Below are 46,691 nucleotides of genomic sequence, written 5' to 3' on the forward strand. Positions count from 1 at the left end.
GGCGGGCGACCCGGAGAACCTGCAGATCATGTACGGCATCGCGGGCGAGCGCGAGCTCGGCGAGACGGAGCTGGACTGGCTGCCGGGGTACGAGGACTCCACGCCGGTCCGGGCGGGCAACGGCGCGGCGGGCCAGCTGCAGCTCGACGTGTACGGCGAGGTCACCGAGGCCCTCCACCTGGCCCACAAGGCCGGGATGGACCCCAACGACTACGCCGCACAGCTCCAGCTCCGCCTTATCCGCCACTTGGAGACCGCGTGGAGGAAGCCCGACGAGGGCATCTGGGAGGTGCGCGGCCCGCGCCGCCACTTCGTGCACTCCAAGGTGATGGCGTGGGTCGCCGTGGACCGCACGATCAAGCTCATCGAGTCCGGCGACGCGGACGGCCCCCTGGAGAAGTGGCGCGAGCTGCGCGACGACATCCACCGGGACGTGTGCGAGAAGGGCTACGACAAGGAGCGGAACACCTTCACGCAGTCGTACGGCTCGAAAGAGCTGGACGCCTCGCTGCTGCTGATTCCGCAGATGGGCTTCCTGCCGCCCGACGACAAGCGCGTCATCGGCACGATCGAGGCGATCCAGCGGGAGCTGTCCACGCCGGACGGCTTCATCCTGCGCTACCCCACCTCCAGCGACGAGGAGAACCTGGACGGCCTCGAAGGCAACGAAGGGGCCTTCCTGGCCTGCTCGTTCTGGATGGCCGACGACCTCGCGATGATCGGCCGCGTCGACGAGGCCCGCAAGCTCTTCGAGAAGCTCCTGGCCCTCCGCAACGACCTGGGGCTCCTCGCCGAGGAGTGGAACTCCACGGCTCAGCGCCAGGTGGGCAACTTCCCGCAGGCCTTCAGCCACGTCGCCATGATCGACACGGCCCTCAGACTGACGGCCTCGGGCGCGTACAGCGCCACCGCGCCTCAGCCCGACCCGGCCGTGCGGCCGCCTGCAACTCCCCCGGCCTTCACGCCGGTTGCCCGCCGAAAACACCTGGCACGCACACGCGCCTGACCCACGTGGTGAGCGCGACGCGCCCCTGGTGCTGGTGTTCTCGCTCCGGCCACCAGTTCCGGCGCCAGCCCCCTGTCCTTGCAGCCCTCTGATACTCGACCCGACCAGGAACCGAGATGACCACTACGACCGCCACCGCACTCACGCCGGTCCAACAAGAGGCCGCTCGCCGGCTTGTCGACGGCACCCTGCCCGAGTTCGCCGCGCACCGGCACCGTTCCCCCATCACGACCCGGACCCTTCTGTTCAGTCTGCGAATCCGCGTGGCAGCGCCCGGCTCCTCGCGAGCGGTGCTGGCGCACGTGCTGCTGTCCACCGGTCAGGTGCCCCCGCCCACCCCGGCCGGGTCTGCCCCCGACTTCACCGATGCCGAGCTGCTGCTCCTGCGCGCACTGGCCCAGCACGCCGAAGGCACCACGATCGCCGAGGTGTGCGATCTGCCCGTGAAGGGCTTGCGCAGTCACATCGACGAGCTGTGTGCCAAGGCAGGTGTCGCTGACCCGGCGCATCTGGTGGCCCTGGGACACGCCTGGCAGATCCTGGTACCTGCGCCCCCGCAGAGCGCCGAGTCCACCAGTGGAGCGGCCCAGTGAGCGGCACCAGCATGTCGCCGCGGCACCATCACGATGCCCACGCAGAGGCGCCCGCGTCCACACCGTCCTCGCCTGGGGCCGGCCCCTCGGCCTACGTGATGCGCCCGGTACACACCGCGGCCGCCCGTGCCGAGGTGGAAGCGCTGATGGACGACCGCCGACGGTGGCGGGCCGAGCGCGGCTACTGCGATGCCCGCCAGCACTGCCTGGATGCGGACACCGACGAGGTCGGCCTCTACGAGGACGATGTCCTCATCGGCTACCTGCACCTGCACCGCGAGCCGGTCCTGCGGCAGTGGGGGCTCGGGGGCAGTGAGCCGAGCGTGCTGCTGTGCGATGCGCACAGTGTCCCGGGCCGGAATGACAGCATCGCCCGGCTCATGACGCTGTGGGCCACCGACTTCGCCGCGCGCGCCGGCTGCACCTGGGCGCGCTGCGAGGTCCGCGAGCCCAAGCCGGACAGCTGCGCCGTGAACGGGCGTCTGAGTGCCTACCTCCGCGGCGAATGCGGCTGGAAGCAGGCGGCCGTGCACGCCCTGCCCAGCGGCGAGCGTGTGGTCCATCTGCAGGCCAGGGCCCAGGCCCGGCCAGGCCTGGTACCGATGATCCGCTGCGAGATCCCGATACCCGGCCCTTCGGCACCGGCGGTCGAGGGTGAGGCGCGCCATGCCTGACACCACAGTGCCCGCGCGTGCCCGTCACCACCGCACGGGCCGTCGTGCGCCAGCACCGCGCACGCTGCGCCGGCAACTGCATCGCATTGCGGTCCTACCGGCCCTGGTGACGGTGCCGATGCTGATCATCGCCATCTATCTGACGCGTGATCCTGCGCGCCAGATCTCACACGGCTGGCTGATCTGGTCCGCGGTGACGAGCGCGTGCGCTTTCGCCTCGGCGGTGGCCTGGTCGATGAGCGCGTCCGTGGCGGACACGCTCCAGCACCAGGCCAACGTCGACGCGCAGTGGGCCGGCCAGTTGCGCGACGGGCTGCCGCAGGCGTTCAAGGACATCCAGGCCTGTATGGATCAGGTGCGCCGCGGGGAGCAGCCGCAGATCCGTGCCCTGCCGGACGCGAGCCCCGGCCCTCACCCGCTGGCGGAACTGGCCTGCGCCTGGGACGCGTTCGTGCGCGATGTCCAGGTCTTGGTGGCCAACAGCTCGGCGGACAGGGACCGGGCTGCACTGCTGGTGCTCGGGCGTCGCATGCTGGGGCTGTCGAACCAGGCCCTCAGCGGATTTGATGACCTGGAGCGCAACACCGAGGACCCCGAGGTGTTGCGCGGGCTCTTCTTCCTGGACCACAAGACCACCCGCATGCGGCGTTTCGCCGAAAGCCTGATCATCCTGGGGGGCGGCGCACCCCAGGAGCCCCGGGAGCCGGCCGCGCTGTCGCTTGTCCTGCAACATGCGATCCAGGAGGTCGAGGACTACCGGCGTGTCGAGGTGATCGCGCCGATCGACACCACCGTCCGGGGCCGCGTCACGGGCGCACTGGCGCACCTGCTGGCCGAACTCATCGACAACGGCCTCAACTTCTCCCCGCCCGACCATCCGGTGAGGGTGCGCCTGACGCAGGCCCCCGCCGGGGCCTGCGTAGAAATCGAGGACCGAGGAACCTCGATGCCGGCCGCCACCCTGGAGCACCTCAACCAGCTGCTGGCAGGCACCGCGCGCCACACCAACGAGTACGTCCGCGACGGACGCCTGGGGATCTGGGCCGTGTCCGAACTCGCCCAGCGCTATGGCCTGCACGTGCACCTGGAAACCAACGTGTACGGGGCGATCACCGCCGTCGTGGTGATCCCGGCCCCTCAGCTGCACGAGGGCGACGCATCAACGCGAGCCCACCGGACGTCTGCCTCCGCGCCTGCGAAGGCACCGTCTGCGACGTCCGTGGCCCCCGGTGCGGGTGACAGCTCCGCAGGGCAGATGCCCGCGGAAACCACCCTCGCGCTCCCGGTCGTCCACACGGCGGGTCCCACCGCCGGTTCAGCCCAAGCGAGCCCTAAAGCAGCGCTGCCGCAACGGCGCGCTCCCCGGCCGCCGGAGCACGGCCACCCCGCCGCGACGGGGCAGGCAGCAGCCCGGACACCCCTGCCGGCACGCGACCCCTCAAAGTCCTACCGCCATCCCGAACTGCTGGACCAGGAGCAGCGCCCGGCCCCCTCCCGGGAGAGCGCGCCCGATCCAGGTGTAGTGCGTGCCTTCGCCCAGGGAGTCGACCGGGCCGCGCCCGAGCCCGTTGCCACAGACCCCGAAGCCGACCCGGCCAACCCCCACCAGCACGGAGGACGAGCATGACGACCCCCACCGCTCCCCCTATCGACTGGCTCCTGCAGAATTTCGTGAACAAGACCCGTGGTGTGCGCTCCACGCTGGTCACCTCCAATGACGGGTTGCTGATCAGCCAGGTGAACCTCGGCGACCACGCCTCCGGACTCGCCGATGTCCTCAGCGCCCTGGCCAGCGGCGTGCACTCCCTGGCCAAAGGCGCCAGCAAAAGGCTCGGGAGCGACGGCGTGGTGGATCAGGCCCTCATCCAGATGGGAGACACCAGCCTGCTCGTCATGGAGGCCGGTTCCGGAGCGCTCTTGACGGTGGTCAGCGAGCCCGGAGCCGATATCGGCCAGATCCACTACGAGATGGCGCTGCTGGCCAAGCAGGTGCCTGGGAGCCTGTCCGTGCCCGCGCGGCAGCGCATCTGACATGAGCGGGCCTACGGCCGCACCAGGGGCTGGAGACGGTATGGGACCGCTCCGTCCCTACCTCCTGGTGCGGGGCCGCTCCGCGCCGTCCCGCGACCTTGACCGCACCGCCCTGGTCATCGCCACCGTCAGAGCACCTCAAGCGGCCCCGCAGCCTCACTACCTGCCGATCCTCGAAACCTGCCGGGTAAGCGCCTGCTCCCTCGCGCAGATCGCCGGAACGATCGGCCAGCCACTCCAAGTCGTCAAGATCATGGTCTGTGACCTGATCGACGACGGCTACCTCGCCACTCCCATGCCAGCCGGCCTGCGCGATCCCTCCGAGGCAGGCAAAGATCCACGCATCCTGGAGGACGTCCTCAATGGTCTACGCAACCTGTCCTGACACCGAAGTGCCCATGGCGGTGGCAGTCAAGGTCGTCATCGCCGGTGGTTTCGGCGTCGGGAAGACGACCTTGGTCGGCGCGCTCAGCGAGATCGAGGTGCTGCGGACCGAGGAAGTCATGACCGTGGCCAGTCAGGACGTTGACCACCTGACCGGGACCGAACCGAAAACCACCACCACCGTCGCCATGGACGTCGGACGCATCACGCTGCCCGTGACGAGAGCAGAACTCGCCTACGACGTGCAGGTGATGCTGTTCGGAACGCCTGGACAGGACCGCTTCTGGTTCATGTGGGACGACCTGACCCGCGGCGCGCTCGGAGCGATCGTCCTGGCCGACACCCGGCGGCTGAAGGACTGCTTCCCTGCCGTGGAGTACTTCGAGGTGGAGGACATCCCCTTCCTGGTCGCCGTCAACCACTTCGAGGGCGCCGAGCCCTATCCCGTACCCGACGTGCAGCAGGCATTGAGGCTCGCCCCGGGGGTTCCCGTGCTGACCTGCGACGCCCGGGACAGAAGCTCGGCACGCGACGTACTGATCGAACTCGTCACGCACGCACACCAACGAGCCAGCACATGACGCCGGCACCACCGCCCGACCAGCCCCTTGCGGCTGCCACCTTTGAGGAAGCCTTGATGCCCACCTACAACAACGCGACCGGCCGTCACAGGCCGCCCGTCGATACCGACCTTGAGGCGCGCCTTGCCCTGTTGAAGGACCTGGGAGTGGACGCCCGGCGCCCGATTGCAGAACTGGACGCGCTGGCCGCACGCTTCGCTGATTCCGCCAGCGCCCACTCAGGGGGGCAGCCCCTGATCGGCATCGTCAACATCATCACGCATGACCAGTACTTCGCCGGACTGTCCACGCCGCGCACTGCAGGCGGTCACAGCAGCGGTCAGACCACCGCCGCCAGCACCGAGCGCACCATGTCCCGCAATGAAGGCTGGTGCGTGTTCACGGTTGACCGCCGCAAAGCCTTCCCCCTGGACAACGTCCTCGACTATCCGCGCAGCGCCGGCAACCCCGCCATTTACAAGCTCCGCGTCAGAACGTATCTGGGTGCACCGATGATCCACCCGGCCACGGGGATCATCCTCGGCACGGCCTGTGTCATCGGCAGGCAGGTGACGGCGTGGGACAGCGAGGCCGTCGACCTGAGCAAGCACTACGCAGAGGAAGCCGTCGAACTGCTCACGTCTGACGCGGTGCGCAGAGCACTGCTGTGATCTGCCACCGCGACCGCTGACAGGGAGGGGAAACCGATGATGTCCGAAGTCGAGCCGTATCTGAGCCAGGAGCAGAAGAGTCTGCGGGCACGGGTCCGCGACTTTGCCCGGGAGGAGATCGCGCCGCTCACCGCGCGGATGGAGGAGGCCGGCACGCACGTCGACCTCATCATCCCCGCCCTTCTGGCAGGACAGGGCTGGACCGGTGTGCTCATTCCCGAAGAGCCGTACCGCGGGATGGGCGCCGGGCACGTCGCCAAGATGCTCCTGATCCAGGAACTCTCCTACTGGAGCGGCGCGGCCGGCGCGATCCTGCAGGCTTCCCTCATCCCCGCCCTCGCCCTGCAGGTGCTGGGCAGCCCCGAGCAGCGGGCGCAGTGGCTGCCGCAGATCGCCGCCGGACTCTGGGCGACGATCGCCGTCACGGAACCCGATGCCGGCAGCGACATCCTCGGCATGACCAGCACCGCCTACCCCAAGAGGGACGGCTCTTGGGTGTTGGACGGCCACAAGTGCTTCGTCGGCAACAGTCATATTGCTGGGCTGCACCTGGTCGTTGCCCGCACCGGTGCACCGGGCAGCCGGGGTCAACGCGTTCTCTCGGCGTTCCTCGTCGAAGCCGACCGCGACGGGATCACCCTGCAGCTGCCCTCCCATATCGGTCTGCGCGGGTTCAGCGCCGGCACTCTCCTCCTGGACAACGTCACCGTGCCGGCCGCCAACCTGCTCGGTGAGGAAGGCCAGGGCATGACCGCCGCGTACGGCGCCTCGATGGTGTGCGGGCGCCCCAACCTGGCCGCGGTCGCGCTCGGTCTGCACCAACGACTGCTCGATGAGACCACCGCGTTCGTCACCACCCGCCCACGCCGCGGCGGTCACCTCTCCGACAACCGCGTCGTCCGCAACCGCGTCGCCGAGATCCGCCATGGGCTCATCACCTCCGAACTCGCCGTCTACCACGCCTCGGCCCTGCTCGACCGGTCGGTGCCGTGCGACGCCGCGCTGCTCAACGCCAAACTCACGGCCAAGCGAACCGCCGCCGCAGCAGCACAGCAGGCCGCCGACCTCTTCGGCGGCTACGCGACCCGCACCGACCACCCCTTCGCCCGCCTTGACCGCGACATCCGCCACATCGCCGCGCCCGCAGGACCCGATGACATCCAGCTCCACCACCTGGGCGAAGCCACCCTCGGCACTGAACGCGACCAGTGGTCGCAGCGTTTCACCGCTCCCTCCACCACCCAGGCCACCAGCGTCGCCTGACACCCTTTCCAAGGACACTCCCCATGGACCACGACCGCGCCCCGCGCATCCCCGCGGACCACTCACCGACCGCGCCGTGCAGTGAAACCAGGGCTGACAGCCTCAGCGCTCTTCTGGCCGATGAGTACCCGTTGCGTCCGAGTCAGGACCTAGCGCGTGTCTCCGCCGACCTCGACGCCCTGCGCGTCCACTACATGGGCGACCTGCTCAAAGACCTCACCCAAGAACCCGTCGCCACCCTCATTCCCTACGTGGTCTCAGCCCCCGGTGGGAAGCGGCGCGATGCGCTGGAGCAGCTGCGCCAGTGTGCCAGCCGCACGCCGGGCTGGCGTTTGACGGAGAGCTCCTACTGCGACGACAACGACACCGTATGGCGCTCCAGTGAGCAGCGGCATGGTTTGGCGGCAGCCTGCCACTGCGCAGTGGTCGGTCCTGCCCGCGGTCTCCTCGCCATGGGACGGTCCGCGATGCCACTGGACAACTGCGAGTATCTGCGCATCATCCGCTACGTCCACCAGCACAAGTGCTTCCTCGCTTTCGCCGGAGAGTTGGCTGCTCGGTGAGCGGGCCGACACAGGCGAGCCGCAGGGCGTTCCTGAGCACGACCAAGGTGCCCACGGCTGCTGACTGGGGTGAGTGGCACCAGGCCCGCAGGTCGCGTCCGGTGCCGCTCCGGGAGTGCGAGTGGGTGTACCGCAGCCTGGCCCCGCAGCGTGGCATGACCGCGGTCGACCTCGGCTGCGGTACGGGACAGTGGGCCTATCAGATGTTCCGCTGGGGGATGCAGGTCGCCGGATTCGATCCGGCGAGGCGTTGCGGCGGGCCCGCCGAATCGGTGGTGTGCATCCGCGGTTGTCCTTCGCCCATTGGGACATCAACACTGAGCGGCCGCCAGACGCTCTGCAGCCGCACAGCGTCGACCTGGTGACGTGCCGCCACACGGTGGCATACCTCCACCTGCCCCGCTTCCTGGCCACGGTCACCTGAATGCTCAAGCCTCAGGGCGTCCTCTACCTCCTCACCTCCCCGCACTCCCGCGGCGGTGGCCCGATGGACCGCGGCCTGGCCGAGGACCAGCTCGGCCAGCTCATGACCGGCTGGCGGTCGTGCCTGACGCAGGACTTGAGCCGCAGCAGCCGCGCGGTCCTGCTGTGCGGGCATGACAGCACAGCAGAAGGAGCCCGATGATTTCCTCTGCCCACACCATCGCGGTGGCGGCCTGGAACCCGGCGGTCGGCCGGCCCGGCCGCCGCCTCGCCACTCCGGCCGCTCAGGCAGCCGCCGGCACCGGGCCGCACGGGCACCTCCCGCCCGCCACCGGCCACACCGACACGGAGGTGCGCGCCGGAGTCCTTCCCGCATGCCCCGGCAGCAACAGCACCCCATGCCGCCGCACTCGACGCATCGGGACCAGCCAGTGACCGACGACGCCTCCCCCAGCTCCTCCGGTGCGGGCGCCGGGCCTACGCCTGGCCCGCGCTCTCACGCACACCCTGTTCCCACGGCACCCGTCTATGTGATCCGTCATCTGGACGGCCAGGCCGAATACGATCAGGTCGGCGCCCACGTGATGGACTGGCGTCGGAAGCGGAACTTACCCGCGGAGAACGCCCGCCCGGTCCTTGAGGCCCTGCGCGACGAGCGCGAGATGGTCGCCCTCGTCGACACCGACACCAACACTCCTGTCGCCGTCCTCCAGTTGCACCGCACGACGGTGGCGGCGCCACCGTGGACGCTCCACGAGAACGCCCGGCCGACATTGGTGGTGTCCTGTGCCGCTACCGCCCCGGGCAACGGCTACCGGCTCGGCTGGCTCCTCACCATCTGGGCCCGCCACTACGCCGCACTGTGCGGCTACACCCGCATCGCCTGCGCCGTCCCTCTTCGCCACGCTGACGACTGGGAGGGGCAGCGTCTCGTCGGGCATCTGGTGAGCAGGTGCGGGTGGGACCGAGTGAGCACGGCCGCATCCGAGGGGACGGCGGTTCTGTTGGCCGCGGATGCGTGCCGCGCGGAGGGCCTCGAAGCGTATCTCGGCTGCGAAGTGCCGGTGCAGCCCGCGCTGTTGGCAGAGGAGGGGGTCGCTTCATGAGGTCGATGCCTTCTTGTCCGCCCAACGGCGTGCCGGACCACACCGGCGGCGACGACTGGCGTCGGCGCCTCGCGCACGATGTCTTACGCGCCCACCGGCCGCACATCGTGCTGCGGCAGGAGGACCGTGCCGGGGCACCGAAGGGGCTGACGTCGCCATGGTGCATGCCTGGCGACGTCAGATCCCGACCCGGTGCTCCAGACCGCCCTCGACGCACGAACCGTTGTGAACCCGTTGATTGGTGACCAGTGATGCTGCATGCCGTTGTGCCACCCAAGTCCGCCGAACTGTCTCAGGCGCCTACCCGGATCGTGCTGGGGGCATACCTGCGAGGTCTGCGTACGTACAGGGGCGAAACGCTCGATGATGCGGCCCGCATCGTCCGCCAGTCGGCGTCAGCCGTCAGCCGGTGGGAGCGCGCCGAATCCCCGGCCCCTCAAGCCGCCGTCCGGGCGCTGCTCCGCCGCTACGGCATAGCGCGGCAGCACGCCGACTTCCTGGTGAGGAGCTTGCCGCAGCAGCACTACGTCCGCAGCAGGGGTGGGGAGCGAGGGTGTGCGACACGTGTCCCGTTCGACTACTGGGGAGATGCGGCAGGTACCGAGGCGCTGGCGCGCTACATCGCTGTGATGCGCATGGCGAGCGAGATCATCGAGTTCACTCCCGCAATTCCTGCGGGCCTGCGCACGCAGGCTTACCAGAAGGTCTTGCAGAATCCCGCCTTCCTCCTTCGTGCGGATGAACCGGTGCTCGGGCTGCCCCCGTGGGTGCACGGTATGCCGTGGGCCACGGGCCAGCACCGAACGGTCCTGCTGGATGAGGCGGTGCTCAGGCGTCCGGTCGGCGGGCCGCAGGTGATGGCGCAGCAATTGCGGCATTTGGTCGGCTTGATGGAGGGTGAGGAGTCGGACTCCAGCGGGCTGGTCATCCGCATCGTACCGATGGGTGCGTTTCTGTTCGTTCACACGGTCAGCTGGCCTGCAGAGGTGACCCTTCACGGCCACCGCATGGTGACGAGCTTCGGTGCCTTCCCCAGCTACGCAGTGGAATCCCCGATTGCACGCACCGTGCGCGCCGGCCTGCGCGAGGCGCTTTCCCGTGCCTGCGGCCGTGAGGAGACCTACGAGCTGATCGAGCGCGCCGCGGCCGCGATGGAGCGAAGGGCCGCAGTTCGTTCAGTTCTTCACTCTTCTTCACCTACCCGGGATTGAAGTGCTTCTCTCTTCCTCAGCTCCCAACGGCGATGACGCAGTTGCCCGTCGAGTGCCACCGCTGTGGCCGCATCAGGAGCAGGCCATCCAGGCTGTGCTCGAGACATTCGCCACGCAGTCACGCGCCACCGTGGTCATGGCCTGCGGTACCGGCAAGACGCGAGTGGGCGGCGCGCTCTTGGACGATGCCTTCGACAACGGCCGGGCGCTGCTGGTGGCCCCGAGCATTAACCTGCTCGCTCAGACCCTCCACTCCTGGCACGAGACGTACGGGCAGGCTCTGGGCCAGGTGGCCGCGGTGTGCTCCGATCCGCATTTGATGGAGCGCACTCGCCGGGAATTGCACGCCGACGTGGCGGCCTCGGTGACCACGGAGGCCGCCGAACTCGCCGAACTGCTCGCCGGGGTGCCCCGGGCCACGGTGGCCGCCACCTACCACAGTCTGCCTGCCGTGGCCCGGGCACATAGGGATCACGGCCTGGCACGGTGGGGCAGCATCGTGGTGGACGAAGCCCACCGCTCGGCGGGCCGAACGTCCAAGACGTGGACGTGGGTGCACGACGACGTGCTGATCCCCGGCGACCGACGGCTCTACCTGACCGCGACGCCCAAGATCCTCACCCGCAACCGTACGGGCGAGACCGACATCCTCGGCATGGACGACGAGAAGACCTTCGGGCCGACCGTCTTCCGTCTCGGCTACGCGCGGGCCCTGGAGCTCAAGCTGGTTGCCGACTACCGCGTCGTGGTGGCCATCGTCACCGATGAGGAGGTGCAGCAGCTGGTCGAGGAGCAACCCACCCGCACCACCTACCTCGGCGTGGGTGCTTCGGCGGTCTCCGCCTCCATGCTGGCCCGCCAGATCGCTGTGCTGCGTGCTGCGCGCCAGTTCAACGTGCGGAACATGCTGACCTTTCATCACCGTGTCCGCGACGCCGCATGGTTCGCCCAGGCGCTTCCACAGGTCGATCAACTGCTCGGTCCCGACCCTGCCGCCGGCGGTCCGCTGCAGGTGGCGTGCGCGCACGCAGGGCAGTCTTCGAGCCGACGCGACGCCGCGCTCAGCCTCCTCAACGCCCCGTCTACAGCCGCGGGCCGGCGCATCGTGTGCCAGGTGCGGATGTTCGGTGAGGGCATCGACGCACCGCGTCTGGACGGTGCGGCCTTCGTCGACGTACGGAACTCCGACACGGACAACGTGCAGGCCATCGGACGGATCGTGCGGCGCGACGGCCCGAAAGTGGCCACCATCATCGTGCCCATCCTCCTGGGCCCCGATGAGGATCCGCAGTCCGCGCTGGCCTCATCCGCCTACGCTCCTTTGTGGAGGGTTCTGGAAGCGCTCCGCGCCAACGACGAGCGGCTCGCCGCGGAGCTGGACAGCCGCCGCCGAGAGGCAGGGCGTGCCTCCCAGGGCGTGAGCGCTTCCCGAGGGCAGGCCCCCGACTGGCTTCACGTCACGGGGAAAGCGGTGCCTGCCGGGTTCATCGCGGCGATCCACGCCCAGGCCGTTCGCTCCACCACACCGAACTGGGAAGAGTTCTTCGGAGCCGCTGAGAGCTACCGGAAGCAGCACGGGGACCTGCTGATACCCCAGAGCTACAAGACACCGCCGCCCGCCGAGCTGGCACTGGGCCGCTGGCTCCATTTCCAGCGCGGCCTGGCCAAGGACGGGCTTCTCCTGCCCGACCGCAAGAGTCGGCTGGAAGACCTGGGCATGGTCTGGAAGCCGAAGGACAACCAAAGGGATACCGAATGGGAGCAGTTCCTCACCGAGGCCCGCGCCCACCACGCAGCCCATGGGGACCTCCTCGTGCCCACGTCGTTTTGCACACCGGGCACCCGCTTTCCCCTGGGCATGTGGCTGAACCGGCTGCGCCGCGGCGAGCGCACCGCCACCGCCGAACAGCGGACCGCGCTTGACGCTCTGGGCATGGACTGGCACCAGGAGTTCGGCTACGACTGGCTCCGCGGGCTCAAAGCCGCCCGCGCCTACCAGAAAGAACACGGCGATCTGCTCGTGCCCAGCGACTACACCACCGACGATGACCCGCCATACGCCCTGGGGTTGTGGATCAGCAACTGGCGTAAGAAAAAACGGCAGTTGGGCGCCAGGCAGCGAGGCCAGCTCGACGGGCTCGGCATGATCTGGGATGTCTATGAGCATCGCTGGAACCAGCACCTGGCGGCGGCCAAGGCATTCCACGAACAGCACCGCCACCTGAAGATCCCCTCCACCTACGTCGCTCCAGGCCCCGAGAAGCTAAGAGTCGGCCAATGGATCGTCAAGCAACGCCAAGCAGCCCTCCGCGGCACCCTCAGCCCCAAACGGATCTCGGCACTCGAGGCCATCGGCATGCTCTGGAAACTCTGACGTGCCCTACCGTCCGGCACCTCATGGGCGACCAGCCCTCCTCCGTACGCGGCGCCATCACCATCAACCAGCCCACGGCGACACCGGCCGATCACCCGTACGAGGCGCAACCGGCCCTGTACGCGGCCCGGAGCACCGCTCAGCGCCGCGTGCTCAGTGAGACCGAGATTCGACCACTCCAGGGAGACGAGAACCATGACCGCGCCCGGGATGCCGCACCCACCCATGATGGTCAACAACACCATCACCGGGGACCCCGCCCTGCACACGGGTGTCCAGGCCGGCCACATCGACGCAATCCACTTCCACCAGCCTCAGCACGTCCCGCCTGTCCCCCGCCAGGTGCGACCGGTTCCGGCCTCATGGACCGACCGGGAACAGGAGCTCGCCCGGCTCACCGCGTGGATCGCGGCGCAGCCCGAGTTCGCCGTGTCCCTCGTTTCGGTCCACGGGCCCGCCGGCGTCGGCAAGTCGGCCTTCGCCGAGCGCCTGATCCACAGCCTGACCCACAGATACCCGGGCGGCCACTTCCACACCGACCTCACCGGCAGCATGGGCCCCGCGCGCATCAGCGACGTGCTCGGCCGTCTCCTGCGCGCCGTGCAGGCCGGGCCGCTGCCCGCAGGCAGTGACGAGCTTGCCAGCTGGTGGAGGTCGGCGAGTGCCGCGCGCGGACCCGTGTGCCTCCTGCTGGACGGCGTCACCCACGCCGATCACATCCGCGCCCTGACCCCCGGCGGATCCGGTCACCTCGTGGTGGCCACCAGCCGCCTCCCGCTGCCCGAACTCGCCCCGCAGGGTGCGGCACAGCTGCCCCTTGGACCGCTCGACCACACCGCCGCCCGAACCTACCTGGCCCGCTGCCTGGGGCCCGAGCGCATCGACCAGGAGCCGGACGCAACCAACAGGCTCATCGACCTCACCGCGGGCCTGCCCGCAGCCCTTGCTCTGAGCATCACCCAGCTCACCCGCCACCGATCCCGCACCCTGTCCACCGCCGTCCGCGCCCTCGACGCCAGCCGAAGCCGGACCCCCGCCACCAAACTGGCCCTCGACCACCCCGGAGCCATCGTGTCCGCCGCACTCGACGCCGAGTACACCAACCTCCCCCACTTCGCCGCCCGCCTCTACCGCACGGCGGCGTTGCTGCCGGTCGACACCATCGACGCCCACCTCGCCGCCGCCATCACCCAGCGGACCCCCGCCGAAGCGGGCGCCGACCTCGCCGACCTCGCCACCTCGGGCATGCTCGTCCAGGACACCGCCCAGCCGGTCCGTGGACCGGTCTACCGATACTCCAGCCCTGCCCTGGCGCACGCCCAGGAGCACGCCGCCCGGGACGAGCCCGAGAGCGCCGGCACCGAAGCCCGGCGCCGCGCCGCGGACTGGTACCTCGCCGCCGTGACCGCTGCCGAACGGCTCCTCACCCCAAGCCACCGCCACCTCAACCGGACCTACCTCTACGCCCCCGACCCCGCGCTGGAGTTCACAGACCGTCAGGCAGCCCTGTCCTGGCTCGACGCCCAGTCCCCCAACCTCATGTCCACCCTCCGCACGGCACACAGCACGGGCTGGAACGCGATGGTGTGGCAGCTCGTCCACGCCATGTGGCCCTGGTGGCGCGCGGGCAGGATGTACGACCTGTGGATTGAGGCGCACCACCTCGGTCTGGAAGCCGCCCGGCTCTGCAAGGACGCCGTTGCCGAGCAGGAGCTGCGCAACACTTTGGGCGTCGGCCTGCGCGGTACGCACTCCTTCGACGAAGCGATCACCTGTTTCACGGACGTTCTTGCCGGGGCCCGCTCCCGGGGCGACGTCCGGGGCGAGGCGCAGGCGCTGCACGAACTCGGCGCGACCACCTACGAGGCTGGCCGGCCGGAGGAAGCCGCGGGCTATCTGGAGCAGGCCCGCACCCTGCGCGCGCACCGCGAGGACCGCCGCGGAGTCGCGCTCACCGACATCCTCCTCGGGCAAATCCATCTCACCCTGGATGACGCTGCCGGGGCCATTGAGGTCCTCACCACCGCCCGCGCCGCCCTCCTTGAGGTCGAGGACCCGCACGACGCGGCCCGTGCCCTGGCCTGGCTCGGCCAGGCGTACGCCATGGCAGGCCACCACGAGGAAGCCGAACAAGCCGGGCGGGAGGCCTTCGAGGAGTTCACCTCCCACGGCGCCCGGCAGTGGACCGCTCGCAGCCTGGAGATGCTCGGCCAGAGCCTGGCCGCCGCCGGACGGAAACAAGACGCGGCCGCCCTCTACACCCGGGCACTGGAGCAGTACAGCAGCATCAGTGCCGTGGATGCGGAGCGCGTCCAGCGGCGGCTGCAGGCAGCCCGGTGAGTACTGCAACCCTGTTCGTGCGTCTGCTCGGCCGCCAGGCGGCTACGCAGTTGCTCCGTCGGCACGCAGGCCCGTGCGTTCCGCAGCGCCCACTCCGGCCGATGTGGTGACCGCCCGCGCGATCCGGGGCCCGACGAAGCGCTCTGCCAGATCCAGCGGGTATCAGGCCGCACCGCTCACCTTGGACTCCTGGATACGCCCGCCCTCGGCGTCGGCCGTCGCGAAGGCATAGCGGCAGCAATCGGCGGGTGTGCTCCTGGGAAGGCTTCGCCCATGGATCTGAATCTCGACGGATATGAGGCGTTGATCATGGACTGGGATGGCACCATGGTCGACTCCCAGCCTTTGAATTACCGCAGTTTGGCGAAAGCGCTCCGGGCTCACGCTGTCGATCTACGCGAGGATTGGTACCGCGAGCGGCTCGGCACTTCGGTGGATGGACTGCTGGAGGAACTGGGTGTCTCAGTGCCGTTGGCTGATGTACTTGAGCGCTGCGGCGAGTTGATCATCCGGGACTTGGCGTCGCTCAGGCCGTTCGAAACGGTCGTTGGATGGGTCGAGAGGGCGCGTTCGCGTGGTGTCGCCTGCGCGGTGGCCTCCGGCGGCGGGGGTGCTGTTGTCCGGGCAGGCATAGCCGCCACAGGTCTTGCGCACCTGTTCGACACCGTGGTGACCCGGGAGGACGTTGACCGGGGCAAACCGGCCCCTGATCTGTTCCAGGAGGCGGCCCGGCGCCTTGCTGTGCCGCCGCACCGCTGCCTGGTGGTGGAGGACGCGGAGGAGGGACTCGCGGCGGCGCGGGCAGCGGGAATGCACGCGGTCGATGTACGCCCGTACGTGACGTCTTGTTGGTGACCGGTGCGTTTCAGGCTGCGAGGAGGACGTGAAGTTCCTCGCCGAACTCGGCCACAGCACCGTCGTGCGGGTAGCGGCGTTGCAGGGTGTTATCGAGTTGCTGGGCCCGGCCGCGGATGGAGTCGACCAGGCGGCTGCCGGCGAGGGCTTCGCGGGCCACGGCGATAGCGGCGTCGGGCGTGCCGAGCGCCGAGTGCGCCTGCGCCAGGTCGAGTTGGGCGATGGCCAGCCGCGTGGGGGCCTGGAAGCGGCTGGGGAAGGAACGGTAGTGGCCGATGGCCTCCTCGGCGGTGGCACGTGCCCGGTCGGGGTCGCCGAGCCACACGTAGCTGGAGGCGTCGTAGGAGGTGATGCGCACCGCGTCCACCGCGAAGAGTCCTGCGCCGTGCAGGGGCAGCCGCTGCTGATGCTTGTGGGCGCGCAGGACTGCTTCCTGGAAATGGTCCGCCTTGCCGAGCCGGGCGTATGCGCGGGCGACCTGGGCGGACAGTCGCACCGCGGCGTTGCCCTCGCGCGGGGCCACGGCCATGCCCCGGGTCGCGGCGAGCAGGGCGTCCAGGGGGCGGTTGTCGTAGAGGGCGTGGGTGCTGCGCACGTCTTCGGCCCAAGCGCCGACTTCGGGGTGGTCGCCTTGCTCGCTTTGCGTCCAGGCGTTGTCGCAGAAGGCCTGGACCAGATCACCGTTGCCCAGGTCGTGGGCGATCCAGGCGAGGATCACAGAGAGCATGCCGGCGTGACGGGTGAGTTCGCGTGCTTCGCGCAGGGTGTGCCGGCGTTCGTGCTGCAGGGTGAAAACGCGGTGCCGCAGGCGCGCGGCGGTGGGCCACAGTTCGCGCGGAGGCGTGGAGGAGTACGTGGCGCCTAAGCGATCAATGTCGGCTTCGAGGTCAGTGAGGTCGGCGGGGTCGAGCTCGGTGCGGGTGGCGTGGTGCGTGTAGGCGCGGGCCGTGTCGGCGCTGGCCTGGCCGGGAGTCATGAGCGGGGCCAGTGAGCCCAGGGCCGTGCCGCCGATCAGAGTGAGGGCGGTGCGTCGCTTCGTGGGATCATCACCTGCTTCGCCGGGCGTCGCGGCGGGCGACGCAAAATGGTCGAGGTCGCGGCCGGAAGGCGCGTTGAGGTCCATACCCAGATCTGCGGAAGTCAGAGCCTCGGCGAGGCCGCACAGGCGGGTCAGCGTGTGGGCCAGGACGATCGGCATGTGGACAAGCTGCCACACCATCGCGTTCCAGACCGTGCTGTGTGCCGTGCGGAGGGTGGACATGAGGTTGGGGGACTGGGCGTCGAGCCAGGATAGGGCTGCCTGACGGTCTGTGAACTCCAGCGCGGGGTCGGGGACGTAGGCCCGAAAGGCGCTGCAGGAGGCCGACCTCGCCTTCGCCGCTGACGTGTCGGTGACCGGTATCGACGCGCCGCGCGAGGCCCGGCTGACCCCCGCAGCAGATCCGGATGAGACCCCCGACTACCCTTCCCTGCCGGCGCGGATTCGGGACGCGCTACGCGACTTCCACATCACCCTGGACCTGTTGCAGACCGGCGAGCATGACGAAGACACCAGCGACGCCGACATCGACGAGTTCTTCCTCGACGGCCAGCCCGTCCGCCTGATCAAACTGAAGCCGCGCACCTGACCCGTTTACGAAGCTCCGCACCGATCCCGCCCGCGCCACCCAACTCCTGCGCGCTCCAATCGTCCTGACGAACCTCGAAGCCCAGCGCTGACGGATGATCTTCTCCACTGGCTGCCGCCCACGACCAGCGTGAACACCTGAGAAACAGTCATACCAGCCTTTCGGCCTGCGGCTTCAGGCTGGCGAAGGCTCACTGGTGGGCTGCTGGCCGTTGTCCTACGGCTGGGGGAGAGTCGAGCGCCGGTCATCTCCGGGTTGCGTCCGCACGGGAAGGTCGGGCAGCTCTTCGGCCTGGCGGCCCATCAGGTAGACATGGTTGTGCGTGCGCTGTACCTCGTGGATGAGGCTGAAGCCCTGGGTTTCGTAGTAGCGGACGAGGCCAGGGAACATGCAGCCCCTTCGTACCCATGCCCGGCCCTGGCGGGCCGCGCGGTCCACCGCCCACAGGGCGAGGAGTGCGCCGGGGCGGTGTGCGCGGTCTGCCGGGTCCGTCACGGTGGTGTACAGGTAGTCGGCGGGCTCCGCGAGTTCCTGCTCCGTCCACCCCCACGGCGGGGTCTCCTGCTGGACCGTGGTGCATCCGATGATCCGGTCCGAAGTCTCCTCGGTGAGGAGCCACATCGTTCCGTCGGTGTTCTCGGCCTGCCCGGCCACGTCGTCTGCGCTCTCCCGCCACGAGGGCATCTGCCGCTCTTCCAGCCATGCGGAGCGGGCCAGGACGAGGGTGCGGACGGCAGGAATGTCGGCGGCCGTGGCCGGACGGACGAGGTGCATCCGGGGTCCTCCTTGAAGGCGCTGGGTTCGGCCTGTCTACAGGAACGCTGCGGCGGCCAGGTGGAGGTCGACGACTTCGAGGAGCTGGGCGTCGCCGTCTTCACGGTACGGGCCCGAGTCGAGTTGCCGCAGTCCTGCGCGGAGGCCGTCGGGATCGATCAGCCCCTCCTCGAAGAGGGGTGACCCGTCCTTGAGCATCACGTCGAACAAGGGGCGGGCCTCGGTGGTCAGTGCGTGCTGGACGACTTCAGCGAAGGACTCCCGGGTGCGGGACTGTGTGACATCGGGTCCGAGTCCGAGGGCGGCGAGGCGGCGGCGTTGGAGCTGTTTCAACTCGCGCCAGTCGTAGGGCAGCCACTCGCCGAGCTGGATCATGTCGGGGTCGGCGAAGGGGTGGACGGGCCAGATCCCGGCGCGCAGGAGAACCGGGGCGGTCGTCTCCAGGGACAGCAGGGTCATGGAGTTCACGCGGGCGGGCGGGGCGATGGCGTCGTCGGCAAACTCCAGGGCGGCGCGGGCCCGTGCGCCGATCCAGGGCAGGGCGTCGCTGATTTCGCCCATCGGCTTGTGCGGGTACTCCTGCTGAGACAGGGCCACCATCTCGTCACCTCCGAGGCCGGTGACGACGGTGCGGGCCCCATGGTGGGCGATCAGTTCTGTCATGTGCCTGAAGGGGTGGTGCAGCGGCTCTTCGTACGGGCTGATCCGTGCCCCGCCACGGCGGACGCAGCCGGGAGCGAGTACGCCGGTTTCGGCGGCGTCCACGATGAGGTCGGTGTCGGCGAAGCGCACCACGTCGCGTATCTGTGATCGGCGGCGTAACTGGGACGCACGGCCGGGTCCTGCGATGAGGAGGGTAGAGGTCGCGTACCGACCGGGGAGGCGCTCGGCGGCCCTGCTGGCGACGGTGCCGGAGTCGAAGCCGCCGGTGAGGTGGAAGACCGTGGTGCCTGGATCCAGCGGACGGGCGTCCAGCGCGTTGTCCATTGCGGTTACGAACGCGCCTAGGACATCGGCGTCGTCGGCGAGTTCGCGAGGGCCGCTGTGCAGGGCAGGCTCGGGGTACTGCAGGTGGAGGTGGCCGCCAAAGTGCGCGGTGGCGCGTTCGGTGACGCGGTGGATGCCCTGGAAGACGGTCTCCTGGCTGTAGCGGGGGCGGTAGATGAGCAGGCGGGCGACCTCGCGTGGGTTCAGCGTGCGGGCGTACGGGGCGAGGTCGGCCATGTCCCAGGACCCGAGCAGCGTCGTGCCGTCGTGCGCGACGTACAGCGGGGTGATGCCGCACGGCCCGGCGCTGACCCGCGCGGGCACACCGGGGGCGGTCTCGACCAGGACGTAGTCCAGCGGCCACGTCGTGGCTGCGGTACGGGCGGTGTCGAAGTCGGCCGGGGTGAGCGTGCGCGGTTCGGGCAGGGCGGCGGGCCGCCCGGAGGCACGTTCCCGGACGATGACCAGGGCCCGGGTGTTGTCGGTAAACGCGAGGTGCTCAAGCATCGGGTGAGCCAACGGGGTGACCTCGCTTTGGCCGTCGGCGGTGCGGTAGAGGCCAGCGACGGTGTCCCAGGTCCATGCAGCGTTCGCGTACGGGGTCAGACGCAGCTTGATCATGTGAGCCTTCCGAAGAGGGCTGGTGGGTGTGCCGAGGGCGCACCCACCAGGCGAACGGGGCGGATCAGGTGGCGGTGGTGTCGTACGTCTTCGCGCCGTCGGACGACCCGGAGGTCTTCTTGTACTCGTGGCACTCGCCGGGGGTCTGGACTCGGCGGTTCGCCTTCGTCGTGAACAGGCGCTCCGCGGGGGTGGTGCGCTTCGCAGGCGGCATGAGGTCGTCCATGGGGTGCCCCTTCTGTTCGTCGTACTTGCGGTCTCGGCGAGGCTTCGCCGGAGTTCATGGGGCGAGTGGTGACGCCGAGCGCCTGCGCCGGGCCAGTCGCTCGGCGCCACCATCCGCGGTTCACTGGTCGGTGAGGCGGGAGCGGGGCGGGCCTGTTGAGGCGTGCCCGCCCCTGTATCTCTCGGGCCAGTGGTTGTACGACGTGGCTAGCCTCCTCTCGGGCAGCTGCCTCGAGCCGGCAGGGCGGCAGCAGCGCGCCACCGCCCTGCCGGCTCGGAGGCCACCCGCGCCGACACGAGTGGCCCGCTCCGACCTGTCGGTGAAAGGCTCCGGGACCCGACGACCGCGCTCTACCGAGAACCGGAACCGCGCTGGGGCAACCACCTTTTTCCAAGCCCGAGTTCGGGGCTGGCCATGTTCAGTCAAGCGTCGGGTTCGGCAGGCACCGCATCCACTCGGGCGAGATGACCGGTGAGGACTGGACGCGACTCGCCCGGGAAGTCCCAGGGACCGCGGCGGCTCCACTGGCCATCAGGACTCCCGTGAGCTTGACTATGGCCGAGCTCCCCGAGCAGGCGCGCACCCTGGTAGCTGAGCGAAAGATCCAACTGCTCGCGGTCGATGGCATCCAGGACATGCAAGAAGCCCGAGAAACGCAACGACCTCCGGAAGAGAGGTCGAAGACGTCGCGCGAGGCCTGGAGACGCTAGCGCGGGACTCGACATCCCCGTGCTCGCCACATCGCATTGCAACCGGAGCCCGGAGCATCGGTGGGACAAGCACCCGATGCTGGATGACCTGCGTGAGTCTGGTGCCACCACGTTCTCGGCGGACGTAATCGTACTGCTGCGTCGTGAGGATGCGTACGCCCCGGAGTGCCCCCGTGCAGGTGAAGCGGACCTGATCGTGGCCAAGCATCGGCAGGGACGCCCTGGAACGGTGGTGCTCGCGTTCCAGGGCACTACGGGCGCTTCACGTGCTTCGCGCCTTCCTGATGTGGTGCGGCTGTCCCCCCGGCAGACGGGGACAGATGCGGTCCGGTTCATCAGCGACTCCACAAGCGCCGAAGGGCTCTTCTGCGATGTCCCTCCAGCGTGCGCAGACGCGATGTTGGATGAGAGGTACCGATGTGGAACGCGCGTGGTACCGATGGCGCACCGGGGCCCGTAATCTGCTATCGAGCCGCCCGGAAGGGATGTCAGAGATGGTCGCCGTGGAGCAGTGGACCGGCCGCGAGGCTGTGCTGCTGCAGTCCGCGATGCGTCTGTCGGTGCGCCGCTTCGCCGAGCATCTGGGCATCGCCCCGCGGACCGTCACGAAGTGGCGGGCGCAGGGTGCCGCGCTGGTGTGCGTGCCGGAGATGCAGCAGATCCTCGACGCGGCGCTCGCCACCTGCACCCCGGAGGAACGCGACGCCTTCCACGAGCGTCTCGCCGCGCAGACCGCTCGGAAGACCGATGGGGTTCCCGCGCAGCATCCGGACGTGCACCAGGTCGTTCCGGGCGCGGTGGGCGACCCGTTCGCGGTGGTGTCGCACAAGTTCCTGCCCGTGTACGTCGGGGGGCCCTCGGCTGCCCTCTGGCCGCGGGCGCAGCCCGCCCCGGCAGGGCCCGGCGGTCTCGAGCGGCGCACCCTGACCATCGATCACCCCACGTCCGAGTCCGCGACGTTGTACCTGTACGCGTGCGGCATCGCGATGCTCCACCTCGAACAGCACCGCCGGCCCGCGACCATCACCGACCTCGCCGTGTGGCGCTACCGCACCTACCTCGACGACCGGTCCTGGACCGGGCAGCTCCTGGCCCGTCTCTTGGACGGCGTGCTGCCCGCCGGGGCGGTGTGCCCGGAGCCCGGCTACGTGCTGTCCATATACGAACTCGGCGCGCACTTCTGGCCGCTCGCTCACCTGCCGACCGCCATGCAGTTGCTCGCGACGCCGTCGGTGCTCGTCGACCGCCGCAACCCGGCCAACATCCACGGCCTGCCGCCGGATACCGAGGCGTCGATGCTCGCCTCGCGCTGGGAGCACCCCGACGCCGTGGAGTTCTCCGGCGCCGTGTCCATGGGGCTGGCCAGTTGGTCTGGGGTCGCCTACCACCCGCTGCCCGCCGAGCGTGCTCTGTCGACCGCCGAGGTACTTGACCTGGAGGCGGACGTGCAAGCTCTGTGGGCGCTCTCCACGCACGTCCAAGCACTGCTGGAGTCGGGTCAAGATCCAGTCATGCCTGGGAAGTACGGGCGCGGCTACCTCGCTGCCGCGTACTCTCGACTCACGCAGTCCGGGCCGACCGAGACGGTGCAGCACCGCCTGATGCGCAAGGCGATCCTGGCGACCAGCGAGCTGCCCGAACGCCTCGCCGCCGCCCGGGATGCGCTGCGTCCCTGACCGCCCCGCAGGAAGGCAGGCCCCCGGTGGACCCTCGCACCACACCGCTCTTCGTCATCGACGTGCAGAACGGCTTCGTGAACGACCGCAGCCGCCACGTGGTGCCAGTGATCGCCGACCTGGTGTCCTGCTGGGAGAGGGCAGGCGGCCCGGTGCTGTTCTCCCGCTACATCAACCATCCCGACAGCCCGTTCGTGCGGCTGCTGGACTGGACGGCGCTGCAGGAGGCCCCGGAGACCGACCTGGTGCCCGAGCTCACCGCGGCCGCCGCGCGGGCCACCGCGGTCATCGACAAGGGCACCTATGGGGCGTTCCCCCGGATCGTCATCGACGACTTCCGCGACAACGGTTGGGAGGAAGTGGTGCTGTGCGGCATCGCCACCGACTCCTGCGTCCTGAAGACCGCCGCCGACGCCTTCGAGGCCGACATCACCCCGTGGATCGTCACCGACGCGTGCGCCTCGGAAGCCGGCCCCGATGTCCACCAGGCCGGGCTCACCGTGGCCCGCCGCATGATCGGCGCCCGGCAGCTCATCACCACACTGGACATCCAGGAATTTGTGCCCGTCCCCGCTGAGAGGACGTGCGCATGAGCGCCTCCAGCAGCGATCTGATCGTGGTCGGGGCGGGCCCGGCCGGCGTCGCCGCGACCGTGATGGCCGCCAGCCTCGGCATGCGCGTCCACCTCATCGAACGCGATCGGGTCGGTGGGAAGCTCCACCACATCGGTGCTCTGAACAATGTGCCCGGCAACTGGTCGACCGGCCCCGACCTCGCGGCCGCGCTCACCGCGGACCTCGACCGGATCGCCCCCACGCGGTTGCTGCGCCGCACCGCCGCCAGCGCCACGGCGGTGTCCGCCGACGACGAGCACACCCGCGTGCGCCTGGCCGACGGCACCGAGCACACCGCGGCGGCCGCCATCATCGCGACCGGCGTCACCACCCTCTCCCCCGCCGACATTCCCTGGATCACCGCGCCCGACGGATTCTGGCCCGATCCGCTGTGGCGCACCGGGCCCGACCAGATGAGCGGTGTGACGTGGGTGCTCGGCGCGGACCGGCCGCTGGGAACCTGGCTGCGCGCCCACCCGGACGTCGCCCGCACCATCAGCGTCCTGTGCCCGCAGGAAGACGACTACAAGGCCTCCGAGGTCGCCGACGACCCCCGGGTGAACCTCGTGCAGTGCGCCGCCGTCGCTATTGCCCCTGCTCCCACCGGCGGCTGGACCCTTGAGGTCGACGAACGCGGTGGCAAGCGGCGGCAGTACATCGCCGGCACCGTCCTTGGAAACCTCGGTAACCGGCCCGCCACCCTCGAAGGCCTCGCCCAGACCGCGGACGAGTACTGTCCGCCCGACGAGCAGCACCCGCGCATCTGGACCGCCGGAGACCTGCGCTCCGCACGCTTCCAACGGATCGCCACCGCCCAGGGCTCTGGCGCCGAGGCCGTGCTCGCCTGCTACTACGACACCGCGCTCGTCCGCACCTGAGTGCACAGGGGTCCGGGCCGCCGCAACGAGACCTACAGGACCGACATCGTCCGTCCTCGTCCGCGGAAGGAGAATCTGGGGCCTAGTCGAACAGGCTCTCCTGTACTGGGCCTGTCGGCAGGAAGTGCTCCTCCACGGGCGAGGACGCTTCCCCGCGAGGTCTTCGACCTGGCGGAGGGTTGCCCCGGTGTTCCGTAACGACTTCAAACTTCTGGACACCTGGGCTCCTCCCCGCGATCCGGAGCCGCTGCCCGTTCCGCTCTCGGTATTCGGGGGGGGCGCCGCGACAGGCTGATCGGCAAGGAGCGTCTGCTGTCCTGGCAAGCGTTCACCACACGCTTCCGCGGACTCGAGATGTACGAGGGCGACCACTTCTACTGTGGCCATGCCGTCATCCTGCCGGAGGAGCCCGGGGCGGCACCACGTTTCCGCCATCGAATCCGTCGCGTGGACACGCCCCGCCCGTGATCTGCGGGTTGATGAGGTCATAGGCCGGTGAGGGCCTGCGCCAACTCATCGACGAGCGCGATGAGTCGATCGCGTTTGGCTCCGTGACGGCCCCGGCGGAACCCCCGTCGGCGGCCGGCGTAGGCGGCCTGGACCGCACTGAGCTGCGCCCATCGCCGTGCGCGCTCCCGATCGAGTTCGGCAGCGCTGGTGAAGGCGTCGAGGGTGCGGTCGATCCCAGTGGCCAGGTCTCCCTGCTCGGCAAGGACGACCGACCGGGACTTGGTCAGTGTGCCGCAGTCGTACGCCCGGTCGCCGACCCAGCCCTTCGGGTCGACGGCCAGCCAGGGCTCTCGGGTGCCCACCAGAATGTTCCGCGCGTTCAGGTCGCCGTGGATGAGGGTGTCCGGCTGGTGGTGCGCGAGCTCGCGCACCGTCGCGATCGCGGCCTGCACCGTCCGGGAGGGCAGGGCATCGGGGAAGTCCTGGGCCCCGCGGCGCAGTTGCTCCTCCCACCCGGTGGCCTGATCTTGGAGCCGGGGCAGTCCGGCGGGCGCGGGGACGGTGAGGCGGCGGCTGACGCTCCCTGCGATCGCCGCCACCTCGTCGCCCTGCGCGGCCTGGGCCAGCGTCGTGGGGTGCGCCCGCCCCAGGTCGAGAGTGCGTCCGGCTCGAAGCGGTTCTCGGGGTGAGGGAAGGACACCTTGAGCACGGCAGGCTCGGTCGTCTTGCGCGACACCGGGACGACGATCCCGACGCCCCCGTACATGAGGTCACCGTCCGGCGTGCAGTCCCAGCGCTCGGCCAGCTCCCCCACCGTGGCCGGGAGGGCGGAGAGCCATGCCGAGCCGGCCGGGCCTTCGCGGTCCACGGTGACGCGCACGAACGCCTCCGGAAGAATGATCACCTGTGCCCCGCCCGGCCGGGGTGCGCGGTGCCGTGCCCGTGCACGGCTCCTGCCGGTCGGCGGGTCACCGTCGTGCCGGCCAATCCTGCTCCAGGAAGCTCCGGAGCTCCGGGGTGGTTGGCGGGAGCTGGTCCAGGGCGCGCACCCACTGGTGGCGATCGTGCTCGGACAAGGTGACCGGGCCGGGCTTCTCCGGTGTGCAGGCGAAGACGAACTGGCGGCTGGTGCGGCCGCGGGCGTTGGTGTAGTCGAAGTGGCCCGCGTAGCGGTCGATGGTGATGGTGAGGCCGGTCTCCTCCATGATCTCGCGCGAGAGGGCGTCGATGATCGACTCGCCTCGCTCGAGCCGGCCGGCCGGGGTCTCCCAGGTGCCGCCGAGGTAGTCGTCCGGGTTGCGCCGGACGACCAGGAGGCGCTCGTCGTGCACGATCAGGCCGCCGACGACGAGGGTGTGGATGCCGTCCCGGTGGGCCTGGTCCTCGAGCTCGGCGGCGAGACCGCGCAGGGCGGCGTAGCGGGCGAGCGGGCTCATCGGTCGGTCCCCGAGGTCCTTTGGGTCGATGAACGCCAGTGCGCGGCCTTCGGTGAGGGTCAGGGTGTCGGGGTCGCCGTCCCAGGTGCCGCGGAAGACGTAGGTGAGGTGCCCGTCGTCGGCGGTGTGGGTGAACAGGTGCGAGAGGGGCACGGCGGCTTCGTTGAGGCCGATCTCTTCGTGGACCTCGCGCACGATGGTGCCGCGCGGTCCGGCATCGGCGGCTTCTGGTTTGCCGCCGTTGGGTGACCAGGTGTCCGGCCAGCAAGTTCCCGGGCTGTCGTCGCGCAGATGCATCAGCAGATGCCCGCTCCGGTTGCCGATCAGGGCCAAGGTGCCGTAGCTGTACGGCGGTTGGCGTGGCGTGATGAGCTCCAGGACGCGTTCGGTGTCCTGGCGTGTGGTCGGGTGCAGCGGGATCCGGTCGAAGTCGCCACGCGGGATGAAGGCGAGCTCGCGGCCTTCGGTGAGGGTCAGGGTGTCGGGGTCGCCGTCCCAGACGCCGTGGAAGACGTGCCGGGGGTAGCCGTCGGTGCGGGTGGAGAACAGGTGCGTCAGCCGGACGTTCTCCAGACCGGTTTCCTCACGCAGCTCCCGGCACGCGGTGGCGTGCGGGTCGTAGTCGCCGGGCTCGGCGCCACCGCTCATCGGCGCCCAGGTCCCCGGCGCCCAGATGCCCGGCTTGTCATCGCGCAGGTGCATCAGCACCCTGGTCGCGGCCGGGTCCGTGAGCACGACGAGGGCACAGTACGGGTCCTCGTCCGCCGGGCGGTCCTCGCGCGGCAGGCCCAGGCTCGACAGAACCCGGGCACGCAGGACAGGGTCACCGAGTTCCGAAGGCGAGCGCCACTGCGCCGCGCCGACCTCTTCGGCCTGCAGGGTCAGGTCGACCGGTCCGCGGACACGGAACATGAAGCGGACGTCGTAGTGCACGTGGACGGGCTCGTTCTTGTCCGGCCGTGCCGCGATCGTGTGGACATCGATGTGCACGGGCGTGCCCTCGCCGAACACTTCCAGCTCGGTGACGCCCGTCTCCTCGGCGATCTCGCGCCGCACGGCCTGCCCCAGCGTGCGGTCCGCGTCCTCCAGGTGTCCCCCGGGCTGGATCCAGCGGCCGGAGGCGAGATGGTGGATGAGTAGAACGTCGTCAGCGTCGTTGATGACGACGCCCGAGGTCGTGACGTGACCGTCGAACTCCCGCCTGCCAGTCACGTCGGCGCCGGCGGCGAGACGGTCCAGGAGGGGCTGGAGCAGCAACTGTTCGTCGGGATGCCCGCGCAGGTAGCCGGCGACGAGGTCCTGGAGGTGCGAGGCAGAAATGGTCATAGCTCTCCTGGTGACCTCGTACACGGCGCAGCTACACAACGGCGCTGCGCAGGGCGGCGCGTTCGAACGTAGCGGCCGATGTGCGGGCGCGGGCACGGAACGCAGGGCAAGATCGGGCACATCGGCCTGTCGAAGGTCACCCCGGACGACATTCGCACCGTGACCAAGGGACTCACCGTCGCGGCCGTGCAGAACGTCCTCAACATCAGCGATCCTTACGACCCGGCCCTGGAACTGTGCCGAGACCTCGACATCCCGTATGTGCCGTACCGACCCTTCGACGCCGGAGCCCTGACCCGCACACATGGAGTCCTCGCCCCTCTGTTCTGGCTCCTGAACCTCGGCAGTCACGTCGCCCCCATCCCGAGCACGAGCCAGCCGCAGCACCTCGAAGAGATCGTTGCTGCTGCAGCAGGCGATGACTGATGCCGACGATCACAGCACCCGTACCCCTCCCTGCGAGGAAGACAGCCCCGTACGAGGACTGGCGACCTCCGATCATCGGAGTTTCCGTACTCGTCCCGGTTGGCGCGGACGCACTGGTCGTCGTCGACCTCCTCGGCGGCATCATGATCCCCACGGGATCTGTGCACGACGACCAGACCCCACAGCAGGCCGCCCAGGACGTTCTTCGCGGAGCCCCGAAGGGTCTCCCTCTTCGGCGCCGCGTCGCCCTGGCCTGGGTGCAGGCACGCCGCAGGAAGGTCATCACGCACGTACTGGCGACGGAGCCGATGACCCGCGAGGACATCGGACAGCTCCTGTACATCGACCCGCGGGCTGACGTACGCGTACTGCCCACCATGCGGGTCATCGACGAGCTTCCGACACCAGGACGGTTACGGGTGCTGGTCGGTTTGCAGGCCCGTCATCACCGCTCGCCTGCACACGCCGAAGACCCGCAAGCACACCCGGTACTGGCAGCCGGACGGCGACACGACCACCGCCGCGGTGATGGCCCACTCGACGGCACCCGCGTAGTCGGCGCAACCCGGTGGCAGGAGGAGAGGACCAGCACCTTGAGCCCGATCCTCCACCAGACCGCGGCGAGGGTCGCAGCCTCCCTCAGCAGAAGCATGACGGGCGCGGCCACATCCATGGCCGGGAGCGCAGTGACCGCACTACTCTCCGACCTAGTCGGCGCCCTCACTACCGCGCAACACTAGGCTGGAACGCTCGACGACCTCACCGATGCAGTCACCGCGTTCTGCCGTGTGCGCACCCCGACGTTCATCTCGTTGTCTCAGGAGTCGCTGTAGCGGGCGATGAACTCCCGCTCTGTCGTGCTGAGGCGCCTCGGGCGACCCGTGTCGAGGTCGTAGGCGGCGATAGTGGTCGTGCCCTTGGCGTACAGCCGGTCAGCGTCCCGAATCTCGTACGCGAGCTCGAAGGACACCGCTCGGCTACCGGTCACCCAGACGTGCACGTCCACAGGGTCTTCCCGGTAGTGCAGCGGAACTTTGAAGTCGATGCTGGCACGGCTCACAACGAACGCATTGTGGCGACGCCCCTCCTCGTCACCGGTCAGTACACCCTGGAACATCCTTGTCCGCGCCTCCTCCATGTACCTCAGGTACATGGAGTTGTTGACATGTCCGTACGCGTCGGCGTCAGCCCAGCGCAGCGGGCAGGGGTAGGTGTACCTATGCACGGGATGGTTTTCCTTTGCTGGTGCGGAGCTGCGGCGGGCCGGAGCCATACCCGTCCGCCGCAGTGCCGGGGGCGGGAGAACTTCTGCCCGACTTCACTCTGGGGGTTCAACGGATCACGCTCGGCCTCGGTAGCTCCGCCTCAATTTCGTGGAGCAGCGCCACCCATTCGCTCGCCTCGTCGAGGTACTGGGCGATGGTCGCGTGAACATCTTCCGGTTTCGCCGGCAGGGCCGCTCGGAGTACAGACTTCACCTCTGCTCTGACCTGTTCATCCAGAGCGGACCAGGAAAGCCGGGCAAGCACCGTGAGGGGGGCGACCTCAGTGACTCCCCAGCGGCCGGGAGCCTCCTCGACGGCCCAGATGACGTTGCGCGTCGAGGGCGCGAGAGTCAATTGCGCGGCCGGCCCCATCATGCGGCTGACCGCGGGCAAGGGGATACCGTCCTCGCCGGCCGTGGCGGCGGCCCACTCCGGCCCGGCAACCAAGCGGCGGCTCGCATGGAGGCCTTCGGCTCGCATTCGATTGGCTTCGGCAATGCGGTCCTGCGCTCGTTCTTTCTCCTGCGCGGTGTTGTGCGTCTGAACTGCCCAGGCATCACGGATACCGCCCAGAGCATCGTGCGTGGCGTCTTCCTTTACCTCAGCACCGGCTTCGACCCACGTCATGACCACAAAGCGGCAGTCCGGCATGATCGCGGGGTACGCGACGTGGCTGACGATTTCGATCGTCCGGTAGTCGAGCGTCGGTACGGTGGCGAGGAATACATGTCCGTCGCGATGCTCCACGAAGTCGATGTCCGAGTCCCAGATGCGGCGGACCTCGGGATTCTTCTTGACGTCTGCGATCAGTTCCTGCAGGTCGGGGTCAGCGCCGTGGGTGCTCTCCGCAAAGCGGAGCATCCGCACGAAGACCGTGGCGTGCTTGTGCCAGTCGTGATAAGTCGCGCGCCCTTCCGCAGTGGTCAGCGCCCACCTGATCAAGTTCGCCTTTGGCTCCAATACCCATGGCCAGGTCTCGGCCATCGCAGTGTTGTACGCGAGGATGTTCCAGTTCCGGTCGCTGAGGTACGTCGGGCTGGGCATCTGCTGATCGATGAGCAAGCGCAGTGCTGGGCCTACCTCGGGCTGCCCTTCGGCGGACCGCAGATAGGTGCCGATGTTGTGGAGCAACAGCGCGCGGCGGTCTTCGGGGTCGAGCTGCAGGAGCTCAACCAGCGCGTCGCACTGCTCCTGGGTGAAGCGCGGTGTGGCGCCCGATTCGATGCCGCGCAGCTTGCGCTCGCTGATCCCCAGGGTGCGGGCGGCGCGAGGCTGCGTGATCCCGGCGGCTTTCCTCCACCGCTTGAGCATCGCGCCGAAGCCCATGAACTGGCCGGCGGGCGCGGGGCGCGCGGACATGAGTCCCGTCTTAACAGCACCGGTGTCGTTCGCGTCGAGGGGTTGTTGTGCGCTCGCGTCGGAGGCCTCCTCTCCCGCAGCGCCGTTGCCGGCGGGCTGGTGCGGTTCCTTCGCGACCATTGAGTTCCTCCCTCATCCTTTCGGACTGGAGACGCGCCTGATTCTGGGCATGAAAATGGGGGACAGCGCGATAGCTGGCCCCCCTATCGTCTCCCCGCTCACGACCATACGCAAAGATTCGGCCGGTCTTGACCACGTGTGGCCTCGCCCACATACCACCCGGAACACATGGTTTATTTATGAACGGAACCCGATGGCATTGCATAGACGTTCACTGTCGAATCGGGCATCTCGGGAACCGATTCATGATCACTCCGCGAAACCGGCAAAAGTTTGCCGGTTTTCGTTCAGCCCTCCCAAGGCCGGTCTAGACCAGGCCGAACCATCGGCCGCACGACACTGCGGATCACTTCATTCCGCTTACGCCGCAAGCGACTTACGGTGCCGTAGGCGATTCGGGAGCGTCGCGCCAGCTACCCGATCTATGTGCGCAAATCGGGCAAAAGATCATCGTTGACGCACCTCATGCAGCTTGGCTTAAATCCTCCTGACCAGCCGGTTCAACACGTTGTGGCATGAGGCGCAGGGGGACGCAATGCAGATCATCTCCGGGACCCTCGGGGCGATCCGACGACTGCCTGCGCCACGGACCACAGCCTCGATCGGCAGGCGCCGGTGCCGGCGCCCGCCCTCCGCGACTTGTACCGCGGCCTTTAGCTAAGTCTGGATCTTGTGGCGGCACCCGCATATGTTCGTCGTCCCTTGCCGGGCCTACCGCCCGGTGTCTGACGCCAGAAGGAGCGGCATGCGGTTCACGCGAGCCAACCGAGCCAGGTAGCCCGGAAAACAGCGGCGGCGCCCGGGAGGTGCAACTCCCGGACGCCGACCGCCAAATGGAACTCCTGCCCGTGCAAGGGCCGGAGGTTTACCCACCTTCACCGCACCGGGCCAATTTCCAAACACACCCCGGAGCGGCTTTCACTTCAGAGGAGAGTGTTGCATGCGCGCTGCCCTGCGCAAAAGGCCGGACCGCCCGGCCGGCGCGGCAGGCTGCCCCCTGTCCACCGCCCGCGACCGCATGCCGGTCGAGCAGGACCCACGCCGGCATCGCGTCGGAGGTAGCGCCTGATGGCACGCATCCGCACGATCAAGCCCGAGGCGTTCGAGTCGGAGGACCTGGCCTCGGTCAGCCTCACCGCTGAGCGGACCTTCTTCGGGCTCCTGACCCAGGCCGACGACTCCGGCAGACACCGCGACCACCCTGCCATCATCGCCGGCCGGCTGTGGGCCCTGCGTCCGGAACACACCGCCACCCACGTCGCCCGCGACCTGGACGAGCTGGCCTCTGCCGGGCTGGTGTGCCGCTATACAGGATGTGACGGTCGAACCTGGCTGCACATCGTGACCTGGGACCAGCACCAAAAGATCAACAAGGCGACCGCTTCCCGCCTCCCGCGCTGCCCTAGCCACCAGGCCCGACAGCACTGCGGCAAGTGCCAGGACGTTGCCTGCCCCAGCACGCGAGCAGAGGCATCCCCCTCGGCGGCACTGGCTCCCCCCGGAGAACTCCCGGAGGGCTCCCGGAGTCCGCAGGGAGGGCTTCCCAGCCCCGCCACCCGCGCCACCGGCACCCCGGAGCATGCTCTGGAGGCCGAGACGGCGACTGTCGTCACTGCTTCGGACACTGACTCGAAGTCAGGGGGTAAAACCGCAGGTCAAACAGCGCTACCAGAGGACTCCCGGACGACTACGGGAGGACTACTGGAGGAGTCACGCCCTGGATCTAGGATCTTGGATCCTGGATCTTCCCTTACGGGGCGCAAGGCGCCCGCGCCCGACGCCTCCTCGGCGAACATCTCGGCCAAGCAGCTGGTGGCCGAGTACGTCCGGGGCTGCAACCGGCGCCCACCGGAGGACTTCCTCGGCCATCTGGGCCGGAAGATCAACGTCCTGCTCGACGAGCGGTTCGAGGCCGACAACATCCGCGCCGCGCTCGACAAGCTGCGGGCCAAGGGGCTCAACCCCAGCGTCCTGCCGAGCCTGGTGAACGAGGTCGTCAACGCGATACCCCAGTCGCCCGCCGCGCTGTCGTCCGCCTCCGGCGCGGGGCCCTGGGCCAGCACCGGCAGCTCGTACACGCCGTATCTCAATCCCACCGCCGAGCCGACGACGTTTGGAGGCCACCTGTGACCCGCGCCCGCTACGCCGACCCGCAGCCCGCGATCTCCGAGCGGCTGCGTGAGCGCCTAGAGGCCAAACTCGCCGAGCGCGGCCTGGACCTGGACCGCCCCCTGCCGGACACCCCCGAGCCAATCCCGGCCCTGGAAGCCGCCCAGGCACGCATCCCGGTCGACTACCGCGCCGCCGTGCCCGAGCACCCGGACGTCGCCGCATGGGTGCAGGCCATCGCCGACAACGCCGTGGCGCCGAACGCCAAGGGCGTCAATCCGCACTACGGCACCGCCGGGCGCAGGCAGATCACGCACGGGCCCAGCCTGCTGCTGTGGGGCTCCACCGGCGCCGGCAAGACACACCAGGCGTTCGGCGCGATCCGCGCCCTGACCGCCGCCGGATGCGGGGTGCACTGGCACGCCACCACCGCCGCCGACCTGTACGCCGAGCTGCGTCCGCGCGCCGGCGTGGACCCCGAGCACATGCTGCGGCGGATCATGCGGATCCCGGTGCTGCTGCTCGACGACCTCGGCGCGGCCAAGCCGAGCGAGTGGACCGAGGAGATCACCTTCCGGCTGGTCAACTGGCGCTGCCAGAACCGGCTGCCGACGATCTTCACCAGCAACATGCCGCCCGTGCGCACCGACCAGATGCCCGCGCGCCAGGCGGTGCTGCGCGACAAGCTCGGCGACCGGGTCCTCTCCCGCCTGTCCGGCATGTGCACCGCCGTCGAGTTCACCGGCCCTGACCGCCGCTTCCAGCGCCGCTGACCCGCATCTGCGCCACCGATCCCGCCGTGCGGCCTGTCCGCCGCACCCTGTCCCGCCTCGCCGCACACCGCCGCACCGCGGTGCTGCCCGGCCCGCCTTACCGCGAGGCGACCTCGGAGACTTCCTTGCGCTACAAGACCACGAACGACTCCCCCGCACCGGACCTGCGGGGAATTGCCGACCACAGCTGGCACACCAGGGGTGCATGCCACGGCATGGATCCGGGCCGCGCCGACACGCTGTTCTTCCACACGCCCCGGGACCACCAGGCCGTCGCCGAGGCGAAGCGGACCTGTGCCACCTGCCCGGTGAAGAAGGACTGCTTCAACTACGCGATCGACAACCAGGTCCGCTACGGCATCTGGGGCGGCCTGACCGACAAGGAGCGCCAGCCCTGGCTGGCCAACCTGAGCAAGCGCCTGGATTACGAGCGCGTACGCGCCGCCTTCCAGGGCCGGGACGTCCACTTGAGCACCGCAGAGCGCAGCACCGTCATCCACCACGCCTACGTGCGCGGCTGGAGCCCGGAGCGTGTGGCCTACCTGTTGAGTGCCGACCTGGACTGGATCCGCGACCTCATGCGCGAGGCCGCCCACGTCATTGAGGACCGGGACCGTTACTGGGGCCTCGACGAAGCGGACGACGCCGGCGGCGAGCGCCCGAAGGACGACGAGATCACCACGTCGGACGGCCCTCGTCGGCTGCAGACTCACGCCCTGATCGCCTCGCTCGGAAAGGCCGCATGACCCACCCCACCGCTGCACACCCGGCCGTCGCGCCCGTTGGGTTCTGGGACCGCCTCGCCATCATGGTCCTGGGCCTGGCCGGATGCGCTCTGAGCTACGACGCCCTGCAGCAGATGGCCGTCGCCATCCACGTCCGCGGACTCCTCACCTACCTCTTCCCGCTCGTGGTCGACGGCTTCATCGCCTACGGAGTGCGCGCCCTGCTGGTCCTCTCCGAGGCCCCGCTGCGTGCCCGCCTCTACGTCTGGGTGCTCTTCGGCACCGCCACCGCCGCGAGTATCTGGGCGAACGCCCTGCACGCGGTCCGCCTCAACCAGCAGACCACCCACTCCGGTCTGCGCCTGAGCGACACCGTCGTCGCGATCCTCTCCACCCTCGCCCCGCTCGCCCTGGCCGGGGCGGTCCACCTTTACATCCTCATCACCCGCTACCACCCGGCGGACCCCACGGCGGTCCGGCTCGAGGAGAAGCGCCCCGCGGACCACGAGCACGGACCGGCCGAGGGAGCCGGTCCGGCGAGCGCGGGCCAGGGCGCCCCGGCGGACCAGATGCCGGACCGCGAGCACCCGCGGACCACCGACGACTCCGCGCGGACCACGGACCAACCGGCCGACTCCACCCCCGCGGACCACGACGCCACGGCTCCGGACCAGCAGACCAACCCGGCACCGGACCACGACACGGACCACGACGCTCCTGCCGCGGACCAGCCAGCAGATCAACCCGCGGACCAGCAGATCAGCGCTGGTCCGCAGGCCGACAGCGAGGGGCGGACCAGCAACGGCGCAGGTCAAGCGGCACCCAGCGCGCACGGTCCGGCGGACCACGTGTGGGTGGACCACGAGCACGGGCCGGCCGAGGGAGCCGGTCCGGCGAGCGCGGGCCAGGGCGCCCCGGCGGACCAGATGCCGGACCGCGAGCACCCGCAGACCACCGACGACTCCGCGCGGACCACGGACCAACCGGCCGACTCCACCCCCGCGGACCGCGACACCACGGCTCCGGACCAGCAGACCAACCCGGCACCGGACCACGACACGGACCACGACGCTCCTGCCGCGGACCAGCCAGCAGACCAACCGGCGGGCCCAGGCGAGGGCGGTTCCTCTGGCGGACCGCAGGGGGCGCGGACCACGAGCCACGACGCCCTGGCGCCGGGCCCTCGGACCAAGCCCGTGGACCAGGACGAAGTCCCGTGGGAAGCGAAGGTCGCGGTCGCGCGCAAAGCCGCCCTCGCAGAAGGCCGGATGACCCGCCGGGCCATCCGACCGCACCTGCGCAACGCCAACATCACCGTCAGCAACGAGCTGTTCAGCGACCTGCAGGCCGCCCTGTACGCGGACCCGGCACTTGCCCACCTGCCCCGCGATACAAGGAGAGCCCGATGAGGACCTGCGCGCGCTTCGAGCGCCTCAAGAGCGGCTACGAGCGGGACATCACGTACCTGCGCAACCACTCCCGGCGCAGCGCGGGCACCACGGCGGCCAAGACGAGCGCGACGAACGCTCTCGCTGTGAAGTCCCGCATGGCCAAAGCTCTCGGCCGGCACTTCGAGCGCTGCCCGATATGCGGGTGACCGATGCCATAACCGCAGGTCAAACCCGCTAACCGCTGCGGTGGCCCGGCCTGATGCCAGGCCACCGCCCCCACCCTGAAAGGCCCGCCATCCGCTCCCGCAACTCCCGTACATCGGTCCCGACCGCAGCCGAAGCGAGCGCCTGGGCCGAGGTTCTGGTCCGCCGCCGCCTCCTGCACGCCGCAGTCCTGGCCCCGAACGGGCAGTGGCTCGTGCAGAGCGCGCCCGAGGCGCCCGTCCGCGTCCTGGACGGAGCCGCCGCCATGGTCGATCTCGCCGCCCAGATCCAGCACCACACCCGCACCACGAGGAACCACACCCGATGACGCACTCGCACGAACCCCAGCCCCACACCCGCAGCGAGCAGGCCACCAACTCGCCCTTGTGGGGAGCAAGTTATCCGCCAAGACCGTCTTCCCCGTCGGGGAAGACGGCCTCGGCAAAGCCCGCCCCGGGGGTGGCGGGCCCGGACCAGCACCAGGGGGCGCAGGTCCGGGAGGCAGCGACCGAGGGCGGATCGCAGCCGGGGAAGCAGTCACCGCGCCGCAAGCGCCGCGCTCCGAAGAAGAACACGCGCAAGCGCTCGCCGAAGACCGGCGCCGATAAGCGCGTTCATGTCATCTACGTCCGCCTCAATGACAGCGAGAAGACTGCGCTCTCCGCTGCCGCGACCGCTGCCCGTACGAGCCTGCCCGCCTTCCTCGCCCGCAGTGGTCTCGCTGCCGCGCACGATCTCGACAACACCGCCGCGGCCATAGCCGGACGCCGAGAGACAGTCTCCGAGCTGTTCGCCGCCCGCCGCCACCTCCATCAGGTCGGCAACAACCTCAACCAAGTTGCCCGCGCCATCAACTCCGGTGCCTGGCCGGCCGAACTCGACGCCGTCCTCACCGCCACCCAGCGGGCAGTCCAGCGCGTCCAGGACGCCACCGACCAGCTCCTCCAGCAGAACTGAGAACGAGACCGGCATGATCCCCAGGATCCAGAAGCGCGGGAAGCGCACCATCGGCCTCCTGTACTACCTGTACGGGCCGGGCCAATTCGAGGAGCACATCGATCCGCATCTGGTGGCCTCCTGGGACGAGTGTGCTCCTGATCCCGGCCGCGACCCGAACGCCACCCTCAAGCAGCTCCAGCACCTGCTCGACCAGCCCGTCGAGAACGTCGACAAGGCCGAGCAGCCGAAGAAGCACGTGTGGCACCTGTCCGTGCGCAACGGCGCCGATGACCGCATCCTGACGGATGAGGAATGGGGCGACATCGCACGCCGTATGGTCGCTGCCGCCGGCATCGACGACCCGGAGGAAGAATCGGGCTGCCGCTGGGCGGCCGTCCGCCACGCTGACGATCACATCCACATCGTTGCCACCCTCGTGCGCGAGGACGGCTACAAGCCCGACCTCGACTTCGACGCCGCCCGCGTTCAGGCCGAAGCCCGCGAGCTGGAAGTCGAGTTGGGGCTGCGTCGCCTCAACAAGGGAGATGGCACCGCTGCCAAACGCCCTACCAGCGCCGAACGCCACAAGGCCGAACGCCGAGGCCGAGAGCGGACCGCGCGCGAGGAACTGCGCGAGACTGTGCGCCGCGCGGTCGCCGGCGCCGCAAGCGAAGCGGAGTTCTTCGGCCGCCTGTCCGCCGCCGGCCTCCTGCTCCGCCAGCGCGTCGCGCCCTCCGGTGATCTGCTCGGCTACACGGTCGCGCTGCCCGACGACCACAACAAGGACGGCGAGCCGGTGTTCTATCCCGGCTCGAAACTCGCCCCCGACCTCTCCTTGCCCCGCATCCGCGAGCGCTGGTCCACCAGCGCCGCCGGCCACAGCCGCGATACCGCCACTGACCGCACCTCCGGATCGGCGCGCATCAGCCCGTCGTCCGCACGGCGCCGGGCAACGACGGCGATCTGGCAGGCCATGGTGGTCCTCGACCAGGGCACCGACGGGCAGATCGCCGCGCAGATTGCCGCCGCCGGTGAGGTCCTCGACGCGCTCGCCAAGACCTCGGCCGCCCATACCCGCCGTGAACTACGTGACGCTGCCTGGGCATTCGAGCGGGCCTCCCGTTCCCACGTGCGCGCCGAGCGGGGCCACGACCGTGCCCTACGCCAAGCCGCCCGCGACCTCATTAACGGAGGTCCCGTACTGGGGCGCGGAGAGGACGGCGCCACCACCGCCATGGTGATCGACATGGTTGCCTTCCTGGTCATCGCCGCAGCCCACTGGCACGGCCGCAAGAACCACGCCCAGCAGGCCGCTGCCGCCCGCGAGGCCGCCGAACACCTGCGCGCGGCCTACCAGTCCGCCGCCCAGCATCCGATGGCCGTGCTGCGCCACCGTGGCCGTCGCCTCTCCCAACCGCTGCAACGCCGCCAGGTGGCCCACCTGCGGCAGGCGGTTCCGGAGCTGGCTGAGCAGATCCTCGCCGAGCCCGGCTGGCACGCGCTCGCCGCCACCCTCGCCGACGTCGAGGCCGCCGGCCACGAACCCGCCACCCTGCTCGCCGAGGCCATCGCACGCCGCGAACTCGACACCGCCGAGTCAGTAAGCGACGTCCTGGTCTGGCGGCTGCGTCGCCTGGCCGATCTGCCCGCCGATGCCTCCGCCGTGCCTGAGCCGGGCACCACCACGCCGCAGCGCGCCGGGCGGCCGAAGCGGCCCTCCCCCAGGGACAACAACCGGCCCAGGAGGGCAAGGTGATTACTGAATCCGCAAGTTGCAGCAGGTCAGCGGCCTGGGGCACTCTCCGTGTGCCGATCAACGACGAAGAGGTGGACAGATGTTTCGACGACGTGCTGACCGCGAGTTCCGTGACGCCCAGCTCGCCGGCCAGGCTCTGCTGGAGGCACAGGCGACCTGGGCAGCGCCCGACTTCGTCAGCCCGGCCGCCGAGCCGACGCCGACCGCGCAGGACGGCACGGGCATCGAGGAGGTGCCCGACTTCCTGCCGCCGGACCTTCGCGTGCCCTCACGCCACGAAGTCGAGGGACTGATGATGCGCTGGGAGCAGCCGCTCGTCGTCGATGGCGAGGTTCGTGAGTGCCCGCAGTGCGGCGCGTACCGGGACTGGATCGTCTTCAGCATGCGCGACGACACGATCTGGCTGCGCTGCCGCGCCGGCCACAACACTGCCGAGCCACGTCTGGACCCGGCCTGGTACAACCGCAACTCCGGTCCTGTGGACCACTTTCACCCCACTCTGGACGACGGCCTGCGCCACCTGGGCCACTGACCACCCGTAACCCCTCCCGCCGGCAGCGGATCTCGTGTCGGCCCCAGTCAAACGTCCGCTCCACACCAAGGGGTTCACTTGCGTCACCACACCACGGCCGCCCTCGTCCTGACTGCACTCGCTCTGACCGCCTGCTCCGCCGACCCCTCCGGCACCGCACCGACGGCCCCCTCTTCGCCCCGCGGTGGACACGACGCCGCCGACGCCAAGCCGCTGTCCTCGACCGCACTGAGCAAGCGGCTCCTGACCGAGAAGGACCTGGGCCAGGGCTATGTACGCCAGGCCGAGGGCACTCAGCACAACGACGACGTCACGGTGATCGGCTGCCCCGCCCTCGACAAGCTCGGCGGGGACGGGGCGACCCGGCAGAGCCTCGACTTCCCGAACGAGGCGAAGGTCGCGTTCACCTACAGCGGCGGCGGCGACTCCGAGGTGAGCGAGGAGCTGTACAGCGCCACCGCGCAGAAGCTGTCCGACGGCGTCGGCCGTATCTTCGACGCAATGGCTTCTTGCCCGAAGTACCAGGTGATCTCGGGCAGCACCACCATCGACATGACCACTCAAACCGCGACCGCTCCCGACCTCGGCGACGATCAGTGGAGCCAGCTGCTCACCTACTCTGTCGGCGGGCAGCGTAGTGCCGTCAAGCAGACGGCGATCCGCACGGGGAACATCGTCGTAGTCGTCTCTGGCTCACCAGCGCTCGTCAGCACCCATCTAGAGAAGGCCCTCGCCAAGGCCCGCTCCCGTGGCTGAGTCGTCCGCCCCTGGAGACCGTTCGAAGGAAGGACCATCCCAAATGTGCTCTGCACGCGGCTACTCCTCAACGCCCGATGCACCGCCTCCCCTTTGGCTGGGCAGCGGAACGGCACTGCTGTTTGGCCTGTTCACCTCATCGTTCACCGGCAACGCCCAGTGGTGGCTGGTGGGCGTTGTCGGGGGAGCGAGCGTGGGCCTCATCGCGTTCGGCACCCAGCTCATCCTTCGGCACGCTGACGTGAATTAGGACGGGCACTGTCGTACAGGCGATGTCCGTCTGGGCGAGGCCCGCAAGGGCTCCGGTAGCAAGACCGCTACACAGTGCCCCTGTGGATGTCGATTGGCATCCACAGGGGCACTGTCATGTCGCCATCGGCTACGAGTGGTACAGGCGCCCCCGCTCGTTGACCAGGCGTTCCTCGGCGTCCGTGACGTCGTACAGCACCACCGCACTCGTGGGAACGTCGGGCTCCGGCGGGCATGGGTCGTCTGCTTCCAGCAGCCTGAGCACACGTTGGGGAAGCGGCCTGAGTGCCGTCTGGGCGTCCCCCATTGCCGGCGTCTCGTCCAGGCGCGTCCTGAGCTCTGGGGCGTCTCCCAGGTCTGAATGGTCTCGTTGCACCTGGCTCGGAGTCGAGAACCCTTCGGGATCGACTCGCCCCAGTGCTTCCAGCCCGGATTGTTCCAACGCCGCGCTTCGCCGCTGTATCTCCTTCAGTGTGGCGACGCCACGAGAATCCCGTACTTCTTTGGGTTCCTGCACGTCGCACAACACCTGATTCCACGGCGCGGACATCTGCCGGAGCCGCTGGTGGCTGATGTTCCGGTAGTGGCCGTACAGGTCATTATCGATCACGAGTCGGAAGAGTGCCGCCTGCACATGGAAGGCGGACAACAGCGTGCAGCCGTAGTGCGATTGGTCTGATGCCGTATGACCGCACAGGCCCTTCGCAAGGCCCTGGGCGACGGTCCACGGCCCACGGTGGTTGTACAGGAGGTATACGGGAACGCACTGCGTGATGATCGCGTCATGGACGAGGAGGTCACACTGCAGAGCTGAACGTTCATGAAGCCAGTACCAAAAGCCGTACTGACCTTTTCGGGATTGTTTCTTGGCCTGGATCCTCAGACCAATTCCGTGAGACCGGTTGTGGATCCAAAGCTCCCAGTCGGCACCGTTGAAACTCTCCTGCATCTTGGTGAACTGAATGACTTTCAGGCGGTCTCCCATGGCTTGCCGCAGGTGCCGGATGTGGAGATCCGTGAAGGTCTCCTCGCCGGGTGGTGGAGCATGGCGATAGTCGTCACCAAGCCAGTGGAAGGTGTCGGAGGCCATCCACTTCAACAGGCCGCAGAGCGACGGGCGCTGGCCGGGCCAGATATCAACGGGACCGTAACGGTACGGCGTGATCATGGGCCTATCAGACCACTGCTGCGCTCACCCTCCAAGGGCGGGCACGACCCCCGTGTACGCCGAAGGCCCGCCAGGCCAAAGGGCCTGACAGGCGACGGGTGTTGGGCATGACCACGCTCTGGCGCTCACCGCTCGTGAGCTGTTCTCGGCGTCGCAGGGTCCACGCGCTCCACGGTGACCACGCGCTCGCGGCGCAGGCGCGCCCCGCTCAGGCGGACCTCGCGGCGCGCTCGCCCGGGCCTCCGTGCGCAGCGGGGACATGACGGTGACCCGCTCGGCAATCGCGGCGCCGCCCGCGCGGCCCAGGCGAGGAATCCGTTGGAGCCGCAGCGCTCGCAGCGCTGAGCCTCGGCAGCGGGCAGCGGGCAGAGGGCAGAGGGTTCGTCGGGGACACCTCTGCCAGGTCTGAGGTGTGAACGCGGCCTGCGGAGGGCAGGGCCCGACAACGTGCCGGGCCCTGCTGGTCAGCCGCGGTGGACGATGGTGAGTCGCTTCTCCGCGCTCTGTGGCAGCCGGCGGCGTGCCACCGGGGCCGGGGAGGCGAGCGAGGCGGCGAAGGCCGCGACCAGCTCGTGGGGGACGCTCGGGCTGAAGTTCGCGCACCACAGGTAGGGGGCGCCGAACGTGGGCTCGGCCCATGCCTGCCAACCCATCAGGTCCTCCCGCAGATCGGCGTCGGCGATCAGGTCCGGCAGCATCTCGAGTGAGATGTGCGAGGCGAAGCCGGGATCCGTGGCGGCGGCGCGGGGGCGGTCCACGTCACGGATCCAGCCCTGGGCGCTCAGCGCCGCGACCACCGCCTCTGGCTCCTCGAAGCCGCTGTCGGGCACCGCGCTGGCGTCGAGCGCGACGAGGAAGTCGTGAAGTGCCTCGTGCGGTACGCCGGTGGTGAAGTACGCGTTCCACTGCACCAGGGCACTGGTGGCGTCCGAACGCGCGGAGATCTGCAGGGCCACCCGCAGTCCGCCGAGGGAGAACGGGCTGCTGGCCAGGATCCATTCGGCGCCGCGCAGCTCGTCGGGGCTCACATAAAGCAGGGTGTCGCGGGAGGTCGGCCACATGCGCCACCCCAGGCCGGTCAGGGTGTCCCCGATGCGCTCGGCGAGGACGTCGTCATCGCCGGCCAGATGGCGCGGGGTGACCCAGCGCACGGCGTCCGGCGAAGCGGGGTGGGAGGGATCAGTGGGATGGTGCGGGTGCAGGGGCGCCTCCGTGGGCTCGGGGGTGGTTCACTGCCCGCCGCTGGGGCGGGTGCCGCGCCGTCGGCGTGGCGGGGCCTCGGTCGGTGCGTGCCAGGTCAGCGCGACCGCGACGGCGGGCAACAGGGGGCCGAACTGTTCGGCCTCGTCCTCGTCCGGCTCGGTGAGGAGCAGCACGGGGCGGTCCTTCTCATCGTGGGCGGCGGTAACGGGACCCGCGCGGTGGGCCATCGGGAAGTCGGGGTTGAGGGCGAGCTGCACGACGGCGTCGCGGTCGCAGGCCGACAGCTGGTCGAGCAGGTCGCCGACGGTCGTGTCGGGCAGGGCGCCGAGCGGCTCGGCGTCCTTGGCCTCGGCGATGAACACCACCGGCCGGCCGGCGTCGTCACGGGTGGGGACCACGCCGCCCAGGCGGCGGGCCGTGCGGGCGAAGGGGTTAATCCACAGGCGGACCACCACGTCGCGGTCGCTGGCGGACAGGCGGTCGAGCAGATCGCCGACGGTCAACTCCGGGGCCAAGACGCATCTCCTTGCAGTAGCGGGCGCCCCCGCAGGGGCCGAGGGCAGGGTACGTGCCGTGCGTGAGCAGCGGCTCCGATCCGCGCGGGGCCTGCGGTCGGTTCACAGAGGCCGGGAGGTGGCCAGGACGCGCTGGACCGTGGCCGCGACGATCTCGGCCGGCGTCTCGGTGTCGAACCGGATCCGGTAGCCGGGGACCTTGGCGGCGCCGGTGACGGCGAGGGTCCAGCCGTCGCCGTCGGTGCCGGGGCGGCCGAGGGGGAACCATCCGAGGTAGAAGCGGCCGTCCTTGCTGCTGATGTGGACGTCGGCGCGGTCGTCCACGACGAGGTGGAAGAACTCGGCCTTGAACAGGTCGGTGACCATCGTCGGCTGGCCGGGGCCCAGCTGCCACGAGCGCAGCTGCAAGGCTTCGGTGGTGGTGGAGAATCCGGGGGTGGACGCGTCCACGGTCACGGGCATCACCTCTCTGACCTGGGGTTTCGGGGAAGGTCGTCTACGTTGACATGCCCCTGGCGGCTTGTACCAGTCCTTCCGCGATCTTTCCTGTCTGCCCCCGGCGAACTTGTCCATTGTCATCAAACCGAGTCGCCGTCTCATCGAAGGCAGGCGACTGGCGCTCTGTCTCATCCAACTCAGTCGCCGAGTCAGGGCTTCGCCGGACTAGCTTTGTCGTGCCTTACTGCCTGTTGGGGTCCCGCCCATGGCAGCTTGTAGGTCGCGTCGGCGTTCAATTGGGTGAATGGTCACCAAGGGGCAGATGGCGTGCCATCAGGGTCGAGCCCATACGTCCACAGTCCATCTTCATCCGTCCCGCCAACCTTCCGCATATCGGCGAGCCGTTCCAGGGCGTCGGTGTCGCCAGCGTCGGCAGCTTCCAGGGCGATCCGCTCGGCCCCCTCCCAATCCCCGGCCTTCTCCCACAGTGCGGCGAGTAGGCCCACGGCCTCCTCGTTGTCGGCGTCGGCGGCCCGCCGCAGGAGCCGTTCGGCCCCCTCCCGATCTCCGACCTCCTCCCGCATCCGGGCAAGCTGTAACAGGGCGTCGGTGTCGCCGGCGTCGGCGGCTTGATGAGCGACTTGTTCGGCCCCGTTCCGGTCCCCGGCCTCGCTCAGCAGTACGGCGAGTAGGACCAGGGCGAATGTGTTGCCGGCGTCGGCGGCCCGCCGCAGGTGCCCCTCGGTCCCCTCCCGCAGGAGCCGCTCGGCCCCCTCCCGGTCCCCTTCCATATCCCGGGCCCCCGCCATCATGCGCAGTTCGGCAATCGAGGCCAAGGCATCGGTGTTGCCAGCGTCGGCAGCCTGCTGGGCAAGCCGGTCGGCCCCCTCCCGGTCCCCGGCAATCTCTCGCATATCGGCGAGCCGGGCCAGGGCGTCGGTGTTGCCGGCGTCGGCAGCCTGCCGGGCAAGCCGCTCGGCCCCTTCCCGGTCCCCCACCCCCTCCCGCAATCCGGCGAGCTGGGCTAGGGCCTCGGTGCTGCCAGCGTCGGCGGCCTTGTGCCACAGGTGGTAGGCCCAGTAGGTGCGGTGGCGCGCTTTGGCCGCGTATGCGATGTGGGAGATGTCGGGCTGGGTGAGGTGGTGGTGCGCGGCTTCCCAGAACGAGGCCGGGGGGCACATAGGTTTCCCGATGTCGCGGCCGTGTTGTTCGAGGTAGTCCGCCAGCCGGTAGCCGGGCCCCTGCGCCGTGCTGCCCTGCTGAGTGAGGGGCTGGGTTGGGCGTGGGCGGATGCGGCGCAGGGGGGCGAGATGGCCGTGGACGGCCTGCGTGACCTCGGCGAGGGCTTCTTCGAGCCAGTTGTCGTCGAGGGTGTCGTATTCGTCGCTGGTCAGGTAGTCGGTGGCCGCGTGTTCGAGGAAGGACAGTGATAGGTGGAGGCCGACGCCCAGACGGCGTGCGTCCATCGCCGCGTTAAGGAGGGCCCGGGCTGGCGGGGACGCGGTTTCGTATCGGCGCAGCAGTTCTGGCGCCCCGGCCAGGAACTGCGCCAACCGCCTGTCCCCCATGTGGTTCAGCGCGTGTGCGAGCTGCCGGTCGCCCGCCGCGGCGAGGGCCTTCGCGTCAGCGATTGCGGCCGTGTCGAAGCTGTCAGGCAGCGCGATCTGCCGACCGGCCAGCAGCTCCCGCACCCGCGGGTGCCGGTCTTCCACGCCCGGTCGGGGCAGTGCGGTGTAGGCGGTGGCGTACTCGGGCCACAAGGTACCCAGAACTAGCACTGGTCCGCGTGCCGGGTCAGTGAGAAGGGCGTGCAGGGCAGCGGCGATGCGTTCGCCCAGTCCGCCACCGGCGCCGAGGTAGTGCTGGGCCTCGTTCAGCCACACCACCGTGCGCGGCCCGACGCGCTCGATGTCGGCCAGGGCGGCTTCGGCCCGGGTGGGATCGAAGGGATGCCACAACCTCCAGCCGTACTCGTCCAGCTGCTGCACGGCCTCCCAGCAGGCCCGGGTCTTGCCCGTCGAGGAGGAACCAACCAGCACGGCCATCCGACTGCGCTCCTGCGCCGCGGCGTCCACGAGGGCAGACAGCTCCTCATCGTGCCCACGGCCCACATACGACGGCAGCAGGGCCCGCCGCCCTTGCCCGACCGCACCGCTCGGCCCGCTGCCGTATCCCGAACGCGTAGGGGCTTCGGCCGCGGGATGAACTTCCAGATCGTACGGATCCCAGTCCGCAATCGGCTTCCCCAGCGCGCCGCCCGGGCCGTGAGGAGACCCACTTACAGTGGCCAGCAAGTCCAGTAAGGGGCGGACGTCGAGGCGGAGGGCACGCGCCAACGCGCCCACCGTCTGCGCAGTAGGCGCAGGCGCGGTACTGCTGAGCGCCTGGCTGACCGAGGTACGGCCCAGGCCGGCACGGCGGGCGAGTTCAGTCTGGTTCAACCCCCGCGCGACCCGACCGGCCTCCAGCTGGGCGCGCAGCTCCGCCCGTGCAGCCGCCGGAACCTGCAAATGGTCCGTCCCCACGCTGCCCCCTGTGCTGTGCCGCTGTTCGCCGTCGTTCATCTTCGACCGCGCGAACCACGCCGAACACCGGATCCGCAAAATTCGGCACCACGACAACACCCGCCGTGCCGAGAGGGACTGACACCGTGTCCGACCGCACCGCCCTGATCCTGCTCGCCTGCGCCCTGACCGTCGTGATCGCCGCCCTCGCCGGGACTGGCGCGGGCTACCTCGCCCGCCGCGACCATGCCACCTACCCCACCGCGCTGGCCCGCGCCGCCGTAGCCTTCGCCGCTACCCTCACCCTCGCCGCCGCCATCACAACAGCCCTGGTCGCACTGGACCATTGAAGGAGTCCTCGGTGGAGATGAACGATCCCTCGCCGTTCTACGGCACCCATATTCCCGTGACGCCATCGCACACCGTTTTCCCCTACCCCGCCCGTACAGGCACCCGCGCGCTGGGACATGGCTGGGCAGGTGTCAGTTCGCTGCCGACGACGCATCCTGTTATTGCCAGCAGCACGGTCACGGCGACCTACACGATCTGTAGGGCACACAGCCGAGGTCCGCGGGAAGCGCGATTATGGCCCGCCGCCTTCGAGTGAGTTGAGTGAGACGACGACTGGCTTCGCTGAGGCAGGACAGAACTTGTCCTTGGACAACGATGTAGGAACTCAAGTTCCGTGTCGGAATCTCACGGTCGCGGTCGGATGGATGTCGGATCCGACATCCCGGTGAGACACCACAGGTGTCCTGACGCATCCCAGGCGGCGTAGGAATGCAGTCCAATCAGGCGGTGGCCCCCGGGTACCTTGCTCAAATTCCCGGTCAGCTGGACGGTGGAGGAGCGCCCCGTGGCCCCCTCGGCCGAGGGGGC

General features: G+C 69.5%; 49 protein-coding genes and 1 pseudogene. 37 read left to right on the forward strand and 13 right to left on the reverse strand.

Annotated features, from left to right (window positions below):
• From AB0N81_RS40565 to AB0N81_RS40645, 17 genes are all read left to right on the forward strand, one after another.
• The coding region (locus AB0N81_RS40565) for a glycoside hydrolase family 15 protein (RefSeq protein WP_365367716.1) at positions 1–1,006 on the forward strand (1,006 nt) is incomplete at its 5' end.
• Positions 1,007–1,122: 116 nt separating this feature from the next.
• Positions 1,123–1,599 (forward strand): hypothetical protein, encoded by a 477-nt coding sequence (locus AB0N81_RS40570; protein ID WP_365367718.1) that lies wholly within the window; start codon positions 1,123–1,125, stop codon positions 1,597–1,599.
• A gap of 146 nt (positions 1,600–1,745) precedes the next feature.
• Positions 1,746–2,273, forward strand: a complete 528-nt coding sequence (locus AB0N81_RS40575; protein WP_365367720.1) for a hypothetical protein — start codon at positions 1,746–1,748, stop codon at positions 2,271–2,273.
• Positions 2,266–3,900, forward strand: coding sequence for an ATP-binding protein (locus AB0N81_RS40580; protein WP_365367722.1), 1,635 nt, complete (start codon positions 2,266–2,268; stop codon positions 3,898–3,900). Before AB0N81_RS40575 ends, AB0N81_RS40580 begins: the two co-directional genes overlap by 8 nt.
• Positions 3,897–4,304 (forward strand): roadblock/LC7 domain-containing protein, encoded by a 408-nt coding sequence (locus AB0N81_RS40585; RefSeq protein WP_365367724.1) that lies wholly within the window; start codon positions 3,897–3,899, stop codon positions 4,302–4,304. The genes AB0N81_RS40580 and AB0N81_RS40585 overlap by 4 nt, the downstream gene beginning before the upstream one ends.
• A 40-nt stretch (positions 4,305–4,344) precedes the next feature.
• Complete coding sequence (locus tag AB0N81_RS40590) at positions 4,345–4,689, forward strand: DUF742 domain-containing protein (RefSeq protein ID WP_365367726.1); 345 nt, start codon at positions 4,345–4,347, stop codon at positions 4,687–4,689.
• 13 nt (positions 4,690–4,702) lie between these two features.
• The gene (locus AB0N81_RS40595) at positions 4,703–5,269 is read left to right on the forward strand and encodes an ATP/GTP-binding protein (RefSeq protein WP_365367728.1); all 567 of its coding nucleotides are present in this window, start codon (positions 4,703–4,705) and stop codon (positions 5,267–5,269) included.
• Between the two features lie 56 nt (positions 5,270–5,325).
• Positions 5,326–5,919 carry a GAF domain-containing protein gene (locus tag AB0N81_RS40600; RefSeq protein ID WP_365367730.1) on the forward strand — a complete coding sequence of 198 codons (594 nt, stop codon included), beginning with the start codon at positions 5,326–5,328 and terminating at the stop codon, positions 5,917–5,919.
• Positions 5,920–5,955: 36 nt separating this feature from the next.
• The gene (locus AB0N81_RS40605) at positions 5,956–7,182 is read left to right on the forward strand and encodes an acyl-CoA dehydrogenase family protein (RefSeq protein WP_365367732.1); all 1,227 of its coding nucleotides are present in this window, start codon (positions 5,956–5,958) and stop codon (positions 7,180–7,182) included.
• A gap of 23 nt (positions 7,183–7,205) precedes the next feature.
• Positions 7,206–7,745 carry a hypothetical protein gene (locus AB0N81_RS40610; RefSeq protein ID WP_365367734.1) on the forward strand — a complete coding sequence of 180 codons (540 nt, stop codon included), beginning with the start codon at positions 7,206–7,208 and terminating at the stop codon, positions 7,743–7,745.
• 424 nt (positions 7,746–8,169) lie between these two features.
• Positions 8,170–8,370 carry a hypothetical protein gene (locus tag AB0N81_RS40615; RefSeq protein ID WP_365367736.1) on the forward strand — a complete coding sequence of 67 codons (201 nt, stop codon included), beginning with the start codon at positions 8,170–8,172 and terminating at the stop codon, positions 8,368–8,370.
• Positions 8,367–8,603: a hypothetical protein gene (locus AB0N81_RS40620; RefSeq protein ID WP_365367737.1), complete on the forward strand. Its 237-nt coding sequence runs from the start codon at positions 8,367–8,369 to the stop codon at positions 8,601–8,603. The genes AB0N81_RS40615 and AB0N81_RS40620 overlap by 4 nt, the downstream gene beginning before the upstream one ends.
• Before the next feature lie 95 nt (positions 8,604–8,698).
• Entirely contained in the window at positions 8,699–9,274 is a 576-nt protein-coding gene (locus AB0N81_RS40625; RefSeq protein ID WP_365367739.1) for a hypothetical protein, read from the forward strand.
• A 251-nt stretch (positions 9,275–9,525) separates the two neighbouring features.
• Positions 9,526–10,485, forward strand: coding sequence for a Scr1 family TA system antitoxin-like transcriptional regulator (locus AB0N81_RS40630; protein ID WP_365367741.1), 960 nt, complete (start codon positions 9,526–9,528; stop codon positions 10,483–10,485).
• Positions 10,486–10,537: 52 nt separating this feature from the next.
• Positions 10,538–12,859 (forward strand): Helicase associated domain protein, encoded by a 2,322-nt coding sequence (locus AB0N81_RS40635; protein WP_365367800.1) that lies wholly within the window; start codon positions 10,538–10,540, stop codon positions 12,857–12,859.
• Between the two features lie 195 nt (positions 12,860–13,054).
• Entirely contained in the window at positions 13,055–15,199 is a 2,145-nt protein-coding gene (locus AB0N81_RS40640; protein ID WP_365367743.1) for a tetratricopeptide repeat protein, read from the forward strand.
• Between the two features lie 273 nt (positions 15,200–15,472).
• A complete protein-coding gene (locus AB0N81_RS40645) occupies positions 15,473–16,054 on the forward strand; it encodes an HAD family phosphatase (RefSeq protein ID WP_365367745.1) in 582 nt (193 codons plus the stop codon).
• Positions 16,055–16,064: 10 nt separating this feature from the next.
• Here AB0N81_RS40645 and AB0N81_RS40650 read toward each other — a convergent pair whose 3' ends face one another.
• A complete protein-coding gene (locus AB0N81_RS40650) occupies positions 16,065–17,315 on the reverse strand; it encodes a hypothetical protein (protein ID WP_365367747.1) in 1,251 nt (416 codons plus the stop codon).
• A gap of 130 nt (positions 17,316–17,445) precedes the next feature.
• Between AB0N81_RS40650 and AB0N81_RS40655 the strand changes: the two genes are divergently transcribed.
• Positions 17,446–17,682, forward strand: a complete 237-nt coding sequence (locus AB0N81_RS40655; protein ID WP_365367749.1) for a hypothetical protein — start codon at positions 17,446–17,448, stop codon at positions 17,680–17,682.
• Between the two features lie 216 nt (positions 17,683–17,898).
• Here the strand turns inward: AB0N81_RS40655 and AB0N81_RS40660 are convergent, their stop codons facing one another.
• The 3 genes from AB0N81_RS40660 to AB0N81_RS40670 form a co-directional block, all read right to left on the reverse strand.
• Complete coding sequence (locus AB0N81_RS40660; protein ID WP_365367751.1) at positions 17,899–18,456, reverse strand: GNAT family N-acetyltransferase; 558 nt, start codon at positions 18,454–18,456, stop codon at positions 17,899–17,901.
• 36 nt (positions 18,457–18,492) lie between these two features.
• Positions 18,493–20,064 carry an asparagine synthase-related protein gene (locus AB0N81_RS40665; RefSeq protein ID WP_365367753.1) on the reverse strand — a complete coding sequence of 524 codons (1,572 nt, stop codon included), beginning with the start codon at positions 20,062–20,064 and terminating at the stop codon, positions 18,493–18,495.
• 64 nt (positions 20,065–20,128) lie between these two features.
• Positions 20,129–20,290: a hypothetical protein gene (locus tag AB0N81_RS40670; protein ID WP_365367755.1), complete on the reverse strand. Its 162-nt coding sequence runs from the start codon at positions 20,288–20,290 to the stop codon at positions 20,129–20,131.
• Between the two features lie 371 nt (positions 20,291–20,661).
• Between AB0N81_RS40670 and AB0N81_RS40675 the strand changes: the two genes are divergently transcribed.
• Genes AB0N81_RS40675 through AB0N81_RS40695 form a run of 5 tightly spaced genes read left to right on the forward strand, consistent with a single transcriptional unit; the run spans position 20,662 to position 24,168 of the window.
• On the forward strand, positions 20,662–21,000 hold the full coding sequence (locus AB0N81_RS40675; RefSeq protein WP_365367802.1) for a DnaB-like helicase C-terminal domain-containing protein: 339 nt from the start codon (positions 20,662–20,664) through the stop codon (positions 20,998–21,000).
• The gene (locus tag AB0N81_RS40680) at positions 20,912–21,460 is read left to right on the forward strand and encodes a DnaB-like helicase C-terminal domain-containing protein (RefSeq protein ID WP_365367757.1); all 549 of its coding nucleotides are present in this window, start codon (positions 20,912–20,914) and stop codon (positions 21,458–21,460) included. The genes AB0N81_RS40675 and AB0N81_RS40680 overlap by 89 nt, the downstream gene beginning before the upstream one ends.
• Before the next feature lie 34 nt (positions 21,461–21,494).
• The gene (locus AB0N81_RS40685) at positions 21,495–22,676 is read left to right on the forward strand and encodes an XRE family transcriptional regulator (RefSeq protein ID WP_365367759.1); all 1,182 of its coding nucleotides are present in this window, start codon (positions 21,495–21,497) and stop codon (positions 22,674–22,676) included.
• Positions 22,677–22,702: 26 nt separating this feature from the next.
• Positions 22,703–23,269, forward strand: coding sequence for an isochorismatase family cysteine hydrolase (locus AB0N81_RS40690; protein WP_365367761.1), 567 nt, complete (start codon positions 22,703–22,705; stop codon positions 23,267–23,269).
• Positions 23,266–24,168 carry an FAD-dependent oxidoreductase gene (locus AB0N81_RS40695; protein WP_365367763.1) on the forward strand — a complete coding sequence of 301 codons (903 nt, stop codon included), beginning with the start codon at positions 23,266–23,268 and terminating at the stop codon, positions 24,166–24,168. Before AB0N81_RS40690 ends, AB0N81_RS40695 begins: the two co-directional genes overlap by 4 nt.
• Before the next feature lie 485 nt (positions 24,169–24,653).
• Here AB0N81_RS40695 and AB0N81_RS40700 read toward each other — a convergent pair whose 3' ends face one another.
• Positions 24,654–25,217: an aminoglycoside phosphotransferase family protein gene (locus AB0N81_RS40700; RefSeq protein ID WP_365367765.1), complete on the reverse strand. Its 564-nt coding sequence runs from the start codon at positions 25,215–25,217 to the stop codon at positions 24,654–24,656.
• Positions 25,218–25,586: 369 nt separating this feature from the next.
• A complete protein-coding gene (locus AB0N81_RS40705) occupies positions 25,587–27,380 on the reverse strand; it encodes an NUDIX domain-containing protein (protein WP_365367767.1) in 1,794 nt (597 codons plus the stop codon).
• Between the two features lie 78 nt (positions 27,381–27,458).
• Between AB0N81_RS40705 and AB0N81_RS40710 the strand changes: the two genes are divergently transcribed.
• Together AB0N81_RS40710 and AB0N81_RS40715 are read left to right on the forward strand one after the other, a co-directional pair.
• Positions 27,459–27,806: an aldo/keto reductase gene (locus tag AB0N81_RS40710; protein WP_365367769.1), complete on the forward strand. Its 348-nt coding sequence runs from the start codon at positions 27,459–27,461 to the stop codon at positions 27,804–27,806.
• Positions 27,806–28,546, forward strand: a complete 741-nt coding sequence (locus AB0N81_RS40715; RefSeq protein WP_365367771.1) for a hypothetical protein — start codon at positions 27,806–27,808, stop codon at positions 28,544–28,546. The genes AB0N81_RS40710 and AB0N81_RS40715 overlap by 1 nt, the downstream gene beginning before the upstream one ends.
• Positions 28,547–28,623: 77 nt before the next feature.
• On the opposite strand, the gene AB0N81_RS40720 is transcribed toward AB0N81_RS40715, so the two are convergent.
• Complete coding sequence (locus AB0N81_RS40720) at positions 28,624–29,031, reverse strand: thioesterase family protein (RefSeq protein ID WP_365367773.1); 408 nt, start codon at positions 29,029–29,031, stop codon at positions 28,624–28,626.
• Positions 29,032–29,137: 106 nt separating this feature from the next.
• Complete coding sequence (locus AB0N81_RS40725; RefSeq protein WP_365367775.1) at positions 29,138–30,550, reverse strand: helix-turn-helix transcriptional regulator; 1,413 nt, start codon at positions 30,548–30,550, stop codon at positions 29,138–29,140.
• 1,731 nt (positions 30,551–32,281) lie between these two features.
• Here AB0N81_RS40725 and AB0N81_RS40730 point away from each other — a divergent pair.
• The 10 genes and pseudogenes from AB0N81_RS40730 (at position 32,282) to AB0N81_RS40775 (ending at position 39,735) form a co-directional block, all read left to right on the forward strand.
• The gene (locus AB0N81_RS40730) at positions 32,282–32,680 is read left to right on the forward strand and encodes a hypothetical protein (RefSeq protein WP_365367777.1); all 399 of its coding nucleotides are present in this window, start codon (positions 32,282–32,284) and stop codon (positions 32,678–32,680) included.
• Complete coding sequence (locus AB0N81_RS40735) at positions 32,677–33,432, forward strand: ATP-binding protein (protein WP_365367779.1); 756 nt, start codon at positions 32,677–32,679, stop codon at positions 33,430–33,432. The genes AB0N81_RS40730 and AB0N81_RS40735 overlap by 4 nt, the downstream gene beginning before the upstream one ends.
• A gap of 26 nt (positions 33,433–33,458) precedes the next feature.
• The gene (locus AB0N81_RS40740) at positions 33,459–34,178 is read left to right on the forward strand and encodes a WhiB family transcriptional regulator (protein WP_365367781.1); all 720 of its coding nucleotides are present in this window, start codon (positions 33,459–33,461) and stop codon (positions 34,176–34,178) included.
• 62 nt (positions 34,179–34,240) lie between these two features.
• A pseudogene (locus AB0N81_RS40745) lies at positions 34,241–34,606 on the forward strand (DUF2637 domain-containing protein); the annotation flags it as partial.
• 956 nt (positions 34,607–35,562) lie between these two features.
• A complete protein-coding gene (locus AB0N81_RS40750; RefSeq protein ID WP_365367783.1) occupies positions 35,563–35,754 on the forward strand; it encodes a hypothetical protein in 192 nt (63 codons plus the stop codon).
• Positions 35,755–35,807: 53 nt separating this feature from the next.
• Entirely contained in the window at positions 35,808–36,080 is a 273-nt protein-coding gene (locus tag AB0N81_RS40755) for a hypothetical protein (RefSeq protein WP_365367785.1), read from the forward strand.
• Entirely contained in the window at positions 36,077–36,709 is a 633-nt protein-coding gene (gene mobC / locus AB0N81_RS40760; RefSeq protein ID WP_365367787.1) for a plasmid mobilization relaxosome protein MobC, read from the forward strand. Before AB0N81_RS40755 ends, mobC begins: the two co-directional genes overlap by 4 nt.
• 13 nt (positions 36,710–36,722) lie before the next feature.
• Positions 36,723–38,447, forward strand: coding sequence for a mobilization protein (locus AB0N81_RS40765; protein WP_365367789.1), 1,725 nt, complete (start codon positions 36,723–36,725; stop codon positions 38,445–38,447).
• A gap of 79 nt (positions 38,448–38,526) precedes the next feature.
• A complete protein-coding gene (locus tag AB0N81_RS40770) occupies positions 38,527–38,979 on the forward strand; it encodes a hypothetical protein (protein WP_365367791.1) in 453 nt (150 codons plus the stop codon).
• 78 nt (positions 38,980–39,057) lie between these two features.
• On the forward strand, positions 39,058–39,735 hold the full coding sequence (locus tag AB0N81_RS40775; protein ID WP_125515923.1) for a hypothetical protein: 678 nt from the start codon (positions 39,058–39,060) through the stop codon (positions 39,733–39,735).
• A 379-nt stretch (positions 39,736–40,114) separates the two neighbouring features.
• On the opposite strand, the gene AB0N81_RS40780 is transcribed toward AB0N81_RS40775, so the two are convergent.
• The 5 genes from AB0N81_RS40780 to AB0N81_RS40800 all read right to left on the reverse strand — a co-directional run bounded on the left by AB0N81_RS40780 (position 40,115) and on the right by AB0N81_RS40800 (position 45,833).
• Complete coding sequence (locus AB0N81_RS40780; RefSeq protein ID WP_365367793.1) at positions 40,115–41,152, reverse strand: DUF6615 family protein; 1,038 nt, start codon at positions 41,150–41,152, stop codon at positions 40,115–40,117.
• A gap of 464 nt (positions 41,153–41,616) precedes the next feature.
• Positions 41,617–42,303, reverse strand: a complete 687-nt coding sequence (locus AB0N81_RS40785; RefSeq protein ID WP_365367795.1) for a DUF317 domain-containing protein — start codon at positions 42,301–42,303, stop codon at positions 41,617–41,619.
• A 78-nt stretch (positions 42,304–42,381) separates the two neighbouring features.
• Complete coding sequence (locus AB0N81_RS40790; RefSeq protein ID WP_365367797.1) at positions 42,382–42,870, reverse strand: hypothetical protein; 489 nt, start codon at positions 42,868–42,870, stop codon at positions 42,382–42,384.
• 102 nt (positions 42,871–42,972) lie between these two features.
• Positions 42,973–43,326 carry a DUF317 domain-containing protein gene (locus tag AB0N81_RS40795; RefSeq protein ID WP_125515920.1) on the reverse strand — a complete coding sequence of 118 codons (354 nt, stop codon included), beginning with the start codon at positions 43,324–43,326 and terminating at the stop codon, positions 42,973–42,975.
• 290 nt (positions 43,327–43,616) lie between these two features.
• On the reverse strand, positions 43,617–45,833 hold the full coding sequence (locus AB0N81_RS40800) for a helix-turn-helix domain-containing protein (protein WP_365367804.1): 2,217 nt from the start codon (positions 45,831–45,833) through the stop codon (positions 43,617–43,619).
• A 125-nt stretch (positions 45,834–45,958) separates the two neighbouring features.
• On the opposite strand from AB0N81_RS40800, the gene AB0N81_RS40805 reads away from it, so the two are divergent.
• A complete protein-coding gene (locus tag AB0N81_RS40805) occupies positions 45,959–46,162 on the forward strand; it encodes a hypothetical protein (protein WP_125515918.1) in 204 nt (67 codons plus the stop codon).
• Between the two features lie 11 nt (positions 46,163–46,173).
• Entirely contained in the window at positions 46,174–46,419 is a 246-nt protein-coding gene (locus AB0N81_RS40810; RefSeq protein WP_125515917.1) for a hypothetical protein, read from the forward strand.
• The last annotated feature ends 272 nt before the right edge of the window (positions 46,420–46,691 follow it).

It is taken from the genome of Streptomyces sp. NPDC093510 (genome assembly GCF_040683555.1).
Lineage (GTDB): Bacteria > Actinomycetota > Actinomycetes > Streptomycetales > Streptomycetaceae > Streptomyces.

Bases quoted from the DNA above. Each gene is read 5' to 3' on its own strand.
- AB0N81_RS40570 (WP_365367718.1), top strand. From the start codon at position 1,123: ATGACCACTACGACCGCCACCGCACTCACGCCGGTCCAACAAGAGGCC.
- AB0N81_RS40575 (WP_365367720.1), top strand. From the start codon at position 1,746: ATGGACGACCGCCGACGGTGGCGGGCCGAGCGCGGCTACTGCGATGCC.
- AB0N81_RS40580 (WP_365367722.1), top strand. From the start codon at position 2,266: ATGCCTGACACCACAGTGCCCGCGCGTGCCCGTCACCACCGCACGGGC.
- AB0N81_RS40585 (WP_365367724.1), top strand. From the start codon at position 3,897: ATGACGACCCCCACCGCTCCCCCTATCGACTGGCTCCTGCAGAATTTC.
- AB0N81_RS40590 (WP_365367726.1), top strand. From the start codon at position 4,345: ATGGGACCGCTCCGTCCCTACCTCCTGGTGCGGGGCCGCTCCGCGCCG.
- AB0N81_RS40595 (WP_365367728.1), top strand. From the start codon at position 4,703: ATGGCGGTGGCAGTCAAGGTCGTCATCGCCGGTGGTTTCGGCGTCGGG.
- AB0N81_RS40600 (WP_365367730.1), top strand. From the start codon at position 5,326: ATGCCCACCTACAACAACGCGACCGGCCGTCACAGGCCGCCCGTCGAT.
- AB0N81_RS40605 (WP_365367732.1), top strand. From the start codon at position 5,956: ATGATGTCCGAAGTCGAGCCGTATCTGAGCCAGGAGCAGAAGAGTCTG.
- AB0N81_RS40610 (WP_365367734.1), top strand. From the start codon at position 7,206: ATGGACCACGACCGCGCCCCGCGCATCCCCGCGGACCACTCACCGACC.
- AB0N81_RS40615 (WP_365367736.1), top strand. From the start codon at position 8,170: ATGCTCAAGCCTCAGGGCGTCCTCTACCTCCTCACCTCCCCGCACTCC.
- AB0N81_RS40620 (WP_365367737.1), top strand. From the start codon at position 8,367: ATGATTTCCTCTGCCCACACCATCGCGGTGGCGGCCTGGAACCCGGCG.
- AB0N81_RS40630 (WP_365367741.1), top strand. From the start codon at position 9,526: ATGCTGCATGCCGTTGTGCCACCCAAGTCCGCCGAACTGTCTCAGGCG.
- AB0N81_RS40640 (WP_365367743.1), top strand. From the start codon at position 13,055: ATGACCGCGCCCGGGATGCCGCACCCACCCATGATGGTCAACAACACC.
- AB0N81_RS40645 (WP_365367745.1), top strand. From the start codon at position 15,473: ATGGATCTGAATCTCGACGGATATGAGGCGTTGATCATGGACTGGGAT.
- AB0N81_RS40650 (WP_365367747.1), bottom strand. From the start codon at position 17,315: ATGTCCACCCTCCGCACGGCACACAGCACGGTCTGGAACGCGATGGTG.
- AB0N81_RS40660 (WP_365367751.1), bottom strand. From the start codon at position 18,456: ATGCACCTCGTCCGTCCGGCCACGGCCGCCGACATTCCTGCCGTCCGC.
- AB0N81_RS40665 (WP_365367753.1), bottom strand. From the start codon at position 20,064: ATGATCAAGCTGCGTCTGACCCCGTACGCGAACGCTGCATGGACCTGG.
- AB0N81_RS40670 (WP_365367755.1), bottom strand. From the start codon at position 20,290: ATGGACGACCTCATGCCGCCTGCGAAGCGCACCACCCCCGCGGAGCGC.
- AB0N81_RS40680 (WP_365367757.1), top strand. From the start codon at position 20,912: ATGGCATCCAGGACATGCAAGAAGCCCGAGAAACGCAACGACCTCCGG.
- AB0N81_RS40685 (WP_365367759.1), top strand. From the start codon at position 21,495: ATGGTCGCCGTGGAGCAGTGGACCGGCCGCGAGGCTGTGCTGCTGCAG.
- AB0N81_RS40695 (WP_365367763.1), top strand. From the start codon at position 23,266: ATGAGCGCCTCCAGCAGCGATCTGATCGTGGTCGGGGCGGGCCCGGCC.
- AB0N81_RS40705 (WP_365367767.1), bottom strand. From the start codon at position 27,380: ATGACCATTTCTGCCTCGCACCTCCAGGACCTCGTCGCCGGCTACCTG.
- AB0N81_RS40710 (WP_365367769.1), top strand. From the start codon at position 27,459: ATGTGCGGGCGCGGGCACGGAACGCAGGGCAAGATCGGGCACATCGGC.
- AB0N81_RS40715 (WP_365367771.1), top strand. From the start codon at position 27,806: ATGCCGACGATCACAGCACCCGTACCCCTCCCTGCGAGGAAGACAGCC.
- AB0N81_RS40725 (WP_365367775.1), bottom strand. From the start codon at position 30,550: ATGGTCGCGAAGGAACCGCACCAGCCCGCCGGCAACGGCGCTGCGGGA.
- AB0N81_RS40750 (WP_365367783.1), top strand. From the start codon at position 35,563: ATGAGGACCTGCGCGCGCTTCGAGCGCCTCAAGAGCGGCTACGAGCGG.
- AB0N81_RS40755 (WP_365367785.1), top strand. From the start codon at position 35,808: ATGCCAGGCCACCGCCCCCACCCTGAAAGGCCCGCCATCCGCTCCCGC.
- mobC (WP_365367787.1), top strand. From the start codon at position 36,077: ATGACGCACTCGCACGAACCCCAGCCCCACACCCGCAGCGAGCAGGCC.
- AB0N81_RS40765 (WP_365367789.1), top strand. From the start codon at position 36,723: ATGATCCCCAGGATCCAGAAGCGCGGGAAGCGCACCATCGGCCTCCTG.
- AB0N81_RS40770 (WP_365367791.1), top strand. From the start codon at position 38,527: ATGTTTCGACGACGTGCTGACCGCGAGTTCCGTGACGCCCAGCTCGCC.
- AB0N81_RS40780 (WP_365367793.1), bottom strand. From the start codon at position 41,152: ATGATCACGCCGTACCGTTACGGTCCCGTTGATATCTGGCCCGGCCAG.